This window comes from Streptomyces sp. NPDC048278 (genome assembly GCF_040652195.1).
GTDB lineage: Bacteria > Actinomycetota > Actinomycetes > Streptomycetales > Streptomycetaceae > Streptomyces.
The window spans coordinates 56,792-114,462 of sequence record NZ_JBEZLP010000031.1 but is presented as its reverse complement, the minus strand read 5'-3'; the positions used below and the strand labels follow the sequence as shown (position 1 = coordinate 114,462).

General features: G+C 73.4%; 38 protein-coding genes (2 of these 38 running past the window's edge). 21 read left to right on the top strand and 17 right to left on the bottom strand.

Going from position 1 to position 57,671, the window contains the following annotated elements; all coding sequences use genetic code 11:
• Nucleotides 1–702: the 5' portion of a sugar ABC transporter permease gene (locus AB0D74_RS38340; protein ID WP_362597394.1), read on the bottom strand. Its footprint begins 237 nt before the window's first position; the window shows 702 of its 939 coding nt (coding positions 1–702); its start codon is at nt 700–702; its stop codon lies off the left edge, out of view.
• Nucleotides 699–2,048 carry an extracellular solute-binding protein gene (locus AB0D74_RS38335; RefSeq protein WP_362597391.1) on the bottom strand — a complete coding sequence of 450 codons (1,350 nt, stop codon included), beginning with the start codon at nt 2,046–2,048 and terminating at the stop codon, nt 699–701. The genes AB0D74_RS38340 and AB0D74_RS38335 overlap by 4 nt, the downstream gene beginning before the upstream one ends.
• 237 nt (nt 2,049–2,285) lie before the next feature.
• Here AB0D74_RS38335 and AB0D74_RS38330 point away from each other — a divergent pair, with 237 nt between their 5' ends.
• Genes AB0D74_RS38330 through AB0D74_RS38320 form a run of 3 tightly spaced genes read left to right on the top strand, consistent with a single transcriptional unit; the run spans nt 2,286 to nt 5,543 of the window.
• Nucleotides 2,286–2,909 carry a toxin-antitoxin system, toxin component family protein gene (locus AB0D74_RS38330; protein ID WP_362597388.1) on the top strand — a complete coding sequence of 208 codons (624 nt, stop codon included), beginning with the start codon at nt 2,286–2,288 and terminating at the stop codon, nt 2,907–2,909.
• On the top strand, nt 2,906–4,147 hold the full coding sequence (locus AB0D74_RS38325; protein WP_362597385.1) for an MAB_1171c family putative transporter: 1,242 nt from the start codon (nt 2,906–2,908) through the stop codon (nt 4,145–4,147). Before AB0D74_RS38330 ends, AB0D74_RS38325 begins: the two co-directional genes overlap by 4 nt.
• The gene (locus AB0D74_RS38320; protein WP_362597382.1) at nt 4,140–5,543 is read left to right on the top strand and encodes an FAD-dependent monooxygenase; all 1,404 of its coding nucleotides are present in this window, start codon (nt 4,140–4,142) and stop codon (nt 5,541–5,543) included. The genes AB0D74_RS38325 and AB0D74_RS38320 overlap by 8 nt, the downstream gene beginning before the upstream one ends.
• 171 nt (nt 5,544–5,714) lie before the next feature.
• Here AB0D74_RS38320 and AB0D74_RS38315 read toward each other — a convergent pair whose 3' ends face one another.
• Nucleotides 5,715–6,572 carry an SMP-30/gluconolactonase/LRE family protein gene (locus AB0D74_RS38315; RefSeq protein WP_362597379.1) on the bottom strand — a complete coding sequence of 286 codons (858 nt, stop codon included), beginning with the start codon at nt 6,570–6,572 and terminating at the stop codon, nt 5,715–5,717.
• Complete coding sequence (locus AB0D74_RS38310; protein WP_362597376.1) at nt 6,569–7,342, bottom strand: IclR family transcriptional regulator; 774 nt, start codon at nt 7,340–7,342, stop codon at nt 6,569–6,571. Before AB0D74_RS38310 ends, AB0D74_RS38315 begins: the two co-directional genes overlap by 4 nt.
• A gap of 176 nt (nt 7,343–7,518) precedes the next feature.
• Here AB0D74_RS38310 and AB0D74_RS38305 point away from each other — a divergent pair, with 176 nt between their 5' ends.
• Nucleotides 7,519–8,073: a hypothetical protein gene (locus AB0D74_RS38305; protein WP_362597373.1), complete on the top strand. Its 555-nt coding sequence runs from the start codon at nt 7,519–7,521 to the stop codon at nt 8,071–8,073.
• Here the strand turns inward: AB0D74_RS38305 and AB0D74_RS38300 are convergent.
• Nucleotides 8,054–8,929 (bottom strand): hypothetical protein, encoded by an 876-nt coding sequence (locus AB0D74_RS38300; protein WP_362597370.1) that lies wholly within the window; start codon nt 8,927–8,929, stop codon nt 8,054–8,056. The genes AB0D74_RS38305 and AB0D74_RS38300 overlap by 20 nt on opposite strands.
• Before the next feature lie 134 nt (nt 8,930–9,063).
• On the opposite strand from AB0D74_RS38300, the gene AB0D74_RS38295 reads away from it, so the two are divergent.
• The 9 genes from AB0D74_RS38295 (at nt 9,064) to AB0D74_RS38255 (ending at nt 23,213) form a co-directional block, all read left to right on the top strand.
• The gene (locus AB0D74_RS38295; protein ID WP_362597367.1) at nt 9,064–10,143 is read left to right on the top strand and encodes a MerR family transcriptional regulator; all 1,080 of its coding nucleotides are present in this window, start codon (nt 9,064–9,066) and stop codon (nt 10,141–10,143) included.
• Between the two features lie 240 nt (nt 10,144–10,383).
• Nucleotides 10,384–11,826: an acyl-CoA synthetase gene (locus tag AB0D74_RS38290; protein WP_362597365.1), complete on the top strand. Its 1,443-nt coding sequence runs from the start codon at nt 10,384–10,386 to the stop codon at nt 11,824–11,826.
• A 4-nt stretch (nt 11,827–11,830) separates the two neighbouring features.
• Nucleotides 11,831–13,213 carry a carboxyl transferase domain-containing protein gene (locus tag AB0D74_RS38285; protein ID WP_362597463.1) on the top strand — a complete coding sequence of 461 codons (1,383 nt, stop codon included), beginning with the start codon at nt 11,831–11,833 and terminating at the stop codon, nt 13,211–13,213.
• 223 nt (nt 13,214–13,436) lie between these two features.
• A complete protein-coding gene (locus tag AB0D74_RS38280) occupies nt 13,437–13,775 on the top strand; it encodes a CU044_2847 family protein (RefSeq protein ID WP_362597362.1) in 339 nt (112 codons plus the stop codon).
• Complete coding sequence (locus AB0D74_RS38275) at nt 13,772–15,436, top strand: trypsin-like peptidase domain-containing protein (RefSeq protein WP_362597359.1); 1,665 nt, start codon at nt 13,772–13,774, stop codon at nt 15,434–15,436. The genes AB0D74_RS38280 and AB0D74_RS38275 overlap by 4 nt, the downstream gene beginning before the upstream one ends.
• A 48-nt stretch (nt 15,437–15,484) precedes the next feature.
• Nucleotides 15,485–16,510, top strand: a complete 1,026-nt coding sequence (locus tag AB0D74_RS38270) for a MoxR family ATPase (RefSeq protein WP_362597356.1) — start codon at nt 15,485–15,487, stop codon at nt 16,508–16,510.
• Nucleotides 16,500–21,320: an SAV_2336 N-terminal domain-related protein gene (locus AB0D74_RS38265; RefSeq protein WP_362597353.1), complete on the top strand. Its 4,821-nt coding sequence runs from the start codon at nt 16,500–16,502 to the stop codon at nt 21,318–21,320. The genes AB0D74_RS38270 and AB0D74_RS38265 overlap by 11 nt, the downstream gene beginning before the upstream one ends.
• Before the next feature lie 138 nt (nt 21,321–21,458).
• Nucleotides 21,459–22,496 (top strand): rod shape-determining protein, encoded by a 1,038-nt coding sequence (locus AB0D74_RS38260; RefSeq protein ID WP_362597350.1) that lies wholly within the window; start codon nt 21,459–21,461, stop codon nt 22,494–22,496.
• Between the two features lie 156 nt (nt 22,497–22,652).
• Nucleotides 22,653–23,213, top strand: coding sequence for a hypothetical protein (locus AB0D74_RS38255; protein WP_362597347.1), 561 nt, complete (start codon nt 22,653–22,655; stop codon nt 23,211–23,213).
• Nucleotides 23,214–23,280: 67 nt separating this feature from the next.
• Here AB0D74_RS38255 and AB0D74_RS38250 read toward each other — a convergent pair whose 3' ends face one another.
• Nucleotides 23,281–24,195, bottom strand: coding sequence for a DUF4231 domain-containing protein (locus AB0D74_RS38250; protein ID WP_362597344.1), 915 nt, complete (start codon nt 24,193–24,195; stop codon nt 23,281–23,283).
• Between the two features lie 512 nt (nt 24,196–24,707).
• Between AB0D74_RS38250 and fxsB the strand changes: the two genes are divergently transcribed.
• From fxsB to fxsT (AB0D74_RS38230), 4 genes are all read left to right on the top strand, one after another.
• The gene (gene fxsB / locus AB0D74_RS38245; RefSeq protein WP_362597460.1) at nt 24,708–26,816 is read left to right on the top strand and encodes a radical SAM/SPASM protein FxsB, inactivated metallohydrolase extension form; all 2,109 of its coding nucleotides are present in this window, start codon (nt 24,708–24,710) and stop codon (nt 26,814–26,816) included.
• Nucleotides 26,813–27,595 carry an AAC(3) family N-acetyltransferase gene (locus tag AB0D74_RS38240; RefSeq protein WP_362597342.1) on the top strand — a complete coding sequence of 261 codons (783 nt, stop codon included), beginning with the start codon at nt 26,813–26,815 and terminating at the stop codon, nt 27,593–27,595. Before fxsB ends, AB0D74_RS38240 begins: the two co-directional genes overlap by 4 nt.
• 104 nt (nt 27,596–27,699) lie before the next feature.
• On the top strand, nt 27,700–29,007 hold the full coding sequence (locus AB0D74_RS38235) for a TIR-like protein FxsC (protein ID WP_362597339.1): 1,308 nt from the start codon (nt 27,700–27,702) through the stop codon (nt 29,005–29,007).
• Entirely contained in the window at nt 29,004–32,933 is a 3,930-nt protein-coding gene (gene fxsT, locus AB0D74_RS38230) for an FxSxx-COOH system tetratricopeptide repeat protein (RefSeq protein ID WP_362597336.1), read from the top strand. The genes AB0D74_RS38235 and fxsT (AB0D74_RS38230) overlap by 4 nt, the downstream gene beginning before the upstream one ends.
• 38 nt (nt 32,934–32,971) lie before the next feature.
• Here the strand turns inward: fxsT (AB0D74_RS38230) and AB0D74_RS38225 are convergent, their stop codons facing one another.
• Nucleotides 32,972–33,847, bottom strand: coding sequence for an alpha/beta hydrolase (locus tag AB0D74_RS38225; protein ID WP_362597333.1), 876 nt, complete (start codon nt 33,845–33,847; stop codon nt 32,972–32,974).
• A 1,166-nt stretch (nt 33,848–35,013) separates the two neighbouring features.
• Here AB0D74_RS38225 and AB0D74_RS38220 point away from each other — a divergent pair.
• Nucleotides 35,014–36,177 (top strand): VCBS repeat-containing protein, encoded by a 1,164-nt coding sequence (locus AB0D74_RS38220; protein ID WP_362597330.1) that lies wholly within the window; start codon nt 35,014–35,016, stop codon nt 36,175–36,177.
• A 12-nt stretch (nt 36,178–36,189) separates the two neighbouring features.
• On the opposite strand, the gene AB0D74_RS38215 is transcribed toward AB0D74_RS38220, so the two are convergent.
• The 5 genes from AB0D74_RS38215 to AB0D74_RS38195 all read right to left on the bottom strand — a co-directional run bounded on the left by AB0D74_RS38215 (nt 36,190) and on the right by AB0D74_RS38195 (nt 42,512).
• The gene (locus tag AB0D74_RS38215) at nt 36,190–38,088 is read right to left on the bottom strand and encodes a hypothetical protein (RefSeq protein WP_362597327.1); all 1,899 of its coding nucleotides are present in this window, start codon (nt 38,086–38,088) and stop codon (nt 36,190–36,192) included.
• A 168-nt stretch (nt 38,089–38,256) separates the two neighbouring features.
• Nucleotides 38,257–40,053, bottom strand: a complete 1,797-nt coding sequence (locus AB0D74_RS38210; protein WP_362597324.1) for an HEXXH motif domain-containing protein — start codon at nt 40,051–40,053, stop codon at nt 38,257–38,259.
• A gap of 26 nt (nt 40,054–40,079) precedes the next feature.
• On the bottom strand, nt 40,080–40,256 hold the full coding sequence (locus AB0D74_RS38205; protein WP_362597321.1) for a hypothetical protein: 177 nt from the start codon (nt 40,254–40,256) through the stop codon (nt 40,080–40,082).
• 91 nt (nt 40,257–40,347) lie between these two features.
• On the bottom strand, nt 40,348–41,463 hold the full coding sequence (locus AB0D74_RS38200) for a caspase family protein (protein ID WP_362597318.1): 1,116 nt from the start codon (nt 41,461–41,463) through the stop codon (nt 40,348–40,350).
• Entirely contained in the window at nt 41,460–42,512 is a 1,053-nt protein-coding gene (locus AB0D74_RS38195; protein WP_362597315.1) for a hypothetical protein, read from the bottom strand. The genes AB0D74_RS38200 and AB0D74_RS38195 overlap by 4 nt, the downstream gene beginning before the upstream one ends.
• Before the next feature lie 293 nt (nt 42,513–42,805).
• Between AB0D74_RS38195 and AB0D74_RS38190 the strand changes: the two genes are divergently transcribed.
• Entirely contained in the window at nt 42,806–44,173 is a 1,368-nt protein-coding gene (locus tag AB0D74_RS38190) for a cation:proton antiporter (protein ID WP_362597312.1), read from the top strand.
• 147 nt (nt 44,174–44,320) lie between these two features.
• Here the strand turns inward: AB0D74_RS38190 and fxsT (AB0D74_RS38185) are convergent, their stop codons facing one another.
• Genes fxsT (AB0D74_RS38185) through AB0D74_RS38175 form a run of 3 tightly spaced genes read right to left on the bottom strand, consistent with a single transcriptional unit; the run spans nt 44,321 to nt 51,506 of the window.
• Entirely contained in the window at nt 44,321–48,943 is a 4,623-nt protein-coding gene (fxsT, locus tag AB0D74_RS38185) for an FxSxx-COOH system tetratricopeptide repeat protein (protein ID WP_362597309.1), read from the bottom strand.
• Nucleotides 48,943–50,049, bottom strand: a complete 1,107-nt coding sequence (locus AB0D74_RS38180) for a MoxR family ATPase (RefSeq protein ID WP_362597306.1) — start codon at nt 50,047–50,049, stop codon at nt 48,943–48,945. Before AB0D74_RS38180 ends, fxsT (AB0D74_RS38185) begins: the two co-directional genes overlap by 1 nt.
• A complete protein-coding gene (locus AB0D74_RS38175) occupies nt 50,046–51,506 on the bottom strand; it encodes a hypothetical protein (protein ID WP_362597457.1) in 1,461 nt (486 codons plus the stop codon). The genes AB0D74_RS38180 and AB0D74_RS38175 overlap by 4 nt, the downstream gene beginning before the upstream one ends.
• Before the next feature lie 333 nt (nt 51,507–51,839).
• Here AB0D74_RS38175 and AB0D74_RS38170 point away from each other — a divergent pair, with 333 nt between their 5' ends.
• Nucleotides 51,840–53,498, top strand: a complete 1,659-nt coding sequence (locus AB0D74_RS38170) for a phospholipid carrier-dependent glycosyltransferase (RefSeq protein WP_362597454.1) — start codon at nt 51,840–51,842, stop codon at nt 53,496–53,498.
• Between the two features lie 21 nt (nt 53,499–53,519).
• Here the strand turns inward: AB0D74_RS38170 and AB0D74_RS38165 are convergent, their stop codons facing one another.
• A complete protein-coding gene (locus AB0D74_RS38165) occupies nt 53,520–54,137 on the bottom strand; it encodes a DJ-1/PfpI family protein (RefSeq protein ID WP_362597303.1) in 618 nt (205 codons plus the stop codon).
• 85 nt (nt 54,138–54,222) lie between these two features.
• Complete coding sequence (locus AB0D74_RS38160) at nt 54,223–55,542, bottom strand: alpha/beta hydrolase-fold protein (RefSeq protein WP_362597300.1); 1,320 nt, start codon at nt 55,540–55,542, stop codon at nt 54,223–54,225.
• A 195-nt stretch (nt 55,543–55,737) separates the two neighbouring features.
• On the opposite strand from AB0D74_RS38160, the gene AB0D74_RS38155 reads away from it, so the two are divergent.
• Nucleotides 55,738–57,671 carry the 5' portion of an AAA family ATPase gene (locus AB0D74_RS38155; protein ID WP_362597298.1) on the top strand. The gene runs 1,315 nt beyond the window's last position, so the window shows 1,934 of its 3,249 coding nt (coding positions 1–1,934); it begins with the start codon at nt 55,738–55,740; its stop codon lies beyond the right edge, outside the window.

Here is a 57,671-nt window from a genome sequence, read left to right as displayed (position 1 = left end):
GATCACCAGGCCGGTGATGTGGCGCAGCATCGGCAGGGTGATGTGGACCGTCCGCTGCCAGGCGTTGGCCCCGTCCAGTCTGGCGGCCTCGTAGAGGTGGTCGGGGATGCCCTGGAGAGCGGCGAGGTAGAGGAGGAAGGAGAAGCCGACCGTCCACCACAGGGTGGTGACGACGATGGCGAGCATCGCGTACGACTTGTCGGTCAGCCAGGGGGTGCTGAGCCCGAAGGTGTCGTTGAAGAGGCCGATGCCCTGGGTGAACAGCCACTGCCAGATGTTGCCGGCGACCGTGGACGGGAGCAGGAACGGGGCGAAGAAGCAGAGGCGCCAGAGCCACTTGCCGCGCTCGATGTGGTGGGCGAGCATCGCGAGCAGGAAGGCGAGGACCGTGATGGCCGGGACGACGAGCAGCGTGAAGTAGGCGCTGTGCCCGAGCGCGTCCCACATCGCCTGGTCGTGCAGCGCCTCGCGGTAGTTGTCGAGGCCGACGAAGCTCGCGCCGTCGCCGGAGATGTTGGCGTCGGTGAGGCTGAGGTAGACCCCGCGCAGCAGCGGCCAGACCACGAAGAGCGCGAACAGGGCCAGGAACGGGGCGACGAACCAGCCCCCGTGCTGGAAGCCCTGCCTGCGGCGGAGGGTCGCGGAGGCGGCGGCGGTCCTCGCCCGCACCGGTGCGACGACGGTCTCTGCGCTGGTCGTCATGTGGCCGTACCTCCCTGCGCGGCGGTCCTGCCGTCCATCGGGTTCTTCGAGGCGAGGAGCTTGACCAGGTGCTTCCTCATGGTCTGCGCGGCGGCGGGCGGCTTGGCCGAGCCCATCGTCGAGGAGACGACCACCGGGCCGAGGTCCTGGGCGAGGACGCCGGTGGAGCCCGCGAACCACACCTTCGGCTCGGTGGCCTGGTGGTACATCGCGGAGGCGTACTCGTTCTGCGGGGTGAGCTTCTTGTAGGCGGCGGTGGACAGCGTCGGCGTGTACGCGGGGATGTGGCCGCCGGCCGCCCACTGGACGGCGTGCGTGACGACGTACGCGGCCAGTTCGTGCGCGGCCTCGTTGGTGGCGCCGCCGCGGCCCGACTGGTGCGGCAGGACGAAGGAGTGCGACTCGGCGTGGGTGGCCTGCCTGCCGAAGACGGGCGGCAGCGGGGTCGCGCCGTAGTCCAGCTTCGCGCCGGAGAAGACGGGCACCGACCAGTTGCCCTCCCAGGTGAAGGGGGCGCCGTTGATGAACTGTTCGCCGGTCGGCGCGCCCGGGATGACGTATCCGTCGGTGACGTGTTTGCGGAAGAACTCCAGGACCTGGGTGGCCTTGTCGGTGTCGAAGAGGACCTCGGTGTTGGCGTCGTTGAACCACTTGCCGCCGAGCTGGGTGTAGAAGGCGACGAAGAACCACCACTGGAAGTTCTGGTCGTTGGTCCACAGGCCGATGGTCTGGAGGCCCTTCTTCTGCACCGCCTTCGCCTTCTTCAGGACGTCGAACCAGTCGTCGGTGGAGGTGACCGGGACCATCAGGCCGTCGTCGCCGAGCAGGCCGGCCTTCTTCAGGACGTCCTTGCGGTAGAAGCAGAGCTGTACGTGGATGTCGAGCGGGAGGGCGTAGAGCTTGCCGTCGATGACGCCGCGGTTCCACAGCGCGGGGCTGTAGTCCGCCTCGCGGACCCCGTACCTGGCGAGGAGGTCCAGGTCCCACGGGTCGAGGAGGCGGCCCGGGGAGAAGCCGGCGACCCGGCCCATGTGCATGACGCCGAGTTCGGGGGCGCGGTTGCCCGCGGCGGCCATGGCGAGTTTGGTGTAGAAGGGGTTGCCCCACTGGAGGGTGGAGTCCTTCACGTCGATGCCGGGGTGTTCCTCGCGGAAGGCGTCCAGCATCGCGATCATGTTGGCGCCGTCGCCGCCGCTGAAGAGGTTCCAGTAGCGCACCCGGGTGTCCGCGCCGGAGGCGAGCGCGTCGGCGCCGGTCCCGAGCGCGGCGAAGCCGAGGCTGCCCGCGACCGCCAGCCCGCCTGCCGTGCCCAGTAGTTGCCTGCGATTCAGGCCAGGTCGTCCCATGCCCTGCCCTTTACTGTAGAAGTCCCCATGTGTTCGAAATCTCGGATCGCGCTCGTAACTTCGAACGGGACCGTAAAATCGAAGCGCTTGCGCGTCAATGGGTGCGGCGCGACTTTCCTGCATCGACCATCCGTCGTCATGTGAACTACCGCTCGAACTGGCGCCCTCGGACGCGTAGTCTCGGTCGGGCCGACGCGAGCGCGGTGACCGCCGTCGGGGCGGTGCGAAGGGGGAGCGATGGACTTGGCCGGCGCGCGGCACCGGTGGGCCCGGATCGCCGCGAGGCTGCGGCGCTCCCGGCCGGCCGCGGAGCTGCGGCGGTCCCGGGCGAACGCGCGAATGCGCCGGCTCACCGCCGACCTCGCCGCCGCCGTCCGCGCCAGGCCCCGGAGACCCGCCGGCGTACGGGAGTTGTGCCGGGCCCTGTGCGACGAGATGAGCCTCGGACGCGCCGGGCGGCCCGTCGAGCTGCGTTTCGAACGGTTCCCCGACGAGATCGAGGTCACCGGACTGTGGGTGGAGTTCCAGGACTTCGACCTGGTGATCATCGAGGAGCGGGCCGAGGCCATGCAGCAACTGGTCATCCTGGGACACGAGTTGTGGCACCTGCACGCACGGCACGCACACCACCACGCCGCCGTGGCGAACGCGCTCGCCGGCCGGCCTGGCTGGGACTCCGTCGCCCTGACCGTGGCCGCCCGCAACGGCTCCCGGGAGGCCGACGAGGCCGAGGCCGACGACTTCGGGCACCGGCTCGCCGCCGCGTTCCGGCCCTTCCTGCCCGGACGGGGCGGCGAGGCGCCGCCCGATCCGGTCCAGCGGTCCCTCGGCTACCGCGGGCGTGAAGGCGGAGCGCGGTGACCCACTCCCCCTACCCTCCGCTGGCCGAGGGCCCGCCCGCGTTCTTCACCGGGCTGTACATCTCCTTCTGGCTCCCGGGCCTGGTGCTGACCGCGGCCCTGGTGATCAAGCTGCCCAGCATCCTCAAACTCTGGCGGGACCCGCTGCTGCGCGCCGTCGGCGGCCTGCTGCTGTTCGCCTGCGCCGTGTTCGCCTTCGCCGCTCCTGCCACCATCGCCTGGACCAACCGGGTCACGGGCGTCCCGAACATCTCGGCGCCCCTGGTGTACTCCCTGATCACCGCGCTGTCCGCGTCCTGGCTGCTGCTGGTCGTGCACTGGCGCAACGGCCACACCGACCGCCGCGAGCAGACCCGGCGCGCGACCCGCTGGGTGGTCTGCGTCTACGCGGCCGTGGTCGTCGCCCTGTGGGTGCTGTTCGCGCTCGCCGACGTGCCCGTGGAACAGGTCCGGAACCTGGACACCTACTACGCCGGTACGCCGTTCATGCGCGAGGAGATCCTGCTCTACCTCCTCGCCCACACCGTGGCCTGCGCGATCACCACCCGGCTGGTGTGGAACTGGATCCGCACCGACGGCCTCGACGCCTGGCTGCGCTGGGGGCTCCGGTTCCTCGGCATCGGCTACGCGACGAACCTGCTCTTCAGCGCGGCCAAGTTCACGGCCGTGGTGGCCCGCTGGACCGGTCACGACCTGGACTGGCTGAACACGAACATCGCACCGTCGGCCGCCTGCATCGCCGCCACGTTCGTCGCGATCGGCTTCATCGTCCCGCACGCCGGCCAGTACTTCCACGACCGCTGGCTGGTACGCCGCCGGCACCGCGCCCTCAAGCCGCTCGCCCGGCTGATGCGGAGCGTCACCGGCGGCCGGGAACCGCTCGCCCTGCGCGCCACCGCCGAGATGCGCCTGCTGCGCCGCGAGACGTACATCCGCGACGCGCTCCTGCAACTCTCCCGGTTCCTCGACGAGAACCTGCGCGGCCGGGCCCACGACGCCGCGCTCGCCCTCGGCCACGAGCCCGGCCGGGCCCGGGCCCTCGCCGCCGCCGTGACGGTCCTGGAGGCCGTGGAGAGCGGACGGCACGACCGGGACGACGGCGGCACGGGCGAGACCGACACCTCGTACCTGCTCCAGGAGATCCAGGCCCTCTCCGAGGTACTGCACCACCCCGACGAGATCACGGCGGTACGCACCCGTGCGACCGTCCCGGCAGAGAGCCTGTCCACGCATGAGTGACCGTCCCTCCCCCGCCAGAGCCGCCGTCGTCCTGGGGGGATCGCACACCGGCATGCTCGCGGCCCGGGCCCTGGCCGGCCTCGCCGACCGGGTCGTCGTCGTGGAACGCGACGAGTTGCCCGTGACACCCGCTCCGCGCAGGGGACTTCCGCAGGCCCGGCACGCCCACATGCTCTGGTCGGGCGGCGTACGGGCGATGGAGCAACTGCTGCCGGGCATCACCGCGGCCCTCCTGGACGCCGGGGCGCGCCGGGCCCCGGTCACCACGGACATGGTCGCCCTCTCCGCACACGGCTGGTTCCGCCGCTGGCCCGAGTCCCACCATGTGCTGCTGGCCGGCCGGGACCTGCTGGACGCGACGGTCCGGGCGCGGGTCCTCGCGGACGGGCACGTCGAGGTGGCCGGCGGCACGGAGGTGGTCGGGCTCACCGGCGGCGCGGAGGCGGTCACCGGGGTCCGGGTGCGGGACCCCGACGGGCGGGAGCGGACCGTCGAGGCGGACCTGGTCGTCGACGCCACCGGCCGGGGGTCCGGAGCCCCCCGCTGGCTCGCCGCCCTCGGGCTGCCCGCGCCGAGGCACCGCGAGGTCGACACCGGCCTCGCCTACGCCAGCCGGCTCTACCTCGCACCCGAACAGGCCCGCGAGGGCTTCCCGGTGATCAACGTGCAGCCGGACCCGCGGGACGGCGGTCCCGGCCGGGCGGGCTTCCTGCTGCCCATCGAGAACGGCCGCTGGATCGTCACCCTCAACGGCACCCGCGGGGGCGAACCGACCGCCGCCGCCGAGGACTTCGTCCCGTTCGCCCGCGACCGGCTGCCGCACCCGCTCATCGGCGACCTGCTCGCGCGGGCCGAGCCGCTGTCCGACGTCGCCGTCACCCGCTCCACCGTCAACCGCCGGTACTTCTACGAACGGATGCCCGCCTGGCCCGACAACTTCACGGTCCTCGGCGACGCGCTGGCCGCGTACAACCCCGTCTACGGCCACGGGCTGGCCGTCGGCGCCCAGAGCGCCCTGCTCCTGCGGGAGCTGACGCGACGCCACGGGCTCGGCGCACCGGGCCTGTCCCGGCGCGTCCAGAAGGCGGTCGCCCGGCCGGTCGGGGCGGCCTGGGACCTCGCCATCGGGCAGGACGTGTTCTATCCGGGCGCCACGGAGAACGGGCCGACGACCCGGGACCGGCTCGTCGCCGCCTACGTCTCCCGCCTCATGCACACCGCCACCGGCAACGGCCGCATCGCCCGCCGCGTCACGGACGTGACCTCACTGGAGCGCCGCGCAGAGATCCTCCTGTCCCCGTCCGTCCTCCTGGCAGCCCTGGCGGGCCCACTGAAGCCGCCCCTGCCCGGCCCCCCGCTCACCGCGGAGGAACTGAAGAGAGCCGGTCTCCAATAGCACCCCGTCAGGAGCGCCCCGTCAGGGGCGCGGGGAACTGCGCGATCAGCCACGACGGTGCCGCGGACGGTCTGCTGCCTGGCGCGGCAGGGGCGTTCTTCGCCTGCGGGCGCGTGGGGGCTGATCGCGCGGTTCTCCGCGCCCCCAAAAAGAGGGGGCGCTACAGCGACGTCAGCCTTCGAACGCCGGTTGGGCGACTCCGCTGCCCGCGTCCGGGATCACCAGGAGGGAGCCTGCTGTCGGGTGTGGGCGGTCGAGGCCCACGCGGGCCGTGGTGACGTAGAGGTCGGTCAGGCCGGCGCCGCCGAACGCGCAGGCGGTCGTGAGCGAGGCGGGGAGGCTGATGACGCGGTCCAGCTCACCTGCCGGCGTATAGCGGCGTACCGCCGCCCCGCCCCACAGCGCCACCCACACACAGCCGTCCGCGTCGACCGTCAGGCCGTCCGGGAAGCCGACGCCCTCCTCGATCGTCACGAACGGGCGGCGGCCGGCGGGGAGTCCGCCGGCGTGGTCGAAGACGTCCACCCGGCGGGTCGGCGTGTCGACGTAGTAGACGCGGCGGCCGTCCGGGCTCCAGCCGATGCCGTTGCTGACCGTGACGTCCGGCAGCAGCGTCGTCGCCGTGCCGTCGGGTGCCACCCGGGTGAGCGTGCCGCCCCCCGTCGCCTCGTCGTAGCGCATCGTGCCGGCCCACAGGGAGCCGTCGGGGGCGACGGCCGCGTCGTTGGCGCGGCGGCCCGGGACCGGCTCGCGGTGCAGCCAGCGGAACGTGCCGTCGGGGTCGAGGAGGCCGACGCCGTCCCGGAGGTTGAGGACCAGGCCGCCGCCGGTGCGCGGCTTGACCGCGCCGACGTGCTGGTCGGTGGTGCGGATCGTGCGGTGGCCGCCGGCCGGGTCGTAGGTGTGGATCCGGGAGCCGAGGACGTCGATCCAGATCAGGCGGCCGGTCGCCGGGTCCCAGGTGGGGCCCTCGCCGAGGGTCGCCTCCGCGGCGACCGCGACCTCGTACGCCGTCGTCACCGTCGTCATGCCACGCTCCGGTGGCCGAGGCGCTCGGAGAGTTCGGCGGCGCCCTTGGCCGCGAGCTGCTCCAGCTCGCCGCGGCGCTCGTCGCTCCAGCGGATCATCGGGACGGAGATGGACAGCGCCGCGACGACCTGGCCGGTGCGGTCGCGGACCGGCGCGGCGACGCAGGAGACGTCCGGGTTGGACTCACGGCTCTCCACGGCGAGGCCGCGCGCGCGGATCTCCGTGAGGGCCTCGCGCAGGGCGCCCGGCTCGGTGATGCTGTTCGGGGTCATCGCGACGAGGTCGGCGTCGTCCGGGATGCGCGCGGTCAGCTCCGGCTCCGGCAGCGAGGCCAGCAGCATCTTGCCGACGGAGGTGCAGTGGGCGGGCAGCCGACGGCCGGCGGCGGAGACCATGCGGACCGCGTGCGTGGAGTCGACCTTGGCGATGTAGATGACGTCGGTGCCTTCGAGGATCGCCACGTGGACGGTCTCGTCGCAGGTCTCGGCGACGGACCGGGCGACCTGCTGGCCCTCGGCGGCGAGGTCGAGCTGCTCGGCGTACCGGCTGCCGAGCTGGTACGGCCGGACGCCGAGCCGGTAGCGTCCGGGCTGTCCGGGTACGGGCACGATGTACGACCGGGCGGAGAGCGTGGTCACCAGCTCGTGCACGGTGGTCCGCGGCAGCTGGAGTTTGCGGACTATGTCGGGGGCGGAGAGGGTCCCGTCCCCGTCCAGGAAGAGCTCAAGAATGTCGAGAGCCCGGGTCACGGCAGGCACGAGGCGTCCCACGTCCGGCCCCCTCCCTTGGGTCTAGGCGCCGGATATCGGTGCGGCGCGCGTCTCAGCTGCGGAGCCGTTCGAGATATCAACAGGCGATCGGCATGACGAACACAGGCTAGCCATCGGGGATTCCACGGGCAATGGCCTGGAGGAACCCGAGTAGCGGCGCGTGCACCATGGGTGGCATGCAACTGGACTTCCAGCTGGTGCTGCTGCGCCGCATGGCCGACCACAACCCGGACCTGGTCGAGGATGCCCGGCGCACGCTGGGCGCGTCGATCGCGGACATGCGGGAGGCCAACAAGCGCTGGCAGGCGATGGCCCGCTCGCCCCGCTCCCGCTCGGCCGCGGCGCGCTACCGCTCGGTCCTCGGCCCGCCCGGGTGGGAGACCAAGCGCACCGTCGGCGACCTGGAGTGCGCGGCCTGGCAGTGGCCGCTCCCCCTCTGGCCCACCCTCCGCTTCGAGGTCATGGTCGGCCCCGGCGGCGCGGTCTGGAACGAGTGGCTGGTCCGCGCCCCCGACGCCCCGGCGCCGAGACTGGAGACGTACGACGACCTCACCCCCTGGTCCTGCACGGTCGACGAGGCCGCCCGCGCCTTCGCCCCCGCCCGCCCCCTGGAGGGCACGGCACCCACGCGCTGGGGCCTCACCTTCAAGGTGCCCGACGGCCGTCAGGTGGTCGCCGAGTTCACCTGGGGCCTGCTCCAGCGCACCGCGGTCATCGACGAGCCGCGGTGAGGATCGCCTCGGTCACCCCGCCCACCGAACCCGGGTGCAGGAACAGGAACAGATTCGGCTCGACCAGCTCCAGCTCCATCACCTGCGGCTGCCCGTCCGCGCCGTCGACCAGGTCCACCCGGGCGTACAGCAACTCCGGCGCGTCCGGTACGGCGGCCAACGCGCGCTCCGCCAAGCCGAGTTCGGCCGGGGTCGGGGTCCAGCTCTCCAGGTCCGGGTGGGCGACCTTGTCCGCGTCGTACGCCGTGCCCGGCGTGAGCACGGCCCGCTTGCGGCTGGCGTGCAGCAGCCGCCCGCCGAAGAACTGCAGCGCCCGCTCGCCGCTGACGTCGATCCCGGCGACGTACGGCTGGACCATCGCGGTCAGCCCCTCCTCGTGCATCCGGGCCAGGTGCCGTACGGCCGTCCCGTGCTCGCCGGGCGTGTAGCGGGCGGCGAACCGGGCGCCGGCGCCGAAGGTGGGCTTGACGACGAAGTCACGGTCGGCGGGCAGTTCGGCGGCCGGGTCGCCGGGGGCCAGATACCGGGTCGGCACGACGGGCACACCGGCCGCCGCGAGGTCACCGAGGTACCGCTTGTCGGCGTTCCACCGCACCACCTCGGGCGGGTTCGCGATCCGGGTCGCCTTCCCGACCCGCTCCACCCACGCCAGGAACTCGTCCGTCCGCCACGAGTAGTCCCAGGTGGAGCGGATGACGACCAGGTCGTAGCCGCCCCACTCCGTCCCCGGGTCGTCCCACGGCCGGGCGACGGCCTCGGCCCCCGCGTCGGCCAGCGCCCGCAGCAGCACCGGCAGGTCCTGGTCCTTGCCGGGTTCGGTGCCGGGGTCGTAGGTGGCGAGGGCTATGCGGGGCACGGCGGGGGCTCCCTTGGTCGTCGGCGACTGCGTTCCTTCCTCCGGCAGGCTAACCCGGGAACGCCGTTGACCTTCCCCTTCGGTGAAGCCCCAGCATCGATGGCGGACGTCGGGGAACGGGAGGCGGAGCCGGTATGGAGTGGCTGACCATCGGGGCCTTCGCGAAGGCGTGCCGGCTGTCGCCGAAGGCGTTGCGGCTGTACGACGAGCTGGAACTGCTGCGGCCCGCCCGGGTCGACCCGGAGACCGGCTACCGGTACTACGCCGCCGCGCAGCTGGAACGCGCCCGGCTGGTGGCCTGGCTGCGGCGGCTGGGCATGCCGCTGGCGCGGATCCGCGAGGTGTGCGCGCTGCCGCCCGGACCGGCCGCCCGGGAGGTGCGGGCGTACTGGGCCCGCGTCGAGGCGGAGACCGCCGTACGGCGGGACCTGGCCGTGTTCCTCGTCGACCACCTGTCAGGAGAGTCGAGAAGGGAAACGACGAAGATGCTGGAACTGCGTTATGCCGCCCGCTCGGACCGGGGGCACGTCAGGCCGTCCAACCAGGACACCGCGTACGCGGGGCGCCGGCTGCTGGCCGTCGCCGACGGGTGCGGGCCGGTTGGGGCGGCGGCCAGTGCGGTCGCCGTGGCCGCGCTCAAGCCGCTGGAGGCGGCCGAGCTCTCCTCCGGCAACGTGCTGAACCTCCTGGAGGACGCGGTGCGTTCGGCGGCCGAGGCCGTACGGGGGGTGGCCGAGGGGAGCGCGGCCGTCGGGACGACGCTCACCGCGCTGCTGTGGACCGGGTCCCGGCTGGCCCTCGTGCACATCGGGGACTCGCGGGCGTATCTGCTGCGGGACGGGGAGCTGTTCCGGATCACGCACGACCACAGTGTGGTGCAGTCGCTGATCGACGAGGGCCGGCTGACGCCGGAGGAGGCCGAGAGCCATCCGCAGCGCATGCTGCTGGCGAAGGCCCTGCCGGGCGGCGCCGCCGACACCCCGGACCTGAAGCTGCACGAGCCCCGCCCCGGCGACCGCTACCTGGTCTGCTCGGACGGTCTGACCAGGGCCGTTCCCGACGAGCGGATCGCGGAGTTGCTGGGCCGGGGCGAACCGGCGGACGCGGTCCGAGTGCTGGTCGAGGCGGCCAACGAGGCGGGCGGCGCCGACAACGTGAGCACGGTCGTGGCCGACGTCCTCTCGCCCGCCCACCCATCCGTCTCGGCCGGATAAGAGGCTCCGGATAAGAGGCTCCGGACAGGAGGCTTCGGACAGGAGGCTTCGGACAACAGGCTGAGAAGGGAGGAAGGAGATCCGACCGGAGCAGAAAGCCGTCCGGGGCACCCCTGTCCCGGCCACGGGCACGGCACTGTGATCAACGTCGTGGTGCCGGGCGCGAGTGGGGTGGGCTCGGAGGGGGATGGCTGGTGTAGGAAGAGGCTGTCGAGGTTCCGGACGGTGAGGAGTCGTCGCGTGTCGTTTCTGTTTCCGGCCCTGGTGGACGGTCCGGGCGGGCAAGTGGCCGTGCGGTTCGGAGAGCGGTCGCTGACGTACGGGCAGCTCGCCGCCGCGGCCGGGGTCGTCGCCGGGCGGGTCCGGGGCGCCGAGCGGGTCGCGGTGTGGGCGACGCCGGAGCTGGAGACGGCGGTGGCCGTCGTCGGGACCCTGCTGGCCGGGCGGGCCGCCGTACCGCTCAACCCGAAGTCGGGCGAGAAGGAACTCGCGCACATCCTCACCGACAGCGCACCGTCCGCCGTGCTGGCCGCGCCCGGCGCCGAACTACCCACCGCACTGGCCGGGTTGGAGCGGATCGACGTCGACGCGACGGCCGTGGGGGCGCTGCCCGAGGACCGTTGTGCCGAGTCCGACCCGGCCCTCGTCGTCTACACGTCGGGGACCACCGGGCCGCCCAAGGGCGCCGTCATCCCGCGCCGGGCGCTCGCCGCCACCCTGGACGCGCTCGCCGACGCCTGGCAGTGGACCGGGGACGACGTGCTCGTCCACGGGCTGCCGCTGTTCCATGTGCACGGGCTGGTGCTGGGCGTCCTCGGGCCGCTGCGGCGCGGCGGCAGCGTACGCCACCTGGGACGGTTCGACACCGAGGGCGTGACCCGCGAGCTGAACGACGGCGCGACCATGTTGTTCGGCGTCCCCACCATGTACCACCGCATCGCCGAGGCGCTGCCGGACGACCCCGGCCTGGCGAAGGCGCTCGGCCGGGCCCGGCTGCTGGTCTCCGGCTCGGCCGCGCTGCCCGTCCACGACCACGAGCGGATCGCGGCGGCGACCGGGCGGCGGGTCGTCGAACGGTACGGCATGACGGAGACCCTGATGAACACCAGCGTGCGCGTGGACGGGGAGGCGCGGGCGGGGACCGTGGGAGTGCCGCTGCCCGGGGTGGAGCTGCGGCTGGTGGAGGAGGACGGGACGGCGATCGCGGCGTACGACGGGGAGACCGTCGGCGAGATCCAGGTGCGCGGCCCGAACCTGTTCACCGAGTACCTCAACCGGCCCGACGCCACCGCCGCCGCCTTCACCGCCGATGGCTGGTTCCGCACCGGCGACATGGCGGTGCGCGAACCGGACGGCTACGTACGGATCGTGGGGCGGAAGGCCACCGACCTGATCAAGAGCGGGGGTTACAAGATCGGGGCGGGCGAGATCGAGAACGCGCTGCTCGAACATCCCGGGGTACGGGAGGCCGCGGTCACCGGGGAGCCGGACGCGGACCTGGGCGAGCGGATCGTCGCCTGGGTGGTACCGGCGGAGCCCCAGTCGCCGCCGTCCCCGGAGGAGTTGGCGGACCATGTCGCCGGGCGGCTCGCCCCGCACAAGCGCCCCCGCGTCGTCCACTACCTGGACGCCCTCCCCCGCAACGACATGGGGAAGATCATGAAGCGGGCCCTCGGTGCCTGAGCCGCTGCCCGAGCCGACGTCCGGGCGGCTCTCGGCCCGCCGCGTCCTCGGCCTCGTCACCGACCCCGGCACCTTCGCCGAACTCCCGCACCCGGCACGGCGGTCACCGCCCGACGGCCCGCTCGGCTGGCAGGGGTACGACGCCTCGCGCGCCCGCGCCGCCGAGCGCACCGGCGAGGAGGAGTCCGTCGTCGTCGGCACCGCCCGGGTCGGGGGCACGGCGGCCGTGCTGATCGCCTTCGAGTTCGGCTTCCTCGGCGGCTCGCTCGGCGAGCGGACCGGGGACCGGCTGGAGGCGGCCTACGTCCACGCCCGCGCCCACCGGCTCCCGGTCGTGCCGCTGGTCGCCACCGGCGGCAGCCGGATGCAGGAGGGCATGCTCGCCCTGTCCCAGCTCCAGCGGGTGGCCCGCCAGTCGGCGCTCACCCGGGAGGCGGGGCTGGCGCAGGTCGCGGTCCTGCGCGACCCGACGACCGGCGGCTGGGCCACCCTCGGCGCCGGCGCCGACGTGATCCTGGCGCTGCCCGGCGCCCAGGTGGGCTTCGCCGGCTCCCGGGTCCGCCCGCCGGACGCCGACCCGGCCGCGTACACGGCGGAGGCGCAGTTCGCGGCGGGGTCGGCGGACGCCGTGGTGCCCCTGGCGGAGCTGAAGGAGACGCTCGGACTGTGGCTGCGGCTGCTGACCGCGCCCGCCCCGATACCCGCCGACCCGCCGCTCGCCCTCGGCGCCGACACGCTGCCCGCCACCGGCTGGGAGGCCGTCCGGCGCGCCCGCGCCCCGCACCGCCCGCGCGCCGAGGCCTACCTGGACGCGTACTTCCCCCGCCGGGTCGCGCTGTCCGGCGACCGGTGCGGCGGGGCGGATCCGGCCGGCATGCTCTGCGGGTTCGGCGAGCGGGACGGCCGTACGGTCGCCTTCGCCGCGCAGACCGGGACGGCGACCAGGCCCGCCGGGTACCGCACCGCCGCCCGCCTGATACGGCTCGCGGACCGGCTGGGGATCCCCGTGCTGACCCTCGTCGACACCCCGGGCGCCGCCAACGACGCCGAGGCGGAACGGCAGGGCGCGGGCGCCGCCATCGCGGAGCTGTTCGGGGAGGTCGCGGCGGCCCGGACGCCGATCACCACCCTCGTCGTCGGGGAGGGCGGCTCGGGCGGCGCGCTCGCCCTGGCCGCACCGGGCAACACGTGGGCCACCCCCGACAGCTACTTCTCCGTCATCGCCCCGGAACTGGCGGCGGCGATCCTGAAACGTCCCCCGCGGGAGACCGAGGCCACCGCGGGACAGCTGCGCATCCGGCCCCAGGACCTGGTGGAGCTGGGCGTGGTCCGGGGCATCGTGGGCCACGCCACGACCGGCTCCACCACACCCCTGCCACCCGGCTGACCTCCCGCCGGTCCGTCCGCCCCGCCGACAACTCGCTCACCCGTCCGATCCTCGTCGGCCCTTCCGAAGACCTGTCACGGGGCCTGTACCGCAAAGGTGTTGGGCGGGGTTGCGGAAACGGCACGTCCGGGCGTTTTCCGTCGCGGCGGGCAGACACGGGCCGTCGCCTTCGGTGACAATGGACCGGTTACGGGGTCGAGGACACGGGGGAGCCGGGGGCGGCATGGCGAGGATGATGGAGTTCAAGACCGAGGACGGCGCCGTCGTCGTCGTGGAGTCGGCCGACGGGGCGCCCGGCAGCCGTCCGGTGTCCCGCGACGGCGGTTCGGGACCGGCCGCGCAGGCCACCCGTTCGTTCGAGGGCGCCCTGGACGGGGTGCGGGCGGCGGCCCAGTCCGCGCTGCGGGTCTTCCGGGACGGCACCCTGCAACCCGACGCGGTGCAGCTGGAGTTCGGTGTGAAGCTGACGGCCGAGGCGGGCGCTGTGATCGCCAAGGGCGCGGCCGAGGGACAGCTGGTGGTACGGCTGAGCTGGGCCTCCGGGGCTGCCGACGCGACATGAGCGGCGCTGCCTGGCACGCCCGGATCGAGTGCGGGGGCGCGGTGTCCGGAGCGGGCTTCCTCGTCGCCCCGCGCACGGTGCTGACCTGTGCGCATGTCGTCCAGGACCGGGAATGGGCACCGCTGACCGTGAGCTTCCCGAACCGCCGGGACCTGGGCGGGCTGACCGCGACCGTGGCCGTGCACGGCGGCTGGGCGGGCGGCTGGACCGACCCTGGCGACCTCGCCGTACTCGAACTGGACCGCGAGGTGCCGTTACGACCGGCCCGGTTCGCGCCGCCGGGGGCGGAGCAGGGCGGGGCGCACCTGGTCGCGTACGGCTTCCCGGAGGGCTACGGCGAGGGGGTGCAGGCCCGCTACCGTGCCGTGTCCCGGACGCTGATCGCCGACGAGTGGCTGCAGTTGGAGGCCGCGTCGGCGCACGGGCAGCCGCTGGCGGGCGGGTTCAGCGGGGCGGCCCTGGCACTGCCGGACGACCGGGTGGTCGGGATGGTCGTGCAGGCCTCCGACGAGGCGGGCGTCCGGATCGGGCGGATGCTGCCGACGGAGGTCATGGCCCGCTACTGGTACGACCTGGGCGCCCTGGTCCCGGCCGCCGAGGCCGACACCCCGGCCGCGACCGGGCTGCTGCACGCGCTGGTACGGAGGGCCGAGGTGGCCGGTGTGGACTGCCGTCCCGACCAGCTCTACCGGGACGCGGCGGGCCCCTTCGCCCCGGACCCGCCCGCGGGCGGGTTCCCCTCGCTGCGGGAGGCGGCTGCGTACGTGCAGTGGCAGGTGGACGACCCGGAGGTGGTACCGAGGTTCGCCGACCGGCTGCGGGCGCTGCTGGAGCCGCGGCCGCCGGTACCGGCGCGGCCGGCCGCCTGGGCGCCCATCGTCGTCGAACTGGAGCGCAGCGGCGAGGGCCAGGAACAGGTCACGGTGCGGGTGTCGGCGTACCGGGAGGGTCAGCGCCGACCGGTGGGTGTGGAGCGGCTGCCGCGCGGTGACGTGCGGGCGTACGTCCAGCAGCGCGTCGACGACGCCTTCGGCCATCTCGCCCAGGACGCCGAGGCGCTGCTCACCTTCGTCCTGCCCCGCGAGTGGCTGAACGAACCGGTCGCGCACTGGGAGTGCGGCCCCGAGGACGCCACCCCGCTCGGCTGCGCGCACCCGCTGGTGGTGACCGACCGCTCCCGGCACCGCAGCGCGCGGTTGCGCCATCAGCTGGCCGGGCGGTGGCGGGCCCTGGAGCGTGGTCCGGGGAAGGCGGTACTGCACCGGGTCGACTGCGGCAGCGCCGAGCGCCCCCTCAGCCTGCGCAAGCGGCTGCGGGACGCGGACGCCGGCCTGGCGGGTTTCGGCGCGCCGCCCGCCGCGGCCCCTGAGCACTTCGAGGCCGGCGTGAACGTCCCGGTCCCGGTGCTGCTGTGGCCGCGCACCGGCTGCGCGAGCACCGACCACGCGGGCCCGTGCGCGGGCAGCGCCTTCCTCGACGCCCTCGGTCCGCAGGTCGCAGGGGTCCCTCCGGCCGAACTCCCGCGCCGGATCTGGCACTTACGGGAAGAGGCGGCGGCCACCGACCCCGACGGCCACTGGGCGAGGGACCTGCAGCTCCTCTGGGACGACCCCCGCTGCTTCCCCGAACCGCCCGCCAGCCTGCACACCCCCGTCGCCTGACCCCGCCGCCCCCGCGGCCCCCGCGGCCCCCAACGGAGAAGGACCCCCATGCCCCTGTGGCCCGTCTACACCGGTACGAAGGAGCCGCACGACGGCATCACCACGCTGCCCGCGCCGCCGCCCTGGCGGGCCTTCGACGGCGGTCCGGAACTGGCGACACCCGCCGACGCCGACGACACCTCGGCCACCTCCCCGGACCGCACCCACCGCGCCGCGACCTACCAGGCGACCTCGCGTACGGTCCAGCTCGTCAACGCGGCCCTCTACCTGCGCCGCCCGCTGCTGGTCACCGGCCCGCCCGGCACCGGCAAGTCCTCCCTCGCCTACGCGGTCGCCCGCGAGCTGCGGCTGGGCCCGGTGCTGCGCTGGAACATCACCAGCCGCAGCACCCTGCACGACGGCCTCTACCAGTACGACCCGCTCTCCCGCCTCTACGCGGCCCGCCAGTCGGCCACGGTCCTCGCCCCCGGCGCGCCGGTCCCCGAGTCCGGCGTCGAGGACCACCTGCGGCTCGGCCCGCTCGGCACCGCGCTCCTCCCCTTCGGCCGCCCCCGCGCCCTGCTCATCGACGAGATCGACAAGAGCGACCTCGACCTGCCCAACGACCTCCTCAACGTGCTGGAGGAGGGCCAGTACGAGATCCCGGAGCTGGTCCGCGCCGCCCGGCACTCCCCCACCGCCGAGGTGATGGTCGACGGCACCGACGAACGGGTGCGGGTGGAGCACGGCCGGGTGCGCTGCCGGGCCTTCCCGTTCGTCGTCCTCACCAGCAACGGCGAACGCGAGTTCCCGCCCGCCTTCCTGCGCCGCTGTGTCACGCTCCGGCTCCGCCAGCCCGACGACCGGCAGCTCGCCGGCATCGTCCGCGCCCACCTCGGCGAACCGGACGCCTACGCCGAGTCGCTGATCACCCGGTTCCTGTCCCGGGTCGGCGGCGGCGACCTCGCCACCGACCAGCTCCTGAACGCGATCTACCTGGCCCGGTCCTCCGACCTGAGCACGGAGTCGCTGGACGAACTGGCGGAACAGCTGATGCCGTACCTCGGCGAGGCCACTCGGACCGATGCCTTCTGACCACCCGGCTCCGCTCGCCCGCCTCGCCGACCTGCTGGCGCAGGCGGGGGACGGTGTACGCCCGACGCCCCGGGAACTGGCCGAACTGCTGTGGCTGGCGGGGCGGATGGGCCGGGAGGAGGGGGCCGGGGGGAAGCAGGCCAGTCCCCCGGAGGAGGCGCCCGTACCGGCGCAGCCCCCGTCCCCGGACCCGGCCGCCGGAACACCACCCCCGCCACACCCCGACCCGGCAGAGCCCCCGTCCCTTTCCCTGTCCCCGGGCAACACGGAGGAGCCCGCCCGCACCCCGCTCCACCTGCCCTCGCCGACCCCGGCCCCCGGCCCGTACGCCTCCCTCCTGACGCCCGCGCCGCCCATGCTGCGCCACCCCCTGGCCCTGCAACGCTCCCTGCGCCCCCTCAAACGCCGCACGGACGCCCCCTCCGGTCACCGGCTCGACGAACCCGCCACCGCCGACCGCATCGCCCGTCTCGGCGCGGCCCCCGAGTGGTGGCTCCCGGTCCTGCGCCCCGCACGCGAACGCTGGTTGCGGCTGAACCTGGTGTACGACGACGGTCCGACGATGCCGGTCTGGCACCCGCTGCTCCGCGAACTGCACACGGCACTGGCCCAGTCGGGGGTGTTCCGGACGGTGGCCGTGCACCGGGCGGGCGCGGACGGTGCGGTGCGCGGCGTGGGGCCGCCCGCGGAGGGGCGTACGGTCACGCTCCTGATCAGCGACTGCATGGGCCCGCAGTGGCGACCGGGCGCGGCGGGGGCCCGGTGGTACGGCACCCTGCGGCGGTGGGCGGGGCAGATGCCGCTGGCGGTGGTCCAGCCGCTCCCCGAACACCTGTGGCGCGACACGGCGTTGCCGGCCACGCCCGGCCTGCTGTCCGCGCCGTTCCCGGCGGCACCGACGGCCGCGCTCACCTTCACGCCGTACGAGGGGGAGGGCCCGGAAGACGCGCCGGTGCTGCCGGTCCTGGAGGCCGGACCGCGGTGGCTGGCGAACTGGGCGGGGCTGGTGGCGTCGGCGGGCGGGACCCGGTTCCCGGGCTCGGCCGCGCGGTTGGACGCCGAGGTCCGGGGCGACTCCCGTACCGACGTGTCCCGCCTGCCCGCCGAGGACCTGGTCCTGCGGTTCCGGGCCACCGCGTCCCCCGAGGCGTTCCGGCTGGCGGGGCATCTCTCGCTCGGTCGGCCCGATCTGCCGGTCATGCGGCTGGTGCAGCGGGCGGTGGAGCCGGATCCGCGGCCTCAGCATCTGGCGGAGGTGATTCTGAGCGGGGTGCTGACGGCGGTGCCGGGGCCGCCGGGGTCGTACGCGTTCCGGCCGGGAGCGCGGGAGCTGCTGCTGCGCAGTCTGCCGCGGGCGGCGCGCAGCGGTACGAGCGAACTGCTGGCCCGGGTGGGCGGGTTGATCGAGGAGCGGGCGGGGTCGGTGGCCGGGGAGTTCCGGGCGGTGGCTCCGGTGGCCGGAGGGACGTCCGCGGCGGGCGAGGGCGAGGCGTTCGCGACGGTCCGGGCGGAGAGCGTGCGGCGGCTGGCGGGGGGTGGGACCGGGGCGGCTCCGGTGGCGCATGAGGTGGGCGGGCGGTACCGGTTGGTGCGGCAGCTCTCGCCGGGCGGCTCGACGTGGCTGGCCGAGGACGTCGAGACCGACCGGACGGTGACGGTCAGGCTGCACGAGCCGTTCCGGGAACGGGCCCGGCGCGAGAGGTTCCTCGGTGACGCCGGACGCCTGAGGTCGCTCGCGCATCCGAACGTGGCGGCCGTCCTCGACTGCGGGCTCGACGGCGGGACACCCTACGTCGTCACGGAATGGCTGGACGGAATCGCCCTGAGCAAGCTCGCGCCGACCGACGGTGAGAGTCTGTCCGCGCCGCTCGTCACGTCGATCGGAGCTCAACTGGCCGACGCCGTCGGAGCACTGCACGCAGCGGGCCTCACCCACGGCTCGATCGGCATGCCGGGAGTGATTCTGCTGCCCGACGGAACCGCCAGGCTCACCCGGTTCGAACCGGGCAGGACCTCGGGGTCGGCCGGGCAGGGACAGGACCTGCGGGCGTTGCAGACCCTGCTGCTGCGGCTGACCGCACCGGGTCGCCGGCCGTCGGCGCCGCCCCTGGCGCCGTCGGAGCTCGAACACCTTCCGCGCTCCGTGCAGGAGGTCTACGCGAACGCCCTGAACATGCTGGCCTCGAAGTCGTTGCGCGTCCAGCGGCAAGGGCTGGAACTGCTCACGGAGCCGCACCTGCGGCATGCGGCGGGCGACTCGTACCGGACTCGCTTCTACCACCTCCTGTCGCAGCCGCTCCTGGGCCTTCCCCACGACCGCCGGGAAGTCGAACCCCTCGCGGGCGCGGTACTCGCCATGCTGCTGCTCAAGCATGGTCGCGTGGTGACCCGGGACGAGCTCGGGAGAGGTCTCTGGAATGCGGGCGAGGGACCGCGGGACGCGACGGCCGAGCTCGCCCTGATCGTTTCCCGGCTGCGCGGGATTCTCGGCCCGGGGGTGCTGGCGAGGCATCCCGACGGCTATGCCCTGCACGTCGGAGACGACTACGTCGACCTGCTCGAGTGCGAGGGGCTGGAACGCCGGGCCACACAGCTGGCGGCCGAGGGCCGGCTCACCGACGCCCGGGGCATGATCGACCAGGCGCTGCAGCTGTGGCAGGGCCCCGAGGCCCTCCCCGGCATCCCCGGCCCCGCGGCCCGCACCGCCCGCATCCGCCTCCTCCGGCTCCGCGTCGCCCTGCACCGCAAGGTCGCCGAACTCGACCTGGACCTGGGCGAGTACGAGCGCGCCGCCGTGCAGCTCACCGATCTCCTGCGGACCTACCCCTCCCGGGAGGACCTCCTGAGGCTGCTGCTCATCGCGCTGCAACGCCTCGGTCGTACCGACGAAGCGCTGGAGGTCTACGAGGAGTACGAGCTGGCCGGCGGCACCGATCCCGAACTCCGGGCGATAGGGCACGAGTTGCGGGCCGAGTTCGAGCAGCCGGGGGACAGGGGCGAGTACGAGCCGCCAGCCCCGGAGATCCGGGCGCCCGACGAACCGGAGGAGGGTTCCTTCCCCACCGAGGAGTCGCTGCCGTCGATCTTCGCGATCGAGGAGGAGGCGACCGCCCGCCGGGAGGCACCCCTGCCGCAGAACGTCGTGCCCGAGAGCCTGTTCGCGGTGGAGGACCCGCTGGGTGAGGAGGAGCCGCCCGAGGGGACCGGGGACGGCCCCGACACCGACTTCGAGGAGCACGCCGGGTGGCCGCCCCCGCCGACCTACCGCACCCTCGTCACCTACGAGTTCGCCGATGCCCCCCGGCACCCGGACGACGTGGCGGCGCTCGGCCGTGCGGTCACCCGGCTGGTGGCGGACGGCGGGCTGGCGGCCGGCGAGTACGTGATGGCCGCCCGGGGCAACGGCTTCTCGGTGCTGACGGAGCCGGACGTCTCCGGGCTGCCGCTGGTCCTCGCCACGATGCGACGGTGCGAGGAGGAGGTGTCGAGGCTGGGCGGGCTCAGATGGCTGGTGCTCTTCTCCTGCGTGCAGCCGGACGGCCGCGCCGAGGCCCCGGCCCCGTCGGCGGTCCGGCGCATGCTGGACGCGGCGGACGACCGACGGGGCATCATCGCCGTACCGCAGCTGCTGCGGGACGAGCTGGAGGACGACAGCGACCTCGCCCGGCGTCTGCTGCCCCTGCGCCGCGGGACCGCCGAGGGCTGGTACCGGCTGTGCCCGGCGACGCCTCCGCCGTACGACGGCACGCCCGGGGTTCCACCCGTGCACGGGCCCTACCGGCTGCCGGACGGGGACCTCCTGCCCGAGCCGGTGGGAGAGACCAGGACCGTCGTGTACGACGTCTCGGGCGACGGCAGGTTCAGCTTCACCCGGATCCCCGAAGCGACCGGCTACTACGAGGTGGCCCTCGGGGAGCACCGGCTGGAGCTGGACGTCTCCCACGGGCCCTTCCGTGCCGTGGGAGAGGCACGATGGCGCATCACGGACCCGCTCCAGGTGGCCGCCCTCGGCATCCTCACCACCTCGTCCGAAGCCGTCGTGAACTGTCTGCGGGAGCGGCTTCGGTATCTGTCCGACCACTACCCGCGCACCTATGTCGGCCAGGCACGGGCCGAACTCGGGACCGGACCGGGGCGTCACGCACCGCGGGGCCTCTCCATCCACTGGGATCTCCGGCTGACGGCGACGCATGTCCCCTACCCGGTGCCACCGGTCCGTCCGGAGCGGGTCGACCTCAACGCCCGTCTGCGCCGGGTGGACGCGGTCATGTTCGGCTTCGACGGCACGCTGGTCCGGCTCCACCCGGACGACGTGAACCGGCAGATCCCTCTCCTGGCCCGGCTGCTCGGTCCGGATCCGCTCGGCCGGCACCCCGTGCTGGACCCACAGCACGTCTCCCCGGAGCTGCGCGCGCGGCTGACGGCCATGGAGTCGCAGGTGGCCGAGCGGTCCGTGCCCGTCGCCGACGCCGACCTCGTGGTCCGTACCCTCGCCGACATGGGCCTGGAGCTGGCGGTCGTCACCGGCTGCGATCCGTACGCGGCGACCGCGTATCTGCGCCGGCGCGGGCTGTTGGACTGCCTGCACGGCGGCGTCCACGGGCGCGAGGGGGTGTACGCACCGCTGATGACCGACCCGCACGTCGTGTCGCAGGCCCTGCGCCACCTCGGCGTGCGCCCCTCGAAGTGCCTGATGGTCGGGGCCACCGAGGCCGAGCGGGCGACGGCCCGGCAGGCCGACATCCCCTTCTTCCACGTGAGCGGCGAACCCGGCCTGCGCCCCCTCCTCGAGGCCGCCCGCACCCTGTAGCCGGGGAAACCCCCCGTTCAGCCGCGCCCCGCCCGGCCCCTCCCCGCAGGCGCGCCGCTCGGATCCCCCGGAGGATGCGAAGCAGGCCGCCGTCCGGCGGTGTCACCCCACACGGCCAGCGCACCGGGAGGATCCGCCGTGACCGTCAGCCTGGAGCAGTTGCGCCGCTGCCATTTCGCCGTCGATATGGGGGCCGCCCGCACCCGGGTGTACGTGAAGGGCATGGGCCTGGTCGTCGACCAGCCTTCCGTCGCCGCGATGAACACGCGTACCGGCGCCCTGATCGCCGTCGGCGAGTTCGCGGAGAAGATGACGGGCCGTACCCCCGACTACATCCGAGTCGTCCGGCCCGTCTCCGGCGGGACCGTCGTCGACATCGAGATGGCCCAGCGCATGCTGCGCAATCTGCTGGGCGACAAGATCCGCCGTTCGCTGCGCCGCAAGCCCCGGCTGCGGGCGGCGGCCTGCACCCCGCACGACGCCGACCCGCTGACCCAGCGGGCGACCATCGAGACGCTGGTGGGGCTGGGGGCGCGACGGGTGGAGCTGGTCGACACGCTGATCGCCGCGGCGGTGGGGTGCGGGCTGCCGGTCGAGCGGCCGGAAGCGAGCATGATCCTCGTCTGCGGGGCCGCCGCGACGCAGGTCGCCGTGCTCTCCCTCGGGTCGATCGTGTGCGCCGAGCGGATGCCCGTCGGCGGGGAGGCCGTGGACAACGCGATCGTGCAGCACCTGCGGCACGAGCACGAGCTGATGCTGCCGAACCAGTCGCTGCGCCCCCTCGAACTGGCCCTGGACGGCAACGGCCTCACCCCGTACGGCCCGGCCTCCACCGAGATCCACGGGCGGGACGTGGTCACCGGGCTGGCCCGGAGCGTGCGGGTCGACACCGCCGCCGTCCGGGATGCCATCCAGACGCCCCTCATGTCCGTCCTGGACGGCATCGGCAAGGTGCTCCGGGAGTGCCCGCCCGACCTGGTCGCGGATCTGGCCGACCGGGGCATGATCATGGTGGGCGGCTCGGCGCTGCTGCCCGGCTTCGACCAGCTGCTGCGGGAGGCCACCGGTATGCCGGTGCACATCGCGGAGCGTCCGGACGTGTGCGCCGTGCAGGGCGTCGGGGCGATGCTGGAGGGCCGGATCGAGCCGCTGGTACTGGACCCGCTGGCCGCCTGAACACCCGCACCACGCCTCCCCCTCACCTCCCCTGCCCCCGTCCCGCCCGCCCGCCGCCCCTCGCCCGGCCACCCATGTGAGCCGACGCGCCCCCTGCGCGCCTTGCCGCCCCTCGATTAGGGTGGACTTACCGATGGTGACGGGAGGGGACGTTCCGTGACAGCCGATATCGCCATGTTCACCGGGTACCTCGCCGAGGCGGCCCCGGTCCCCCGCCCCGCCGTCACCCACCTCGCGGTCACCCGCGTCGGCGTGACCGGGCACCGTGCGATCCCGCCGTCCGTCCTGCCCCTCGTCCGCTCCGCCCTGCGCCGCCGGTTCAGCCGCAGCGACGTGGCATGGGAGGCCCTGAGCTGCCTCGCGGCCGGCGCCGACCAGCTGTTCGCGGACATCGCCCTGGCCCACGGCGTCCCGGTGACGGCCGTCATCCCCGGCATGGACTACGAGGCCCACCTGGGCGACGAGGCGACCCGGACCGCGTACCGCAGACTCCTGCGGTCCTGCACGGCCCGCGTCGACCTGCCGGTCCAGCCGACGCACGAGCAGGCGTACTTCGCGGCGGGCTGCTGGGTCGTGGACCACTCCGACCACCTGATCGCCGTCTGGGACGGCCGCCCGGCGCGCGGCCTCGGCGGCACCGGCGACGTGGTGGCCTACGCGCGGCGCAAGGGCGTGCCGGTGACGGTGCTGTGGGAGGCGGGGGCGCGGCGGGACTGACGGCACGGGTGCGGGGCGCGAGGAGGCGCGAGGAGGCGTGAGGAGGCGTGCGAGGGCGTCAGGCGCCTCAGCTGCCGAAGCGCACCAGCCACTCCGTGTGCGCCGGGGACATCAGGCGCTCCGTCTCCCCCACCGCTTCGGCCCAGCCCGCCTCCGTCACCGTCGTGGCCATGGCGATCCGGGCGGTCTCCAGGTCCTGTTCGATGAGGGAGTGGGCCTGCGTCAGCGGACCGTGCCGGCGTACCTCCTGCCAGGCGACGCCCGCCGCGGCGGCGGCGCTGAGCAGCCCCGCGAGGTCGGCGCCGCCGAGCAGGCCGACGGTCCGCAGCAGGGCGGCGGCGAGGGCGAACAGGGTCAGCGCCGCGGTGACGGAGGACCAGCGGGCGGCGGCGCGGTGCGCGCGGACGGCCCGGTTCTTGTACCAGACCGCCTGCTCCAGGAGCCGGTCGCGCAGGTAGAGGTCGCGGCGGGCCGCGTAGGACTTGGCCCGCTCCGCGCGCATCCGCGGGGTGATCTGCCCCTTCCCCCGCTCCCCGGGGTCGCGGGAGTCCTCCCAGCCGCATTTGCGCAGCTCGTGCAGGCGTTGCTCCAGACGCTCGGCGAACACCGCGTCCGGGTCGGCGACATGGGAGTGCAGGGGACCGCCGTGCACCATGTACTCCCAGGCCAGCGACTTGAGCAGCTCGGCGACGGCCCGGTGCGCCTGCCAGTGGGCGCGGGACCGGCGGCGCGAGGTGCTCAGGCCGAGGGCTATCGTCAGCCCGTAGAGCACAGCGGCGAGCACCGTCATGACGTGCCCCGACGCCTGTTCGGTCAGGACGGCGGCCGTGGTGGCCAGGAGCAGCAGGATCAGGTGCGTGCGCACCGCACGGAACGAGTCGCTCTGATGGCGTAACGCCCACTGGTCACTCACCTGGAACAGCGGCGGCAGGTCCTGCTCGCCCAGCGTCGTGCCCGGTACCGGAGTGGTAGCGGCCCCCATGAACGCCCCCCGAATGCCCTGCGCGCACGAAGGCTTTCGCCCGCGCACCGAAAAACCGGTCTGAGAAGTCAATGACTACGGAAACCTGCCCTATGCACAAGACGTGCGTAGGGCATTACTTGCTATATGGTCCGCGTCAGCATGACCAGACCGACCCGATCTGCACAACGTCCAGTCCCTGCCGCGGAGTTATGACCGGCATGGCCGGGACGACGACAGTGGCTTCACTCATCCGAACGGGGTTGAGAGACACCATGAAACCTTCGGTGGCGCAAGAACGACGCCCTTCCCCCACCACCGCCACTTCACGACGCACACGCCTCAAGGACATCGATCCGTACACGGCCGCCGCGGCTTGCACGGCGGGCCGTGTGACCGACCTCCCGGACAACCGCTCGGCCCGAAGCGTTTCCTTCAACTCGGCCTGCTGAGCTGGGAGGGCTGTCGTGACCCGAGGCACTCGACATGAACCAACAGGCACGGGAGAGAGCCGGTCGCCCGACAGCCCACCCCTGAGACAGCTGGTCCTCAAGATCCACAGTAGGTGTGATCTGCTCTGTGACCACTGTTACGTGTACCAGCACGCCGACCAGAGCTGGCGGTCCCGCCCGACCTTCATCCGTCCGGAGACCGTGCGCGCCGTCGCCGCCCGGCTGGCCGAGCACGTGGAGTCCCGGGCCCTCGACTCCGTCTCGGTGATCCTGCACGGCGGCGAACCGCTGCTGGTCGGCCCGGCCCGGCTGCGGGACATCTGCGCGGAACTCACCCGCGCGCTCTCCCCGCTGACCGCGCTCGACCTGCGCATGCACACCAACGCGGTCACCCTGAACCGGCGGCACCTGGACGTCTGCCGGGAGTTCGGGGTCCGGGTCAGCGTGTCGCTCGACGGCGACCGCGCCGCCAACGACCGGCACCGGCTGGACCGCAGGGGCCGCAGCAGCCACGACCGCGTGGTCCGCGGCATCCGGCTGCTCCAGGAACCCGAGTACCGTCACCTGTTCAGCGGAGTGCTGTGCACGGTGGACGTGGCCAACGACCCGGTCGCCGTGCACGACGCCCTCACCGAGCTGGCCCCGCCGCGGATCGACTACCTGCTCCCGCACTCCACCTGGGACAGCCCGCCGCCCAACCCGGCCGGGACGCCGACCCCGTACGCGGACTGGCTGCTCGCGGTCTTCGACCGCTGGGAGCGGCAGGGCCGCCCGATGCCGGTGCGGACCTTCGACTCGGTGCTCAGCACGCTGCGCGGCGGACCGCCCCTGACCGAGGCGCTCGGGCTGGCGCCCAGCGATCTCGCCGTGATCGAGACGGACGGCACCTTCGAGCAGGCCGACTGGCTGAAGACCGCCTACGCGGGCGCCCCGGAGACGGGTTACGACGTCTTCCGGCACGGTTTCGCGGAGTTCGCCGCGCACCCCGGCGTGCAGGCCCGGCAGCAGGGGGTCGACGGGCTGAGCGACACCTGCCGGAGCTGCCCGGTGGTGCGGTCCTGCGGCGGCGGCCTGTACGGGCACCGGTACAGCTCAGGGAACGGCTTCGACAACCCCAGCGTCTTCTGCGGCGACCTCCGCTCCCTGGTCGAGGGCGTCGCCGACCGGGTGACCGACCGCAGGTTCTCGCCCGCGGTCCTGGGTACGACCCACCTCTCCTGGGCCCAGCTGGAGTTGGACCGGGTGCTGCTGCGCAGGACCCAGGAGCACCTGGCGTCGGAGCCGGACTGGGCGGACGCCTGGCGGCTGCTGCTGGCCCTGGACGCCGACCCCGAGACCGCCCCACGTCTGGACGAGGTGCTCGCGCACCCCTACATGCGCACGAGCCTCCACCGCTCCCTGCACGGCCCCGCCGACACGGCCCGGTTCATGTCACTGACCTCCGCGGCGGCCCTGCGTGCGGGGATACCGGCCACGCTGTCCTGGGACCAGTCCGACACCCGGCTGCACCTGCCGACCTGGGGCACCTTCCGCCTGGCCGCCCCCGGCCGTGTCGAGGTCACTGTGGCACCCGACGGATTCCGGGTACGCGAGGACCGCAGGCCCGGTGGAAACTGGGTGCGTCTCAACGGGGTCCCCGACGCGTGCTGGCGCCCCCTCGACCGGCTCCCGGTCGAGGACGGCCCGCTGATCGACGACGCCGACCCTTACCGCGACTGCTACCCCTTCCCCGTCGCCCCGCCGCTGGAGTGCGGCGAGTTCGCCGAACGGATGGCCCGGGCCTACGAGTTGCTGGCCAAGGACGCGCCGGACGCACCGGAGGCATTCCGGCCCACCGTCCTCACCCCGCTGGCGGCGGGCAGCGGCCTGGCCCTCGGCAGCCACGGGTTCGGGGCGCTGGGCGTGGCGGTCGACGTGACCCCCGAGGAGTTCGCCCGGGAACTCCCGCGGATCGGCCGCCGGGCCCGTCTCACCGCGTTGCGCGAGACGGCCGACCTGCACCGGCCGGGCAGCCCGGCCGGCGCCCTGCTGGACAGGGCGGACGAGGAGCTGGGGCGGAGGGCGCACCAGGAGGCGGCCCGCGCGCTCACCGCCCTCACCCTGCTGCCGGAGCCCGAACTGACGGCGACCGGGGCGGTCTTGGTTGCCCGCATGTGGTCACAGTGGACAGGTACGGGCGAGGGATCATGACCGAGGTGGCACCTTCCGCGGAACTGGGCGGCTTGCTGCCCTCGTTGGGCGTCCGGCGGGGCGGGGTGCTGATGGTGCACGCCTCGCTGGGCGGCACCGGGGCCGCCCCGGAACGGGTCCGGGACGAACTGCTGGCCGCGCTCGGCCCCGCGGGCACCCTGGTCGTGCCCGCGTTCACGCCCGAGAACTCCGACACCTCCCGGGCCTACCGGCAGGCCGTCGCGGGCCTGAGCGAGGCCGAGGCGACCGCGTACCGCCGGGCGATGCCGCCGTTCGAACCGGACGCCACCGGGTGCCCGACGATGGGGGCGCTCGCCGAGTGCGTGCGGTCGTCGCCCGGTGCGGTGCGCAGCGCGCATCCGCAGACCTCCTTCGCCGGACTCGGGCCCGGGGCGGCCACGTTGCTGCGCGGGCACGCACTCCAGAACCATCTGGGCCGGCGTTCCCCGATGGCGCGGCTGTACGCCGCCGACGCCCAGATCCTGCTGCTGCGGGTCGGGTTCGAGGTGTGCAGCGCGTTCCACTACGCCGAGTACCTCATGCGTCCCAGGCCGCCCCGGCGCACGTACCGCTGCGTGGTGGACGTGCAGGGGAACTGGGTCTCGTACCAAGACCTCGCCCTGAACGACGGTGACTTCGGGGAGATCGGCTCGCGGTTGCCGCGCGAACTGCTCGCCGAAGCCGAGTGGCAGGCCAAGCCCGTGGTGTTGTGCGCACTACGGGACGTGGTCGAGCACGCGAAGATCCAGATGTCCGGATATCGCCGACCTTTGGCCTGAAAGCAGGCAACTCCAGGGTACGGCCGTCGGGCACATTGTTGGTTTGGCCGTAGGGCAACCGTCGGCGGGGCGGTCCTTTGGTCTGGCATCCGGCAGGGGGGCTTGTGGGCACAGAGGAACGCGTAGAGGTTCGAACCCCGGACAACCGGCCCTATTTCTTTCTGTCGTACGCGCACACTCCACCGTGGGGCCCGGAGAGCGGGGATCCGGACCACTGGGTACGCGTCCTGTTCAACGACCTGTGCAGCCACATCATGGCGCTCACCGACCTGCCCGCCGGGTCGCCCGCCGGCTTCATGGACCGGCAGATGCGTTCGGGTGAGGGCTGGCCCGAGAAGCTGAGCGAGAACCTCGCCACCTGCCGGGTGTTCGTGCCGCTGTTCTCGCCGCGTTACTTCTCCAGCGAGATGTGCGGCCGCGAGTGGTACGCGTTCCACGAACGGATGCTGAACGCAAGGACTACCGGGACGGCCACCGCCTCGGCGGTCGTGCCCGCTCTGTGGACACGCGTGGACATGCGCGAACTCCCCGATTCCGTACGGCATATCCATGTCGAGGACGCGTCGTCGGGCGGGCGTTACCTCAACAACGGGATCTACGGGCTGATCAAGCTCAGCCGGCTACGTGACGAGTACGACGAGACCGTGTTCGGCCTCGCCGAGCGCATCGTGCAGGCAGCCCGGGAATCCCGGCTCCCTCCCGGACGCCCCCGGGACTACGAGAGCACGCCGAGCGCCTTCAAACCGCGCGGCGCGGGACCCCGGCGCATCCGGCTGACCGTGGCCGCACCCACCCGTGACTCCGTCCCGGAGCACCGCGATGCCCAGCCCTACGGCGACGACGCGCTGGACTGGAACCCGTACCACACCGAGTCGACACGAGCGCTGTCCGCGCATGCCGAGGAACTGGTCCGCTCGCTGGACTACCGGGTGACGGTCGTCGCCCTCGACGACGAGAACCCCGGCGAGGAACCGCAGGAACCGGGGGACACCCAGCCCGGCATCCTCCTCATGGACCAGTGGGCCCTGACCGACGAAAGACACCGGAGCAGGCTGAAGACGTTCGACGCGTACGCCCGCCCGTGGGTGAACGCGATCGTGCCGCGCTGCCGGGCGGACCTGCAGAACCACGGGGAGGAAGGGCGCCGACTCGCCGAGGAACTGGAGCGGGTGATGCCGGCCGTCCTTGAGCGGGTGCGGCGCAGCGACTACCGGTACGCCGTCAACGGCGTACCCACGCTGTCGTCCTTCACGAAGGTTCTGCCCGGACTCGTCGCCTACACGACCCGGCAGTTCCTGAAGAACCAGGAGGTCCGACTGCCACCGGGCCCGTACCCACCCAGACCTCGTCTGGCGGACCCCTACCGCCCGCCCGGTCCAGGCCCGACAGACGCACCCGGAGGAGAGGCATGAACGCCTCGGTGGACGGACGCATCATCACCTTCTACTCGTACAAGGGCGGTACCGGCCGAACCATGGCGCTGGCCAACGTGGCATGGATCCTCGCCGCCAACGGCAAACGCGTCCTCGCCGTGGACTGGGATCTCGAAGCCCCGGGGCTGGACCGCTTCTTCCACCCGTTCCTGGATCCCAACGTGCTCACCGCCACCGAGGGCATTGTCAACATTCTCCAGAACTACGCCTGGGCCGCGACGGACGGAATGACCCGCACGGGGCCCTGGCATGTGGAGTTCGCGGATGTGGAGCAGCACGCCGTCTCCCTCGCCCCTGAGCGGCAGGGGCTCGCATTCGAGGACGGGGGCGCGCTCGACTTCCTCTCCGCGGGACGTCAGTTCCAGGCCTACTCGGACACGGCGTCGTTCCTGGACTGGGACAACTTCTACGACCGCCTCGGCGGTGGCATGTTCCTGGAGGCGCTGCGCGACAGCATGAAGCGGTCGTACGACTACATACTGATCGACTCGCGCACCGGGCGGTCGGACACCGCGGACATCTGCACCCTCCAGATGCCCGACGTCCTCGTCGACTGCTTCACTTTCAGCGACCAGTCCCTGGACGGCGCCGCCGACGTCGCGTACAGCGTCGGCGATGAACACCGTAAGCGGCGAATCCGGGTACTACCCGTGCCGATGCGCGTGGACGACAGCGAGATGGACAAGGTGGAGGCGGGCCGCGCGGCGGCCCGACGGAAGTTCGCCGGGCTGCCGACGGGACCGGGCGGGGAGCGGCTGAGCGCCGACGAGGTCACCGCCTATTGGAACAACATCGAGATTCCATACAAACCGTACTACTCATACGAAGAGACCCTTGCCGTCCTCGGGGACAAGAAAGGCGACCCCAAGTCGCTGTTGTCCGCCTACGAGCGGCTCACCGCGTTCGTCTCCGACGACGAGGTCACCGCGCTGCCACCGATCCCCGAACCGGTGCGGCTGCGCAGCCGGGAGGCGTTCATCCGACGCCGGCCGCAGGCCAACGGGGTGCGGGTGGAGGTCGTGTACGCGGCGGAGAACCGGATGTGGGCCGACTGGATCGAGTCGCTGCTGAAGCGGGCGGGCTGCACGGTCACACTGCACGACGTGGCCGCCGGACCATCCGAGAGCCCCGACCCCGGCACCCGGGTCCTGCTCCTGTGGTCCAAGGCCCTGTACGGTCCCCAGCACACCGGGAACCTGCCGAGCCCGTCCATCGGCGGTGACAGGCTGCCCGGATCGCTGATATCGGTACAGGTGGACGAGGTTCACCCGCCGGACTCGTACCAACACCAGGCCGACCTCGTCGAGCTGCACGGACTCGACGACACCGGCTGCGAGAGCGCGTTGCTCGGCGCGCTCGGACTGCCCGGCCAGGTGCCGGAGGGCGAACAGGCGGCGCCCCGGTTCCCCGGCCATGTACCGGACCACTGGAACGTGCCGCAGCGCAACAGCACCTTCACCGGCCGGGGGTACACCCTCGAAAGGGTGCGGGAGCAGTTGCGCAACGGCATGACCGCCGAACTGCCCCAGCACCAAGCGCTGCTCGGGATGGGCGGGGTCGGCAAGACGCAGATCGCGCTGGAGTACGTGCACCGGTTCAGCGCGGACTACGACCTGGTGTGGTGGGTGCCGGCCGAGAACATCGACAACGTGGTGTCCACGCTCGCCGAACTCGGCTCCCGGATCGGCGCGCCCGGCGGCGAGGACATGGCACTGGCCAGCAAGGAAACCGTCCGCATGCTCTCCCGGGGCATTCCCACCAAGCGATGGATCCTCGTCTTCGACAACGCCGACGACCCGGAGGGCCTCGCCGACTACATGCCGGCCACCGGCGGCGGGCACGTCCTCGTCACCTCGCGGAACCATGCGTGGTCGGACAAGGCCGAGGCGCTCCAGGTAGACGTCTTTCAGCGGCAGGAGAGCATCGACCACCTGTCCCGGCGCGCCCCGAGGCTCAGCCCGGCGGAGGCCGACCAGGTCGCGGAAGCGGTGGGCGACCTGCCGCTCGCGGTGGAGCAGGCCGGGGCCTGGCTCGCCGAGACCGCCATGCCGACGGCCGAGTACCTGAGCCGCCTCACCGAGGAGACGGCCGCGGTGATGGGGCTCAACCAGCCCGCCGACTACCCCGACACGGTCGCCGCCACCTGGAACATCTCGATCGAGCGGCTGAAGGAGCGTTCGCCCGCCGCGGTCCGGCTGCTCCAGCTGTGCGCGTTCCTGGCCGCCGAACCGATCTCCTCCGAACTGCTCTACGAGAGCGACCAGATGCTCCTCGCCCTCGACGTGCCGGAGAGCCTGCTGATCGGTCAGCTGGTACGGGAGATCGGCCAGCTCGCCCTCGCCAAGGTCGACCAGATCTCCCGCTCGATCCAGGTGCACCGGCTCGTGCAGGCGGTGATCCGCTCCCAGATGCCGGAGGAGGAGCGGCGCGCCACCCGGCACGCGGTGCACAGGATCCTCAGGGGCGCCCGTCCCAAGGGCGACGAGCCGACCGACAACCGCGAGAACTGGCCGCAGTTCGACATCATCTGGCCCCATCTGGCCGCCTCCGACCTCCGCAACTGCACCGAGTCGGAGCCGCGCCGGCTGCTCATCGACCGCGTCCGCTACCTGTGGAAGCGCGGCGAGTTCCCGCGCGCGCAACGGCTCGCCGAGGAACTCCTCGACCACTGGAAGGAGCCCCTCGGCGAGGACGACGAGCAGTACCTCTACCTGCGCTGCCAGCTCGCCAACGTGCTGCGCTCCCAAGGACTGTACGTCGAGGCGCGGGAGCTGGACGCCGACGTGCTCGACCGACAGCGCCGGCTGCTCGGCGACCGGCACCCGCACACGTTCATCACCACCTCCGGCCTCTCCAGCGACCTCGCGGCGCTGGGCGAGTACACCGAGGCGGTGGAACTGGCGAAGGAGGCGTACGACGGATTCAGCGACCTCTTCTACGAGACTCACCCGCGCGCCCTGAACGCGGCCAACAACCTCGCCCTGGCCCTGCGCATGGTCGGCAGGTACCAGGACGCCCGGCAGATCGACGACGTCACCCTCACCCGCCGCACGGAGGTGCACGGCGCCGATCACATCTACACCCTGTCGTCCGCAGAGAACCTCGGCCGCGACCTGCGCGAGGTCGGCCGGTACACCGAGTCCGTGACGGTGCTGTCCGAGGCGTACGACCAGCACAAGCGCGTGCTGGGCATGGAGTTCCCGGGCACCCTGCGGTGTGCGAAGTCGCTCGCGGTGTCGTTGCGCAGGGCGGGCCAGCTGGAGGACGCCCGGCGTCTGACCTCCGCGGCCCTGGGCCGGTACCGGGCGCAGTACACGGCCTACACCCCGGACTTCCTCGCCTGCGAGCTGAACCACGCCGCGGACCTGTTCGCGGCCGAGGACCGGGAAGGCGCGCGTGACGTCGCCCAGCAGGTGCTCGCCGAGTACGCGAGGAAGCCGGGCGAGACCCACCCCTATACCCAGGCCGCGATGAACAACCTCGCTGTCTACCACTGGGGCTGCGGTGACCAGGAGCAGGCCGAGCAGGTGTTCCTGAAGGTGCTGGACCGCATGACCCAGGCACTCGGCGCCCACCACCCGCACACTCAGTTCTGCTCCGCCAACTACGCGATCGTGCTCGCCGAGACCGGCCGGCCGGAAGAGGCCTGGGAGCGGGAGCAGCGCTGTGCCGACGTGCTGAGTGCCGGCCTCGGCGCCCAGCATCCCGAAACGCTGGCTGTCATCAGCAACAGCGCCCTCACTCTGGCCGCCCTCGGTCGCTTGGACGAGGCCCGCACGACGCGCGAAACAGCCCTCAGAATGCTGAAGGGGCTGCGCCATCAACTCGGCGAGAGCAACGGCATCACCCGCTTCGCGCAGGAGGAGCGCAGGGTGTACCGGGACCTGGAGCCGCTCGCCGTGTGAGTGCACGCGGCGGACGGCACTCCGCAGGTCTCGCGCCGTCAGCCCCTCGGCGTGCCTGCCAGCAGCCAGTCCAGCACGCCGGGCAGCGCGCGCAGCGACGCGAAGTGGGCGGCCTTCGGCTCCAGCACCGCCTTGGCCCGTGGAATGCGTGCGGCCAGCCACGAGAAGTGGGAGGCGGGCGAGAACCTGTCCTTCGCCCCGTGCCACAGCAGCACCGGCAACCCGATGTGCGCAGGGTCGAAGCCCCACGGGCTGGTCAGGGCGAACGCGTCGTCGATCCAGCCGTACGGCGAGCGCAGCGCCTCGCGGTAGTTGCGCAGCAGCATCGACCAGGTACCGCTGTCCGAGACGATCTGCCGATCCTCCTCGGTCAGGTCCGAGCGCAGGTCCTCCAGCATCCGCGCCGGGTCGCGGCGGATGACCGCCGAGCGCGGGATGATCCGGGCCGCGTACCGCTCCGGATCGGCGATGGCCGTACGGAACTCCTGGACGTTGAACGGCGCCATCCCGGCGAACCAGTCGAGCCCTTCGGCGTCCCGCGGCGCGAGTCCCACCAAGGCCGCCGCACGCGTCACTCTGTCCGGCAACAGGGCCGCGCAGGCGAGGGCGTGCGGTCCGCCGCCGGAACGGCCGGCCACCGCGAACCGGCCCACGTCGAGGGCGTCCGCCACGGCCGCCACGTCGTCCACGGCATCCGCCACTCGTCGGCCTGGCCTGCGGTCCGAACCGCCGTATCCCGGGCGGTCGAAGCTGATGAGTCTGACCCCCCGCTGGCGGAGCAGCACGGGCTGGGGCCGCGGGCCCACCAGGCTGCCGGGCGTGCCGTGCAGGAGGAACACCGCCCGCCCTCGGGGATCGCCCGAGACTTCCACCCTCAGCCGCCGCCCGCTCGCCACCCGAACCTGGTCAAGCACTGCCGCGCCCTCCTCTGTGCCCGTGGCCGGGACCACGTTGACGACATGTGCCCACAGCGCCGCACCGCGAAACGAACGCCCAGGTCACCGGGCTGATGCAGGACTCGCCTGGCGGTAATGGCGCCTTGGCCGAGTGCGGCCGACCCGCCGCTCAGCGCGCGAACCGACACCGCACCGTCGTCCCCCTCCGCCCCGGTGTGCACGCGGACCAGGGTCGGCGAGGTGGCCCTTGTCGCGACCTGCGCACACCACGCCGCCGTTCTCGGCCGATACCGCGAGCGTGCCCGGCCCTGCGCCGTGCGCCACGCTGCTGGTGGCCAGTTAGGCAACCGCCGACGTCAGGTCGGCAAACCGCCCGCCGGTCAGGACGAGCCGGGCGGCCTCGGCGGTGACGAGGTGCCGGGCCTCGGAGAGGGAACGCGGCTCGAAGCCGACCGGCGGGACCGCGTCGGGCGGCGATGGCAGGGGCTCGTTGTGGCGGGCGAGGACGCCGCGGGGCCTGGGCGTGGCCGAACTGGTCGGGCCTGCCGCACAACGGAGTGGGTGGCGTCGGCGTCCAGCGCGGGCCGGACGAAGGGCACCGTCCCGGCCAGGCGCTCGTCCTCGTCGCGGTAGGACAGCGCGGGGTGGGCGAAGGGGCCGGGCGCGCCGGTCATGACGCCGCAGCCGCATGCCGTACCGGCTCCGGGATGGTCACGGTGCCGGCCTTCCTGCCGCCGGCTCACACACGTGGCCCGTGGCCGCCGGGCAAACGGGGCCACGGGCGCGGGGCGCGGATCCGGCCGGTGCGTACTCCCCCCGCCCGGACGCCCGCTCTAGTACGGCAGGATGCGCCCGGAAGGCGTCCTGCGGTCGATCTCCTGCCCGCGGGGAGCGGGCCGACGAACAACGCGTACGCGGATCCGACCGTCCATGACGCCCTCCTCTTGCCGAGCCCTGACCGGTGCCTGCTGTCCGGTAGGAGGGCTCTGCCCCGCGCATGGCGGGTCCAAGCCTGGTGCGGGGCAGGAAAGTTGCCGGGGGCATGCGGACCGGGGCGGGACGGGGGCCGTGGCACCCCGCGAAACCACGGTCCCGTGACACGTGAATCACAGGCGGTCCCCGTAGGTTCCGGTGCCCATGACAGACACCTCCTCCGCCTCTCACGGAAGGACATCCCTCCGGTCATGAGCAAGCACAGGAACCACCGGGCCGCGCGTGTCGTGGCCTTCGGGGCCGCCGGTGCCCTGACGGTCGCCGCGGGCGTCACCGCCGTGGCCTCGGCGAGCCAGTCGGCCACGACGACGGCCACCACCTGCTCCTTCACCCGGTCCGCCACCTCGGCGAGCACCGGCGACAACCCCCGGCACGTGGTGACCGGCGACCTCGACGGCGACGGGAAGGCCGACGTGGTCGCCGCGGACAACGACGCCGACACGGTCTCCGTCCTGCTGGGCAACGGGGACGGCACCTTCGGCACCGCCACGGACTACGCCGTGGGCGACAAGCCGTACCAGTCCGTCATCGCCGACTTCGACGCCGACGGCAACCCGGACATCGCCACCGCCGACTTCGACGGCGGCACGGTGAGCGTCCTGCTCGGCAACGGGGACGGCACCTTCGGGACGGCCACCCGGTACACGGTCGGCTCGGGCGCCCGTTCGCTGGTCGCCGGGGACGTCGACGGGGACGGCGACCTGGACATCGCGGTGGCCGAGGAGTCGGCCGGGCGGGTCAACCTGCTGCTGGGCGACGGTGAAGGTGCGTTCACCGTGTCCTCGCAGACGGTCACCGTGACCCGGCCGCACGGCCTCGTCCTCACCGACTTCGACGGCGACGGCAACCTGGACGTCGCCACCGCGAGCGTCGCCACCGCGGGCGGGATCAGCGTGGCCCTCGGCAACGGCGACGGGACCTTCGGGGACGTCACCGACTACAGCAGCGTGGCCCGGCTCTACTCCCTCACGCAGGGCGACTTCGACGGGGACGGCACCACCGACCTCGCCACCGTCAGCAACGGCTCCGACACCCTGGAGATCTACGCCGGGAACGGCGACGGCACCTTCCAGGACCCCGTCGACTACACCACGTCCGCCCTGCCGGTCGCCGTCAACTCGGCCGACGTCAACGGCGACGACATCCCGGACGTCCTGGTCTCGTCGCTGAACGGCAACTCGGTCAGCGTCTACACCGGCACCTCGGGCGGCTCGCTCACCGAGATGACCGAGCTGTCGGCGGACGGGGCGTACGAGGCGGCCGGCGCCGACGTGACGTCCGACGGCACCCAGGACCTGGTGGTGGCGAGCAGCAGCGACGACGCGGTGGACGTCTTCACCGGCTCGTGCGGCTGATCCCCCGGGCCTTCAGGTCACGGTCAGGGTGATCGCCCCGCTGTAGTCCCCGCCCGGCTCGATGGCGGCCGGCTCCCCGTCGACCGTCATCGAGACCGTGCTCCCGGCGGGCGCGGTCACCGCCGAGTCCGCCGAGAGCGTCAGCCGGCTGAGGTACGACGTCCCGGTGACCGTCCACGCCGATCCCGCGGTGAGCGTGACCAGCACCCCGTTGTTGACGACCGGCCGCGCGGTGTTGGTGACATGGCCGAGCTGGGCGTACTCGGCGGCGGTGATGGTGTCGATGGCGTGCCGCGAGGCGGAGGCCGACAGCACGCCCGTGACGGCCGACGCGTCGAAGCCCAGCACCATGTTCCGGCCGGTGCGCATGGCGTTGTAGAAGTCGCCGGTGAGGGCGATGGCGGTGAAGGCGGCGGCGGTGTCGGTGTCGTGGGCGGTGGAGACGTCCCAGGTGCCGTCCTTCGCCGGGTCGTCGGTGGGCTCGGTGTAGACGCCGTCGTTGGAGCCCGGGTTGTCGGTCTCCATCACCTGGAGGACGACGCCGTTGCCGGGGGTGAGGGCGGCGCCCTGCGAGCCGTCCACGGTGATGGTGGCCCGTACCGCCTTGTCGAGGAAGGTGGTCGCGGCGGTGGTGAGCAGCGTCCCGCCGCTGATGTGCAGGGTCCCCGCCCCGTGCCACATCACCCCGAACTGCCGGGAGGTGACGGTGGTGCTCTGCTCGGGAAGGGCGGCCAGCTCTGCTTCGGTCAGGCCTAGTTCGAGGTCGGTGTTGAGCTGGGCGACGTCCGCGCGGGTGCTGTCGCCGTAGTACAGCGTGCTGTTGGAGGCGCCGACGACGGTGGCGTACGTGCCGACGTCGAGGGTGCAGCCGAGGATCCGCTCCGTGACGTCTCCGTCGGCGAAGGTGCCGTAGCCCTCGTCGCCGAGGTTGCTGATGGCGCAGTTGACGGCGGTGGCCTGTGCGCCCGAGACGGAGTCGGTGGAGAAGGCGCCCCAGGTCTCGGAGGCGATGGTGGAGTTGAGGTAGGTGGCCCTGGTGCCGGTGCCGATGACGTTGGTGGCGCGGACGTTGCCGGAGATGCCGAGCCGCCAGGGCACGACGAGCATGTTCGCGCCGCCGCCGAAGACGTAGTCGGCGGGCAGGGTGCCGTTCAGGCACTGGATGGCGGAGTTCTTGACGACGACGTCGGCGCCGTCCTCGGCGACCAGCCCGCTGCGTACGACCCCCTTGTTGGTGACGGTGACGCCGTCCAGGACCAGCCGGGTCCCGGACCCGGTCCCGACGACGGCCGCCCCGTCCCCGACGAAGTCGCACCGGCCGTTGCCGGTGAAGCCGATCGCGGTGTCCGTGATCGCGTACGAGGCGCCTTCCGCGACGTAGCAGCCGTCGAAGGCCTCGCCGGTGGAGGTGACGCTCACCCCGTCGGCAGCCGCGTCGGTGACCGTGCCGCCGACCAGCGCGGAGGTGACGGACCTGGCCGCGACGATCCCGTCCGCGCCGACGTACAGCGCCTGGCGGAGCGGGAAGGTGACGCCGGCGAAGGTCGCCGGGTTCTGCTCGGCGACCGTGAGCACGAGGTCGCCGGTGTAGGTCCCCGGGGCGATCGTGGTGTCCGTGGCGAGCGTGGCGGTCAGCACGGAGCCGGTCTCCACTCCGTCCACGGTCAGGGTGAGGCCGTACCCGTCGGGCGCGGCGAGCGTGCCGCCCTCGGCGAGGGTGAGGGAGGCGAGGGCGGTGGTCGCGTCCACCACGTATGTCTCGCCGGCTCCCACGGTGATCGCACCACCGGCGTCCGCCGCCCGCGCGGTCCCCGGGAGCGCCGCCGAACCGGCCCCCACGGTCGCCAGCGCCACCAGGGCCCGCACCCGGTCCCGCATCGACGGCTCGTACCCCTTGCTGCGTGCTGCCATGAACGACTCCTCCGCGGTCACGGACATGCCTGTGGACGGTTCCGGATCGCGGTGCAGTCTGCTCCCACTGCCGTCAGACTGTCGACACTTGGGCCGTATTCTAAGAAAAGAAGGTCCGTAAATGCGCCAGTGTCGACACTGCACTCAGAGGCTCAGGCGCTCAGGGGCTCAGGCGTTCAGGCCGGCGGCCAGCCAGCGGGCGACGTCGCGCGGGTCCGCGGTGGTGCCGGTCAGGCGGAGTTCGCGGTGCACCGCGCGGGGCAGTTCGGGGCGGTGCAGCAGCGGGCGGCTGCCGAGGGCGAGGAGCAGGCCGGTCCACGCGTCGGCGTCCTCGGGGTCGCCCGCCAGCAGGCGGGCGTAGGCGCCGGAGGCCGCGGGGTCCCCGGCGACCAGGGCACGGTCGGCGGCGGACGGTGCGGGCCAGTCGCCGGCGTCCGGCACGGCGAGGCGCTGCCGGATCAGCCCGGCGCGGGCCTGGGACCAGGGCGCGACGGGATCGGGGACGACGGTGGACCCGGCGACGGGCCCGTGCACCGCGGCACCGGCGGTGAAGGCCCTGGCCAGGGCACGGACGTCGTCCGGGGCCGGGGCCAGGTGCCGGATCCGCCAGCCCGTGCGGTGGTCGGTGGCCGTGGACTCGGCCAGCGCGGCGGTCTCCGGCCGGATCCGGGCATCCGACCACCAGGCCGGCAGCCGCGCGGCCATGCCCCGCAGGAAACGGCGGCCGTGCGCGGTCAGGGCGGGGTCGGCGCACAGGGTGTCGACCGCCTCCTGGGTCTGCCGGCGGCGCAGGGCGAACTCGAACTCCGCCAGCGGGCGCCCGGCCGGCGGCACGTGGTCCAGGTACCTGCACCAGAAGTCGGTGATGCCCAGGAAGGCGTAGGCGCCCTGGAGCAGGCCGCTGAGCGGGCGCGGGTCGTTGCGCCAGGGGGCGTAGTGCCGCTCGGCCCCGCTGTCCCGTTCCAGGGTCAGCAGGTGGAGCAGCGCGCCCAGTTTGGTGTGCTGGAACTCGTGGACCAGGGTGACCGCGAAGCTGACCGGGTCCGGGGGCAGCGAGGAGAGCAGACCGCCGAAGGCGTCGCCGGAGGAGGCGCTGAGGACGGCCCAGGCCGGTGCCCCGCGCACCTCCGCGATGGTGCGCAGCCCCTCGGCCAGCGCGCCCGCCGTGGCCGGGTCGCCGGCCGCGAGCAGGTCCAGCGCGCGGCCGAACCGCTCCCGCCAGCGGCCCAGTTCGTCCTTGCCGAGGCGCCGCGGGGGCAGCGGTTCGCTCAGGTCCCGGTAGGGGTCGATGTCGTCCAGCCAGACGGCCACCGGCCGTCCGGCCACGTCGGCCCGCAGGCTGCGCAGCCCCTGCCAGCCGGGGGCGTCGCCGTCCGGGGCCGCGGGCGGCTCGGGCGGGCCCACCCCGGCGCCGTGGGGGTCGACCCACAGCCGTCCCGCAGCCACCGCCACCTCCGCCGTCCCCCACCGCGGGCGGTCCGGCAGCCGGGCCAGCCCGAGGGCGGGGAACATCACGGCACCGTCCCGCAGCGGCACGGTGGTGCGCAGCGGCAGCCCGGCGCGCAGCGCGGCGACCGCGCACAGCGCGTGCAGATGACCGAGGTCGGTCCAGAGCGGCCCGTCACCCCAGGCGGTGTGCCTGAGCCGGCGCAGGCTGTGCCCGAGCCAGATGCCGATCTGCGGGTGCAGCAGCAACCGCCCGAACTCCTCGGGGGCGCGCTGCTGAGCCGCCGCCAGGGTGTCCCACACGGTGTCCACGGGCGGCAGCGGACCCAGCGCGCCCGAGGTCGTGGCGATGGTGTCCAGCAGGGCCCGCAGCAGCAGGAGCCGCCTGCTGTACTCGGTCCGCCACAGGAAGCGGACCGTCTCCGGACCGCCCCGGCCCGCCGCGAGTTCGTCGAAGTACGCCGACGGAATGACGTGGTGATCGGCACGGGCGGATGCGGAGCCTCCGTCGGTCTGCACGTGTGTCCTTCCGTCCGTCGGGACCGTCAGTCGGCCCGTCCGGGCGGTCCGTCACCGAAGTTGATCCGTAGCCGTTCGACCTGGCGGAGCAGCCGGTCCAGTGCACGCGCGTAGACGTCCGGGTTGCGGGACCGGAGGTCGAGGAGCGCGGTGTCGCCGAGATCGGGCAGTTCGGATCGCACGGAGTCCGCGGACGTGTTCATGTGCCATCCCCCTGAGAACGTCCTCCCGTTGGTTTCATGATGACGCATGGGCCGGAAGCCGGGAAGGCCGTGATCAGGCCGGTCACCCCGGTCACCCGGGTGACACGGGCGGCAGCCGGCGGGCCGCCCAGTCCGTCAGCTCGTCCTGCGCCAGCGAGCCCGGTTCGAGTACGCCGAGCGCCTCGACGAGGGCGGCCAGGCCGCCCCGGCGGAGCCGGCAGGTGCGCACGATGCTGATGATGTCGGGCCGGGCCGCGCCCAGCCGGGGTATGGCACCGGCCAGGTCGGAGGGGAGCATGCCGACGACGAGCTGGCGCTGGTGGTAGTCGGCCAGGGCGGGCCAGCCGGCCAGCAGCGCGATGAGTTCGGACAGGGCCGCGTCCGGCACGGGTTCCGCCGGGTGACGGGTGGCGGGGAAGTCGTAGCGGCGTTCGTCGCCGGCCCCGGACCGGTACCGGAGCGAGGTGGGCCGCTGCCCTCCGCCGGTGAAGCGTGCGATCACGGTCCGGGCGATCGCGTCCATGTCCGGTGGCCAGTTCTCGTCGCCCGCGGCCTCCAGTTCGGCCAGCACGGCCCGGGAGAACGCCCCGGTCCGCAGCACGGGGTCGTTGGCCGCCCGCTGTCCCGGTCCCGAGGCCAGCAGCACGAACTGGTCCCGGCCGGGCAACCGGTCGCCGCGGGAGGGGAGTTCGCCGGGCAGTGAGCGGGCGAAGCCCAGCTCCTCGACGAAGGTCTGACAGGAGTCGACCAGCCAGATCTGGCGCCGGAATCCGGGCAGGGCGTCGGTGGTGAGGGTGGTCAGCCAGGCGTCCAGGTCGAGGTTGCGTTTGTCGTCGGCCGTGGCGTCGGCGTAGAAGAGCCTGCGGTGTCCCTGCGGGTCGTTGACCCCGTGGCCGCCCCAGACGACGAACAGCAGGTCGCCCTCCAGCGCGGGCAGCCGCCGGGTCAGCACCTCCTGCACGGCCTCCCGCCCGGCGGGACCGGCGGGCACGTCCGTCCCGGGGCCGCCCGTCCCGGCGCCGCTCTTCTCGGGCAGGGCGGACAGCAGCAGGGAGATGTGGGCCGCGGGGACGCCACGGCCGCGCAGCCAGGCGGTGAAGCGGCGGGCGTCGGCGGCGGGGCCCGGCAGGTCCCAGGACGGTCCGGCGGCATAGCGTTCCACGCCGACGACGACGGCGTGGGTGCGGTCGGGGCGGGCGGCGGTCACGGCAGCTCCTCGGCCAGCATCCGGTACAGCCCGGGGTTGCCCCAGTAGGCGCTGTGGGAGAGCGGGAAGGGCTGGCGGCTGTCGAGGGCGATGTCCAGGACCCGGCCGGGGAAGACGCCGGCGCCGAGGTAGCTGAGCAGGTCCCGCCGGTCGTAGACGTTCAGCCAGCGCGGTACGTGGGCGGGCAGCGGGCGGCCGGGCTCCAGGCTGGGCAGGGCGCCCAGTTCGTACAGGAACGGCGCCTGCGAGCCGACGGTCACCAGCAACTCGACCTGCGGCAGCGGTCGCAGCACCAGCAGGTCGAGCGCGGCGATGCCGCCGAGGCTGTGGGCGAGCAGCACCACCGGCGGCTCGGCCGCGAGCACCGCCTGCGCCACGGCCTCGCGGACCGGGCCGCCGCGGGCCAGGTAGAGCAGTACGTCACCGGCGGCCGGGTGGGCCGCGTCGGTGAGCGCCGAACGCCGTCTGACCGCCTGGGCGGAGGCCAGTCCGAGGGCGAGCCGTCCGGTCAGCCGCCTGATCCGCCGGGTCACCGGGCCGCGGTGGGTGCCGGGCCCGTCCGCGGCGGCCCCGGGGAGCAGGGCGGCGATCCGGGCGACCGCCTCGTCGCGGGCGGTGCCGTCGAAGGCCGCGGCCGGGCCCTGCCGGCCGGTCCGGCGGCGCACCGCCTCGGCCACGAAGGCCCGGGCCAGTTCGGCCGTCCCTGCGCCCTCGGCCGGGGCGCGCAGGAAGCGGCGGCAGTCGTCGGCGGTCAGCACGGCGGCCACGGCGGCGGCGAAGTCCTCCGCGATCCCCGCCGCGTCCAGGAGCCCGCGCAGCCGGTCGTCCGCGGTGAGCGCCGGGGCCGCCGCGGCGAGGGCCTCGCCCGGCGGGCGGGTGCCCGGTGCCGACTCGGTCCGCCCGGCGGTCTCCGCGGTGAGCAGACGGAGTTCGAGCAGCGGGTCCAGATAAAGAAGTCCCCAGAATTCGACGTCCTCGTCGAAGTCCGCCTCCGCTGCGCCGGGGGCGCCCGCGTTCGGCAATTCACGCCCCGTCCCGTACCCCGGCACGGAAATACCGTTCGAATGCAGCACCGATCCGGCAGTTCCCCCCCAATAACAGGAAGATATACGGACTTCGGGCCGTAACGGCCGTAATCCTTGTCGTACGACTTCCACGGTGGCGCTGAATCCCGGCTCGCGCACACCGGTGCCATGTACGAATAAGACCGTCGTCACCGGCCACCCCCGCTCCTGGACGGCATATTCCAAGCGCAGCAAGAATAGGTCAGTTGCCCCGACAGCGGCTACACTGCGTGTGAACAACGCAACAGAGTGCGGCACTTGCCAAAGGGGGATGACCGGTGAGCATCGACTCCATCGTCACTCACGTCGTCGCAGCTCTCGCAGTGGTGATCACGGTCTCCTCGGTCCTGGGCGCGGCAGCCCGCAGGCTCCGCCAACCCCCCGTCATCGGGCAGTTATTCGCCGGTATCGCCCTCGGTCCCAGCCTGCTGGGCCTGGCCCCCGGAGGAGCGTACGAAACCCTCTTCCCGGACCAGATCAAGCCAATTCTGACTTCGGTGGCCCAGGTCGCCCTTGTGCTCTTCCTCTTCGCGGTCGGCTATGAACTCGACCTCGGCCAGCTGCGCAATCGCAGCGCGGTGACCGCCGTCTCGCTGAGCGGGTTCGCGATTCCCATGCTCATCGGGGCCGGCGTCGTTCTGCTGTATCCCGGAGGTTTCCGTTCCGCGAACGGCGGGCATCCGGTCGACGCGACTTTCATCCTGTATATGGCGGTCGCCCTGTCCATCACGGCGGTCCCCGTGCTGGCCAGCATCATCAGGGACCAGGGACTGGCCGGCACCAGGCCCGCCACCATCGCGATGGCAGCCGCCGGTGTCATCGACGCGTTGAGCTGGCCGGTTCTCGCCGTCGCCCTGCTCGGCGGCGAGGACGGCTCACTGGGGTCCTGGACCCTCAAGGTGGCGCTGCTGGCGGCCTATGTGCTGGTGATGTTCGTCGTCGTGCGGCCGGTGCTGAAGTGGTGGATGAGCCGGCCCGGCGCGCTGATGACCAATCACGTCCCCGTCGCCGCCGCCCTGGCGCTGGCCTCGGCCTGGGCGACCAGTGCGCTCGGACTGCATGTGATCTTCGGGGCGCTGGTGGCCGGCATCATCATGCCCCGCCAGGCCGACGGCGCGCCCGACAGCCAGGTGCTGCGTCCGCTCCAGGAGACCGGCGGCCTGCTGCTGCCGGTGTTCTTCACGATCTCCGGGATGTCGGTCCAGCTGCGCGGGCTGCACGCCTCCGACCTGCTGCTCCTGCTGGTGATATGCGCCGCCGCGGTGGTGGGCAAGGTGTCCGCCGGCGCCCTGTCGGCCCGGGGCGCCGCCCGGCTGCCCTGGCGGGACTCGATGCTGATCGGCGTGCTGCTCAACACCCGGGGACTCACCGAACTCATCGTGCTCAACGTGGGGTTGCAGGCCGGGGTGATCGGTCCCCGGCTGTACGCGCTCCTGGTGGTGATGGCACTGATCACCACGGCCGCTGCCGGGCCGCTGATCGGCCCGCTGCACCGCCCTTCCAAGCACGCCGGAACCGACGCCGACACGGGCCCCGCGACGGGCGCCGGGACGGACGCGGGCACGAACGCGGGCACGGATGCCGGACGGACCCCGGACAGCGGGCAACCCCCCGCCGTGGACGCCGAGCCGACGCCTCAGCCGTAGCGGGCCTGAGCCGTAGCTCGGCCCACTCGGTTGACACGCCGACGCCGGTCGGGCCCTGAGCCCGACCGGCGCCGGCGTCACTGTCTGCGTCGCTCTCGGCGTCGGTGTCGGTGTCGCCGTCGGTGTCGCCGTCGGTGTCGCCGTCGGCTAGAACGGCACCGGGGCGATGTCGGCCTCGGCCCGCTGGCTGCTGGCCGCCGCGACGGTCGCCGGGTGGCTCTCGCCCAGCGTCCGGCGGAACCGGGTCAGGGTGTCGGTGTGCAGCACCGTGGCCTCGTCCACCCGGTCCAGCGCGCGCAGGTCCAGGGCCACGTTGTTGGCACAGGCCAGCGTGGTCGGGTGGTCCTTGCCGAAGGTACGGGTGAGGATCTCCAGCGACTGCCGGTCCAGCTCCAGTGCCTCCGTGTGGCGCCCCTCGGCACTGTGCTGGTTGGCCATGCCGATGGCCGTCGTGACGGTGAGGATGTGCTCCTCGCCCAGCGACTCGCGCATACCGCCCAGGGCCACCCCGACCTGTTCACCGGCCGCGTCCAGATCGCCCAGGTGGCGCAGGGTGATGGCCAGGTTGGTGCGGGCCGACAGGGTGTACGGGTGGACGCTGCCCAGCTTGGCCAGGTAGCGCCCGACCGTCGCTTCGCCCAGGTCCCTGGACCGCGTCAGGCGGCCGTCCTGCCGGAGGTCGACCACCAGGTTGGCCGCACAGGCGATGGCGTCCGGGTGGTCGGCGCCGTAGCGGTTCTCGGACTTCGCCAGTGCCTGTTCGCCGAGCTGCACCGCCCCGTCGTGGTCCCCGGCGCGGCGGCGGCAGACCGCGAGGACCCGGGCGCAGCTCACGGTGGAGGGGTTGTCCTCGCCGTACGTCGCGACGTACCGGGCGTAGACGTCCTCCTGGTGGGTGACGGCGCCCGGGTAGTCGCCGGTCTCGCGGATGTCGATGGACAGGTTGCTGAGGGTGTTCAGGGTGTCGAGGTGGTTCTCGCCGAGCGCGAGGGCACGCAGCCGGGCCGTCTCGGCGTCGTACTCGCGGGCCTCCTTGTACAGGCCCATCAGCCGCAGCCCGACGCCCAGGCTGTGGGCGGCGCGCAGGGTGGCGGGGTCGTCGTCGCCGAAGGCCCGCAGGCAGCGGTCGTAGACCGACCGGTTGATGTCCAGCGCCTGCGCCATCTCGGCCCGCAGCCGCAGGCCGCTGGTGAGCTGGATGAGGGCGTCCAGGGTGCCCTCGTCGTCCTCGCCCGCGATCCGGATGTAGGTGTCCGCGGTGCGCTGCATCATGGCGGCGGCCTCCTCGTACTCCCCGACCATGCGCAGGAGGTACGCCAGCCACTTCGCCATCTCCAGCGTCTGCTGGTCCTCGCCGCCGAACTTCTCGGTCCACACCTCCAGCGCCTCACGGGCCATGGCGACCGCGCCGTCGTGGTCGCCCCAGTAGTAGAGGAACTCCACGACGCCGCGGATCAGGCCGCGCACCCAGGGCGAGTCGCACTCCACGGCCCGGGACACCGCGATGTGCGGCAGCAGTTGCTGGTAGCGCGGCCACAGTTCGCGGGAGCCGGGGCTGTTGGGGTTGGCATCGGCGAGCAGCAGGTGCGCGCCGTGCCGCATCTCCGCCTGCTGCTGCGGGGACATGCGGTTGACCAGCACCGCCTGGACCAGACGGTGCAGCTGGATGGTGTCGTGCCGGTGCTCGATGCGGGCCAGGGCGTAGACGTTGATCTCCCGGATGGCCCGGCCGAGCCGGATCGGGTGGCGCAGGGCCTCGTCGAGCTCGGGGGCGATGGTGCTGCGCGAGTTGTTGAAGAGCGAGCGGGAGATCGGCTCGGGGGCGAAGAACGAGCAGACCTGGAGGAGCTGGAGCGCGGCCGGGTTGCGCTGTTCGAGCTGGCGCAGCGAGACGTCCCAGGCGGCGGCCACCGACATCGGGTAGTCCGGCGACGGGACGAGTTCGAGCATCAGCTCGGCGATCTTCTCCCGGATCAGCCCCAGGTACTCGTCCACGGCCATGCCCGTGACCGCCTGCCAGGCGGCGGCCTGCTCGATGGCGAGCGGCAGGTCGCCCAGCTCCTCGGCGAGCAGGTCGGCGTCGGCGTCGGACAGGTCGCGGGCCCTGCGGCGCAGCAGGGCCTTGCTCTCCTCCCGCGTGAAGACGTCCACGGAGAGGGTCCTGGCGACCCGGTCCCACTCCTGGTTCCGGGAGGTGATGAGGATCTTTCCGGTGCCGCCGGTCGGGAAGTAGGGGCGCACCGCCTCGACGTTCTCGGCGTTGTCGAAGACCAGCAGCCAGCGGTCGTAGGGCTCGCCCCGGCGCAGGGCCTCGCGGACCGCCGGGACCGCCCGGTTGGCCTCGGTGCCCACGTTCAGGCCGAGCCGGTGGGCGAGTTCGGTGAGCGCGGTCAGGATCATCGTCGGCTGTTCGGAGGGGATCCACCAGATCACGTCGTACTCGGCGGTGTGCCGGTAGACGTACTCGATGGCGATCTGGGACTTCCCGACACCGCCCATGCCGTGCAGGGTGTGCGGCAGCACCGCCGAGGTGTCGCCGGTCAGCAACTGCTCGTGCACCTGGGTGAGGAGCTCCTCGCGCCCGGTGAAGTTGGGGTTGTTCGGCGGCACGTTGCCCCACACCACCGGTACCGGGACGCGCTGCGGGGCGGTCTGGCGGGACTGCGGTGCGGCCGGTCCCGGGACCGTCCTGCCGGGTGACGAGGGGCCGGCGCCCGGCTGCCCGTCGGGGCCCGGCACGGGAAACTCCCGCACCGGGGTCCCGCTCGCGGAACCTCCCGCTGCGTGCTGGTGCTCACTGGCAGTGGTGTCGGTCATGTCCAGGCCACCCAAATCTGAATTTACAAGATTTTTATTACTGACATCGTGGCCCAATTGCCGCGAATTCTTGGCGATCGACGCACCGGCCGGGGCGCCTTCCAGCGCCGCGCCGACCCGGCGGGCGCGCAGCAGATAGGGCCCGGAGAGGGCGCGCAGGACGGCCAGCTCGACCCGCAGGAACGGCAGGCTCTCCGCCGTCACCTGGGGAACCGGCTCGTCCTCCGGGGCGAGCAGCGCACCGTGCAGCCCGCGGGCCGCCTCGAACCGGTCGCCGTAGAACTCGGACACCGAACTCACCACCCGGGCCGTGTCCGCGCGCATCGCGCCCGCCAGCAGCGCCTCGCGGGCCCCGTCGACGAACTCCAGCGGGGCGGGCTGTGCGGGCTGTGCGGGCTGTTCAAGGAGGCCGCTCAGGAAGAGCTCGGCGAGGTGGGACGGCTGTGCCTCGGGCACCAGCCGGCGCTGGACGTCCCGTACCAGGCGGGGTTCCAGGACCGCGGCGGCCAGGTGGGTGGCCAGCCGGTAGGCGGTGGGGGTGGCATGGCTGCGGAAGCGCCGGATGCGCTCCTGCACCGAGGGCGCCGGGATGACGACCGGCGGCTCGGCCAGGTCGCCGTCGGAGGCGTCCGGCGGGTCGGGCGCGCCGAGCAGCAGCACCGGGGCCTCGATCCAGCCGGACTCCGCGCCGGTCACCAGAGCGGCCCACCGGCGCAGCCACCGGGCGTCCAGCTCCAGGACCGGGACCGCCGCCGTCCAGCCAGCGGGCGGCGGGTCGAACGGGTCGCGCCACTCCTGCGGGAAGTCCACCGCCAGTTCGGTGGTGCGGGCCCCCGCGCGGGGGCTGCGCAGCCGCGCCTGCCGGGGCATCAGGGCGGTGCGGTGCCAGTCCCGCTGGGACAGCAGGTGCACCACCGCCACCGGTCCGGCCGCCGACCACAGCTCCAGGGCCTGCCGGCCGGCCTCGGTCCGCCACAGCGGCCCCAGGCCGTCGGTCAGCACCAGCACGATCCGGCGGCCGGTACGGTCCACCAGCTCGCCGGGGACCCCGAGGACGTCGTGCTCGGGATACGGCCCGCGCAGCACCGCCTCCGGCCCGCGCGGGGTCTCGCGCAGGCCCAGCCGGCGCACCCGTACGTCGCGGAAGGCGCCCAGCCGCTCCGCCACGGCGGTGAACTCGGCGACCGTCTGCTCCCAGATCACCATCGTCGCGTGGTCGTCCACCACGAGCACCAGGTCGAAGCGGCGCTCGTCGGCCGCCCTGGTGTAGGGCACCCACAGGCCGTCCTCGGCGGCCCGTTCGGCGGTGGTCTCCTCGTCCAGCTCGACCTCGAACGCCGAGGGCACGAGCTGCTTCAGCGGTCGCAGCGCACGGGTGATGCCCGCCGCGTCCCGCAGGTCCGGCAGCACCTCGGCCACCTCGACCGGTTCGGCGTCCCCTGCTTGCCCGGCGCGCGCCCACCCGGTCGCCCGCTCCCGCGCGGAACCGGACCCTCGCCCGTCCGGTCCGGCGGACGGCAACGGCAGGAACAGCACCTCGGCCCCGTCACCGGACGGCTCCCGCACCGTACCGTCGGCGGTCCCGTCCGCCGTGCCGTCCCCGCTCCCCGTCCCGCCCCCGGTCTCCCCCGGCCCGCCGCCGCCCGACCCGTTCTCCGTACCGCCGCCCGACCCGTTCGCCCTGCCGCCGCCCGACCCGTTCGCCGTACCGCCACCGGTCCCGGACGCGCTCCCGCCGCCCGTTCCGCCGTGACCGCGACCGCCCGGACCGCCGAACGCCGACGGCCCGTCGGGGAGTTCGGGCAGCCCGGAGACCCCCGACAGGCCGGCCGGCCGGGGCCGGGGCGGGCGGTCCGACGCCGGCAGCCGGGCCGCCAGCGTCTGGTACGCGTGCAGCCAGAGGCCCTCCGCCACTTCGAAGGCCTCCGGACGGGCACGCGGTTCCTCACCCATCAGGGCGCCCCCGACAGCTCACGCCAGAGGGCCTCCAGCAGCTCGCCCCAGGACTCGTCGTCCTCCCGGACCCCGGCCGTCCGCAGGAACACGGCGTTGAGCAGCTGGTCCGTCGCCAGTCCGCCGTGCTCCCGGCTGCGCTCCACGAACGCCCGGATCATGTCGTCGTACCGGCCCTCCTGGTCCCGGAAGTGCGCGGCGATCATCGTGGCGAGCTGGTCCTCGCGGGGCGGGGAGACGTCCAGCCGGACGCAGCGGCGCAGAAAGGCCGGCGGGAACTGCCGTTCGCCGTTGCTGGTGATGACGACGAACGGGAAGGCCCGGCACCGGACCCGGCCGTCCGCCACCGTGACCGTGGTGTCCGGGTCGTCGGTGAACACCCGTGCCTGCGCCTCGTGATGGCGGGCACGGACCAGTTCCGGGATGTCGTACGAGCCGTTCTCCAGCACATGGAGGAGGTCGCTCGGCAGGTCGATGTCGCTCTTGTCCAGCTCGTCGATGAGCAGGACGCGGGGCAGCTCGTACGGGAGCAGGGCGGTGCCCAGCGGGCCGAGCCGCACGAAGTCGCCGATCCGTGGACCGGTGCCGCCCTCCGGTGGCGCCTCGGTGCCGGCGTCGGGGACGGCGGCAGGGACGGGGGCCGGTCCCCGGCCGAGGGAGGCCTGGGCACGGCCGATGGCGTCGTACTCGTACAGTCCGGAGCGCAGGGTGCTGCGCGAGGTGATCCCCCAGTGCAGGACGCGGCCCAGGCCCAGCTCGCGGGCGACCAGGTAGGCCAGCGTGGACTTCCCGATGCCGGGCCGGCCGGTCACCAGGAGCGGCCTGCGCAGCAGCAGGGCCGTGTTGATCATGTCGATGTCGTGCGGGTTCTGCCGCGAGGTGGTGCGGCCCGCGGCGCCGAGCCTGCGGTCGGTCTCGGCGCTCTCGGCCGGTACGGGCGGCAGCACCGGGCCGCCGTCGAAGGTCCGCCAGCCGGGCGGCGGGGGCAGCACGTCGGCGAGGCGGATGTCGGGCAGCGGCTGCCCGGTGCCCCGGTAGATCCACCAACTGCGGCTGACGGGCCCGCCGTTGTGGCCGTTCTCCACCGGATGCTGGACGCGGTTCATGAGGTCCCCTCGTCGTCGTGGCCGCCACGCACGCTGCCGGGAACCGACGCCGGGTACCCCGGGTACGCGGACCAGTCCACCATCCGGTTCGGGTCGTCGAGGAGCACCGCGAGGTGGCGTCCGGTGTGCGCGTCCCGTTGCGCCGCGGCGGCGGTGGCCGCTTCGTTCCGTAACTGCCGTACACGCTGCGGCAGTTCGGCGGCCGTTCCCTTCAGCAGCTTGTCGACCCGTTTCCTGAGGTCGCCCGGGGGCGTGGGCCGGCGGTCCCATACGGCCAGCGGCACGCCGGCCCGCAGCGCGGCTTCGAGCGTGCCCTGGCGGCCGTCCGGCCCGGGCAGCGGCGGCGCGGTGAGCGCGACCGAGACCAGTCGTTCGTCGGCGGCGAGCGTGCTGTTCCACCGCACCGGGTCGTGGCCGCGCTCGCCCGTGGTGTCCCAGTGGCAGACGATCCGGGAACCGGCCGTCAGCTGCTGCCAGCGGTTGCGCCAGCGCCGGTGGTACCGCCGGGCCCGCATCCGCTCCAGGCTGCGCAGCGCCACCGGGTAGTCCAGGCACAGCGCGGTCGCGGAGGAGTGGGAGGCCGTCGGCAGCCACTCCATGGGCTGGTTCAGCAGCTGGAGCGGCAGCACGAACTCGAGGACCGGTCTGCCGGGGCGCTCGCCCCAGTCCTCCTCGACGGCGCCGACCAGCTCCTCCACCGCGGCCTCGACCTCGCCCAAGGCCACGATCCGGTCCTCTCCCCGCTCCGGCCGCCACGAGCCCGGCCGCCGCTGACGCCAATGGGAGAGCAGGTACTCGTCCGTGCCCATCCCGTCCTTGCTCAACTGGACAACGAGACAGGCGGGAGCCGGTTCCGCGGCTCCCTGGGCGATCTGCGCACGGAGGGTCGCGAGGGGTCCCGACAGGTCGAGTCGCCTGCCCTGGTCGTCGTTCCAGCCGCGCAGGCCGTCGACGACCTGCCGGTCGACGCCGGCCCCGGCGCCCGCCGCGATCGCGTGCTCCACCAGGGCCAGCACGGGAAGCAGGCCGTCGGGGCGGGCATTGGCCCCGGCGAGGAAGTCGAAGGCCTCCGGGAGGGTGGCGACCGGGTGCGGCGGGAGCGGCAGGTCACCGGCCGCCGCGTGCAGCAGGCCCTGCGCGTCGGGATGCGGGAAGCGGCCCAGCAGCGAGCGGGCCCTGCGGAGTTCGGGCTCCGGCAGGACCGCGAGGACCGGCGAGGCGGAGACGAGTTCGGCGATCCGCAAAACCGGTATCGAACCGGGGTCGTACACCTGGAGGGTGTCCACCAGCACGGAGAGCCCGGTCGGCCGCTGCCAGCAGGCCCGGGCTATCTCCATTATGTCGTGCCGCTTCCGGTCGTGTCGCCGGAGGTTGGCTAACTCGGGTAACCGGCCCGCCAGCATGTCGATCAAGAGATCGCGCCCTCCCGGTGCATCGAGTCCCGACACCGCGCACATCTGCTCCACCAGCTCATGCTCGAACCCCGCCGCATGGCCGCCGTTTCTCACACTGAACAAGCGTCCCCCGTTCACGACTCCCGCGCCTCCCAACTCCCTTCCGTTGCAAGGCCGTCCGAGTGCCGTAGCCCTGGGTCCAGGGTATGGCCCAGGCCTTGGGCGTGGCCACCCCGGTACGGTCAATCACCGGCACGGAACCGCTGCCCGGCCACCGCTTCGCGACCGGGTACGGGCACGGCCTAAGGTCGTCCGGTGACGAACAGCAGCGCGACGCGTTCCCACGACCTCGACGGCATACGTCCGGCACCGGAGCCCCCCGGGTGGCAGGACCGGCTGCGCCGGTTCGGCCACGGGGCGGCGGCCGGGGGCACCGGCACGCCCGCCGGGGTCCGGGAGCGCCTGGTCCCGCCCTTCCCCGAGCCCGCCGCCCGCCCCTGGCAGCTCCTGGGCCTCGACCCGGCCCGGACACGGCGGCTCGCGAGGGCGACGGAGTGGCTGGGCCCGCTGCTGGTCGCCGCCCTGGCCGGTGTGCTGCGCTTCTGGCACCTCGGCCGGCCGCGGGACCTCGTCTTCGACGAGACGTACTACGCCAAGGACGCCTGGGCACTGCTGCACCTCGGGTACGAGGGCACCTGGCCGGACCGCAAGATCGCCGACCCGCAGATCCTGGCGCACCCGCAGGTGATCTCCCTCTCCGACACCGGCTCCTTCGTCGCGCACCCGCCGACCGGCAAGTGGGTGATCGCCGTCGGCGAGTGGCTGTTCGGCCTCGACCCGGTCGGCTGGCGTTTCATGACGGCGGCCCTCGGCACCCTCTCGGTGTTCATGCTGTGCCGCATCGGCCGCCGCCTGTTCCGTTCGACGTTCCTGGGCTGCCTGGCCGGGGCGCTGCTGGCGATCGACGGCCTGCACCTGGTGATGAGCCGCACCGCCCTGCTCGACCTCGTCGTCATGTTCTTCGTGCTGGCCGCGTTCGGCTGCCTGCTGATCGACCGGGACCGGTCCCGGGCCCGGCTGGCGGCGGCCCTGCCGGCCGACGCGGCGGGCCGGGTGCGCCCGGACGCCGACACCGGCGACCGGGCCGGGACGGGCCGCCGGCCCTGGCGCCTCGCGGCCGGCGTCCTCCTCGGCCTCGCGGCCTCGACGAAGTGGAACGGCCTGTACGTCCTCGTCTTCTTCGTGGTCCTGACGCTGCTGTGGGACGTCGGCGCCCGCCGCGTCGCCGGGGCCCGTCATCCGTACCGGGCGGTCCTGCGCCGCGACCTCGGCCGGTCGGTCCTCGCCCTCGTCCCGACCGCGCTCCTGACGTACCTGGTGACCTGGACCGGCTGGTTCCTGTCCGACGACGGCTGGGGCCGGCACTGGGCGGACGGCCGCGGCGGCACCTGGTCGTGGATACCGGCCCCGCTGCGCAGCTTCTGGCACTACGAGTACCTCGTGTACCAGTTCAACGTGAACCTGCACTCGCCGCACAAGTACCAGTCGAACCCGTGGAGCTGGCTGGTCCTCGGCCGTCCCGTGCTGTTCGCCTACGACTCCCCGCAGCCCGGCCAGGACGGCTGCTCCACCGCGACCGCCTGCACCCGCACGGTCCTCGCCCTGGGCACCCCGATGCTGTGGTGGTCGGCCTGCTTCGCCCTCGCCTACCTGCTCTACCGGTGGGCGCTGCGCCGCGACTGGCGGGCCGGCGCGATCCTCTGCGCGGTGGCGGCGGGTTACCTCCCCTGGTTCCTGTACCAGGACCGTACGGTCTTCTCCTTCTACGCCGTGGTCTTCGTGCCGTACCTGTGCCTGGCCGTGGCGATGATGATCGGGGCCCTGCTCGGTCCGCCGGGCGCGACGGAGCGGCGGCGGCTGCGGGGGGCGGTGGCGGCCGGGGTGCTGGTGCTCCTCATCGCCTGGAACTTCGTCTACTTCTACCCGATCTACACCGGGCAGACGATTCCCTACAGCGGCTGGCAGTCCCGGATGTGGCTGGACACCTGGATCTGAGACGCGGGCCGGCTCCGGCGCTCAGCGCAGTGCCGCAGGCGCCGCCTCGCCCGTGCGGACGGCGCGCAGGACGCGGTCGACGGTCTCCTGCTTCTCGCCGACGGGTGCCGTGTAGTCGATGACCTCGCGCACGGCCTCGTCGCCGAGGGTCCGGGAGATCACCCAGGCGCCGAGATACTGCGAGGCCATGCAGCCGCCGGCGGTGGCGATGTTCCCCTCGCTGTGGAACGGCGCGTCCAGCACGGTGACCCCGCAGGCCTCCACGAAGGGCCGGCTGACCGTGTCCGTGCACGCGGGCCGGCCGTCCAGCAGGCCGAGCCGGGCCAGCACGAGGGCGCCGGAGCACTGCGCGCCGATCAGCTGGCGCCCGGGGTCGAGCGGCAGCCGGGAGACCAGCCGGTCGTCGGCGACGACGTCCCGGGTCCGCACCCCGCTGCCGACCAGTACGACATCGGCGTCGGCCACGAACTCCAGCGGTCGCTGCCCGGTCACCTCGACGCCGTTCATGGACGTGACGACCGGCGTGGGCGTCGTGATGAACGCCTCGAGGCCGCGCCTGCGGCACCGGTTGACCAGCGCGGCGGCGATGAAGGAGTCGAGTTCGTTGAACCCGTCGAAGGTGACCACTGCTACCTGCATCGCTGCTCCCTGCCCTCCTGGTCCGGTACCGGCCGCCCACTCTACGGGCTGCGCCGCGGTCGCCGCGGTGCGGTGACCCGGCAGGTCAGCGGCGGACCGTGGCCGTGGGGCTGGGCTCCGGGCCCTCCGCGCGGACCGAGCCGTGGCCGTGGCGGGCGGTGGGGCTCGGACCGGGCGCGGCCGGTGCCCCGGGCACCGGCTTCCCGGCGTGGTGCCGGGGGACGACGTCCTGGGGGAAGGTCAGCTGCCCGTTCATCCACGTCAGGGCGGCGGGCATCTCCCGTACCCAGGTGGGGAAGTTGTGGCTGCCGTTCTCGGGGAGGATGGAGACGACCCGCATGGGCGCCCGGACGGCCTTGATGAAGGCCTCGGTCTGCGCGTAGCCCTTCTCGCCGTGCTTGCTGTTCGCGACCAGGACCGAGACCTGGGGCACGGGCAGGTGCTTCAGCCGCCACATCAGGTCGTGGCCGTCGATCCGGGCCTGGCGGCCGGGGCCGCTGCCGAAGAGGTTGCCGGTGGTGGGGTCGTCCTTGACCCGGTAGTCGGGCGACAGGGCGGCGGCGGTGGTGTAGACGCCGGGGTCGCGCAGGGTGAGCTGGAGGGCGCAGCTGCCGCCCGAGGAGTACCCCATGACGCCCCAGGAGCCGGCGTCGTGCCCGGCCCGGTACACGGACTTGATCGCGTCCGGGAGGTCCTTGGCCAGGAACGTCTCGGTCTGCGGTCCGCCGGGCACGTCCACACACTCGGTGTCGCGCGGCGGGGCGATGGTGGGCCGGATCATCACCATGATCGTCGGCTGCATCCGGCCCTTGCGCTGGAGTTCGCCGGCGGTCTGCGAGACCCGCAGGTGCTGGGCGAGGTTGTAGATGCTGCCCGGGTAGCCGCTGAGTGCGACGATCACCGGGAACCGCATGCGCTGGTACGCCTTCTGGAAGTACTGCGGCGGGAGGTAGACGAAGGCCGGGTCGACGACGCCGGTGCGGCGGCCGATGATCTTCACCGACTCCACCCGGCCGACGGTCGCGGCGGGCCCGCTCGGCAGCCCGCTCACCCGGCTCAACTGCTGGTCCCCGGCAGCCTGTACGAGCGACGCCCCGTGGATGCTGCTGATGCCGTTCACCGAGCCGCCGCCGTTCCCGCCGGCCGCCTGGGTGACGCCGACCGGAGCGGTGTCGACGTTGCCGAGCAGCTCGTTCCAGGAGCCGAAGAACTGGTACGACGAGTTCACCGCGCAGGCGAACGCCGCGACGATCGTCACCTGCGTCACCGCGACGGCCCCGAGACGCCCCAGCACCTGCCACAGCCCCGGCCTGGCGAACCGCGGCCACAGCCAGACCAGCAGCGCCACACACAGGGCGGCCAGCGCCGCCAGCGCGTATACGGTCGTTCGACTGGTCAAACCCATGTCACTCAGTCCCTGTTTTCCCTGCCCGTTCCCCGTTGCTTCCGCACAGGAGGAGGGCGGAAGAGCCTTCCGCGTTCCGTAACGAGGGATTCAGGAGGAAGACATGACCTGTTAGGCCATGTCGGGCAGGGGGCCGCCGCCGGGAGGTGACGGATGTCATTGACACACCGGATCACCGGAGGTTGTCATGAACACATGCAACCGACCGGGCGCCGAGCGCTTCTCGACGCCGCCCGGGTCCAGGCGGCGGACCGTCCCGGACTGCTCCTCCACGGCCCCGCCGGCATCGGCAAGTCCACGCTCGTGGCGGCTCTCGCGGCGGACCCGGCCGCCGGGACCGTCCTGCACTGCTCGCCCGCCGAGGCGGACGCCCGGCTGCCCTTCGCCGGGCTCGTCGACCTGTTCGCGCGGGTCCCGGAGAGCCACCTGGAGAACCTGCCGCCGGAGCCCCGGGCCGCGCTGCGGACGGCCCTGCTGCGCGGTGGCGGTCCGGCGGACGACCGCGGCCTGCTCGCCGTGCGGGTCGCCGTCCTCGACGCGCTGCGCGCCCTGGCCGCCACCGGTCCGGTCCTGCTGGTCGTCGACGGCCTGCAGTGGCTCGACGAACCGACCGCCGGGGTCCTCGCCTTCGCCGTACGCCGCCTCGACGCCCCCGGCATCCGGATGCTCGCCGCCGAGCGGGTGCCGGACGGCGACCGCCCCGAGCGGCTGCACTGCTGCCCGCCGGGCACCGTCGAACTCCCGGTACCGCCCCTGACGGACGGCGAGACCGCCCATCTGGTCCGCACCGACCTCGGCGCCGACCTGCCCCCGGCCCTGCTCCGGTCGGTCCAGCGGACCGCCGCCGGAAACCCCTACTACGCGAGGGAGTTGGGCCGCGCCGCCCGGCACGCCCCGCCGTCCGCCGGGTCCGACGCCCTGCCGCCGGTGCCGCCGGGACTGCGCACCCTCCTGCTGGAGCGGGCCCGTGCCCTGCCGGAGCCGGTGCGGCGCACCCTCCTCGCCGCGAGCGCCGCCGCCCGCCCCAGCCTCACCCTGCTGCGCGCCGCCGGGCTCCCGGACCCGGCCGCGGACCTCGCGGAGGCGGAACACCTCGGCATCGCGACGGCCGACGCCGACGGGGTCGTCCGGTTCCACCACCCCGTGCTGCGGGCGGCCGTGCACGCCGACGCCGCCGAGCACGGGCGGCGGCAGGCACACGCGCTGCTGGCCGGCGCGGTGCCCGAGCCGGTGGAACGGGCCCGCCATCTCGCACTCGCCCGGCCCTACGAGGACGAGGACACCGCCCGCACCCTGATGGCGGCGGCCGGCTCCGCCCGCCACGACGGCGCCCCCGGCACCGCCTTCGAACTGGCCGCCCTCGCCGCCCGCCGCACCCCGGCCCACCACCCGGCGGACCGCGCCGAACGGCTGCTGGCCGCCGCCGAGTACGCCTGCGACGCCGGGCGCACCGAGGAGGCGGGCGAGGCCGCCGGGGCCGTACTCGCCCGGTCCGGCTCGGCGGCACAGCGGGTACAGGCCCGACTGGTCCTGCTGCGCGGCGCCGGGCAGGCCCTGGAGGGCGCCGAGGACCTGATCGCGGACGGTCTGCGCGACGCGGCCGGCGATCCGCGCGCCGAGGCCCGCCTGCACCACTGGGCGGCCGTACGGGGCCTGCTGTGCGGGGAGTTGACCGAGGCGGCCGGCCACGCCCGCCGAGCCGCACGGCAGGCCGCCGCGGCCGGCGACACCAGCACCAGAATCGACGCCCTCGCCACCCTGGCCCGAGTACGCTCCCTCGCCGGCGACCCCCACACCGCCGACACCGCCCTCACAGAAGCCCTGACCCTACTCAGCCGCAATCCCCCCGCGCCCCAAAGGAGCGCGGAGAACGCCGCCGCACCCGAAACCAACAACAACCCACCACCACCCCCCAGGGGCGCGGGGAACTGCGCGAACAACCACAACGCCGCCGCACCCGAAACCAACAGCAGCCCGACACCGCCCCCGAGGGGCGCGGGGAACTGCGCAAACAACCACGACAGCGCCGCACCCGAAGTCAACAGCAACCCGACACCGCCCCCGAGGGGCGCGGGGAACTGCGCGAACAACCACAACGCCGCCGCACCCGAAACCAACAGCAGCCCGAC

Bases quoted from the DNA above. Each gene is read 5' to 3' on its own strand.
- AB0D74_RS38160 (WP_362597300.1), bottom strand. From the start codon at position 55,542: ATGGGTTTGACCAGTCGAACGACCGTATACGCGCTGGCGGCGCTGGCC.
- fxsT (WP_362597309.1), bottom strand. From the start codon at position 48,943: ATGGGTGAGGAACCGCGTGCCCGTCCGGAGGCCTTCGAAGTGGCGGAG.
- AB0D74_RS38335 (WP_362597391.1), bottom strand. From the start codon at position 2,048: ATGGGACGACCTGGCCTGAATCGCAGGCAACTACTGGGCACGGCAGGC.
- AB0D74_RS38305 (WP_362597373.1), top strand. From the start codon at position 7,519: ATGCAACTGGACTTCCAGCTGGTGCTGCTGCGCCGCATGGCCGACCAC.
- AB0D74_RS38250 (WP_362597344.1), bottom strand. From the start codon at position 24,195: ATGGGGGCCGCTACCACTCCGGTACCGGGCACGACGCTGGGCGAGCAG.
- AB0D74_RS38180 (WP_362597306.1), bottom strand. From the start codon at position 50,049: ATGAACCGCGTCCAGCATCCGGTGGAGAACGGCCACAACGGCGGGCCC.
- AB0D74_RS38175 (WP_362597457.1), bottom strand. From the start codon at position 51,506: ATGTGCGCGGTGTCGGGACTCGATGCACCGGGAGGGCGCGATCTCTTG.
- AB0D74_RS38215 (WP_362597327.1), bottom strand. From the start codon at position 38,088: ATGGCAGCACGCAGCAAGGGGTACGAGCCGTCGATGCGGGACCGGGTG.
- fxsT (WP_362597336.1), top strand. From the start codon at position 29,004: ATGAACGCCTCGGTGGACGGACGCATCATCACCTTCTACTCGTACAAG.
- AB0D74_RS38165 (WP_362597303.1), bottom strand. From the start codon at position 54,137: ATGCAGGTAGCAGTGGTCACCTTCGACGGGTTCAACGAACTCGACTCC.
- AB0D74_RS38270 (WP_362597356.1), top strand. From the start codon at position 15,485: ATGCCCCTGTGGCCCGTCTACACCGGTACGAAGGAGCCGCACGACGGC.
- AB0D74_RS38265 (WP_362597353.1), top strand. From the start codon at position 16,500: ATGCCTTCTGACCACCCGGCTCCGCTCGCCCGCCTCGCCGACCTGCTG.
- AB0D74_RS38280 (WP_362597362.1), top strand. From the start codon at position 13,437: ATGGCGAGGATGATGGAGTTCAAGACCGAGGACGGCGCCGTCGTCGTC.
- AB0D74_RS38240 (WP_362597342.1), top strand. From the start codon at position 26,813: ATGACCGAGGTGGCACCTTCCGCGGAACTGGGCGGCTTGCTGCCCTCG.
- AB0D74_RS38320 (WP_362597382.1), top strand. From the start codon at position 4,140: ATGAGTGACCGTCCCTCCCCCGCCAGAGCCGCCGTCGTCCTGGGGGGA.
- AB0D74_RS38295 (WP_362597367.1), top strand. From the start codon at position 9,064: ATGGAGTGGCTGACCATCGGGGCCTTCGCGAAGGCGTGCCGGCTGTCG.
- AB0D74_RS38275 (WP_362597359.1), top strand. From the start codon at position 13,772: ATGAGCGGCGCTGCCTGGCACGCCCGGATCGAGTGCGGGGGCGCGGTG.
- AB0D74_RS38205 (WP_362597321.1), bottom strand. From the start codon at position 40,256: ATGAACACGTCCGCGGACTCCGTGCGATCCGAACTGCCCGATCTCGGC.
- AB0D74_RS38315 (WP_362597379.1), bottom strand. From the start codon at position 6,572: ATGACGACGGTGACGACGGCGTACGAGGTCGCGGTCGCCGCGGAGGCG.
- AB0D74_RS38330 (WP_362597388.1), top strand. From the start codon at position 2,286: ATGGACTTGGCCGGCGCGCGGCACCGGTGGGCCCGGATCGCCGCGAGG.
- AB0D74_RS38220 (WP_362597330.1), top strand. From the start codon at position 35,014: ATGAGCAAGCACAGGAACCACCGGGCCGCGCGTGTCGTGGCCTTCGGG.